The organism is Streptomyces sp. NPDC101490, from assembly GCF_044767145.1.
In the GTDB taxonomy this organism is placed as follows: domain Bacteria; phylum Actinomycetota; class Actinomycetes; order Streptomycetales; family Streptomycetaceae; genus Streptomyces.
This window is the reverse complement of sequence record NZ_JBIWNI010000005.1, coordinates 1-42,030: the sequence shown is the minus strand read 5'-3', so window position 1 is coordinate 42,030 and position 42,030 is coordinate 1. Positions and strand designations below refer to the sequence as shown.

Genomic DNA, 42,030 nt, shown 5'->3' with positions numbered 1-42,030 from the left:
TTCCGGTGGCGACCGTCCGTCCGGCGGCTTCCGTCGCGACGACCGTCCCTCGGGCGGCTTCAACCGCGACGACCGTCCGTCCGGTGGCTTCAACCGTGACGACCGTGGCGGCGACCGTGGCGGCCGTTCCTTCGAGCGCCGCGACGACCGCCCCTCCACCGGCCACCGTGGCAGCGACCGCCCGTTCAACCGCGACCGTCGTGACGACCGCCCCGCCGGCGACCGTCCGTCGACCGGCTTCCGCTCCGGCGGCGACCGTCCCTACGGCCGTCGTGACGACCACCGGGGCACCGGCCCGTCGACCGGCGGCTTCGCCCGCCGCGACGACAAGCCGCGCTGGAAGCGCAACGGCTGAGCGCCACTGAACTGACCTGACAGGGCCCGTACGAGCATCACCCGCTCGTACGGGCCCTGTCATGTGCGGGCCCGTACGACCTCGTGTCGCACGGGCCCGGATTCGTACCCCCGTACGACCCGATACGCTCGGCCGATCGACGCGGGGGAGACACGGGGAGCGCCGGCCAGGGGGCCCGGCGAAGGCTCTCCCCTCTGCCCCGCACAGCAGGTCACCCCCGGGGAGGGACCCTTCTTGTCTCGTTTCACACGCGCGCGGCGACCCCGTGCGCGGATCGCCGTCCTGACCACCGCGCTGCTCGCCTCCGGGGCCGGTCTCGCGCCCTTCGCGGCGGCGGCGCCGACCGCCGGGACCGACCGGTTCGACCGGCTCGACATCACGCCCAACCCCCGGACCGTGCCCCGGCACGACACCGTCCTCTCCGCCGGTCCGACCGGCTACGCGCACGTGCCCGAGGACGCCGACGGGTCCTTCGGCGACGGGGTGGTGTGGACCGACCTCACGACCGGCGCGGACACCCCGCTCGGCGCGGGCGCGGGCAACGGGACCTTCGCCGACTTCGGCACCGGCGGCCGGTACGCGTACTCCCAGCCCGGCGTCGGCATCCACGTCCTGCGGGACCTCGTCACCGGCACCCAGCGCCCGCTCGCCATGCCCCGCGACGCGAGCTACCGGGGGCTGCTCGGCGACACCCTGCTCTTCCAGCGGTACGCCTCCGCCGACGACTTCGGCACCACCACCGGCTACTACCTGGCCCGCGCCGACGACCCGGCCGCACCGCCCGTGGAGGTCACCGGCTGGCCCGCCGACGCCCGGCTGCACCACGCGCGGCTCGCCGCCGGAGACGCCTCCACGGCCGTGATCCGCTTCGGGCGCTCCACCGCCCCGCACTCCTACGACTTCACCGACCTCGGTCTCGTCGACCTGCGGACCGGCCGGATGACCGTGGTCCCGGCCCCCACCTCCTCCCAGGACGTGCTCGTCGCCGCCGTCGCCGTCAGCCCCGACCGGTTCGCCTGGGTGGACCGCGACCGGACCGTGCACCTGCGCGACCGGACCGACCCGACCGGCGCCGAACAGACCTTCGCCCTGCCGGAGGGCCTCTCCGCCGCCCGCGTCGGGCTCGTCGGGGAGTGGGTCCTCGCGCTCGGCGAGGCCTCCGGCACCGACGCCTCCCTGCGGCGGGAGCTCGTCGCGCTCCACCCGGACGGACGGCGGCAGCGGCTCCTCGGCGCCGCCGAGGACGGGCTGACCCAGATCACCGGCGGCGGCACCGCCGTCGTCGGCGGCACCTCCGCCACCGACTGGGCCCTCCTCAAGGCCGTCCCCGGCAAGGGCGGCGGCGCCCCGGTCCTGGAGAAGCTCCGCCGGGTCGAGCCGCTGGCGGCCAGGACCGACGGGATCGCGTTCGGCGCGGGCCGCCTCACCACCCTGGAGCAGGACGGGCCGGGGGGCCGGGGCTTCTACGGCCGGAACCTGCCCGTCGGCCCCGTCCACGCCGGACAGTCCGCCCCGGTGTGGCAGGGCGCCGAACAGGGCGCCGAGCAGCGGCCGACCCCGCTCTTCGACGGCGGCGACGGCCGTACCGTCTCCTACCCCCGCGTCCCGTACACCGACCGGGCGGTCGTCTCCCGCGCCGCCGACGGCCGGACGACCCGGGTCGCCGTCGGCCAGGACGGCCGGATCGCCGACGCCTTCGGCCGCTGGACGGTCTTCCAGACGGGCACCCCCTCCTTCCCCGGGCAGCTCGTCACCGGCGGGCAGACCGTCGTCGTGGACACCGACGCCTCGAAGGTCCTGTCCCGGCAGACGCAGACCGCCGCCGCCCTGTGGGGCGACACCCTGTTCACCGGCACGGCGGCCACCGGCGAGGTCGCCCGCAAGGACCTCGCCACCGGCAAGGACCTCGGCAAGGTCGCGACCGGCTCCGGCTGCCCCCTGACGGAGCTCCAGGCCGCGGCCGGCCGCTGGCTGTACTGGGCCTGCGGCTCGTACGCCAAGCAGGGCGTCGTGGACCTGAAGAGCGGCGCCAGGATCACCCTGCCCCGCTCGTACGGCGAGGGCGGCCTCCTCGGCGACGGCTACTACGTGGACCAGAACAACTCCTCGCTCCGGCTGGTCGACTTCACCTCCGGCCGTGCCGTGGCGAGCGGCCTCGTCGACTCGGTGCCGGTGTACGGGCCCCGCCGCGAGGCCTGGGCCGTGGACCGCTTCGGCGGGGGCGTCGCCTACAAGGACGCCGACGACCTCGTCCACGTGGTGTGGCCCGGCGTCGCCGCCTCTGACCTGACCGCCGCCTCGGCGCGGACCCCGGGCAGCGCACGGGCCCAGGACGGCTGGAAGGCGTCCTGGGCGCTCTCCAAGCCCGCCTCGATCTGGCGGCTGACCGTCCGTGACCCGTACACCGGGGCGGCCGTCCGCTCCTTCGGCGGCCCGGAGACCCGGAACCGGATCGAGGCCGTCTGGGACGGCCGGACCTCGGCGGGCAAGCCGTCGGCCAACGGCCCGTACAGCTGGGACCTGACAGCGAACACCGCCGACGGCAAGGGCCGCGACCTGGTGCTCTCCGGCACGGTCACCCTCACCGGCGGCACGCCCGGACGACGGGACCTGGCCGGGAACGACCGGCAGGGCGATCTGCTGGCGACGGACGCGGCGGGGCAGGTGTCGATGTACCGGGGCAACGCGTTCGGCGGTCTGTCGGGCCGTGTCGCCGGTACCGGCGCGAAGTTCCCGAAAGGCACCGTCCTGGTGCCCTTCGGCGATGTGAACGGCGACGGCTGCGCCGACGTCCTGGCCAAGGTGGGCGACCAGCTCCGCGCGTACCGCCCCGGCTGCGGCGCGGTGGTGTCGGCGTCGTCGCCGTACACGGCGATCGGCTCCGGCTGGGGCCAGTACGACGTCCTGACCTCCCCCGGCGACGTGAACGGCGACGGGTACACCGACCTGATCGCCCGCCAGGCGTCCACGGGGGACATGTACTTCTACGCGGGTACGGCCGACCACCGGGTGAAGAGCCGGGTCAGGACCGGTACGAACTGGAAGCTGTACAAGAAGATCGTGGGCGCCGGTGACCTGAACGGCGACGGCCGCGGCGACCTCCTCGGCGTGGACGGCGCGGGCGTGCTGTGGCGGTACTACGGCACGGCCACCGGCGGCGTCACGGCCCGGGTCCGGGTCGGCGGCGGCTGGGGCGGCTACTCGTCGCTGGTCGGCGTCGGCGACCTCTCCGGCGACGGCCGCACGGACCTGCTGGCCCGCGACACCGCCGGCGGCCTGTACGCGTACTACGGCACGGGCGGCGGGGCGTACGGCGGCCGGACGCTCCTCGGCGGCGGCTGGAACGTCTTCACGTCCCTGTCCTGACCCCTGCCGGGCGGCGGTGACCGGGGGCGTGCGGCGGACCACCGCCGCCCGCCCCCGGCCCGACCTGGCGGGCGCTGGTGACCGGGGCGGCGACAGCGGTCCGCCGCCCGCCCCGGCCCCCACCCCACGGCACGAGACCCCCGTGTCGGATACCCGATCGGTTCCGGGTGCCTCTCGGGCTATGCTGCACGGGTGTGCTTGTCCACGGGCCGTTAGCTCAATTGGCAGAGCAGCGGACTTTTAATCCGTTGGTTGTGGGTTCGAGTCCCACACGGCCTACCGATGGCGGGGGAGGGGAGACCCTCTGACCTGCTACGGAGCGCCCCACTTGGTTCCGGCCGGGTGGGGCGCTCCGTCGTTCTGCGGCTCGTGCGTGAGCGATGCGTGAGCGGACTGATCCAGTGAACGGGACCGTCGTTCACTGAATCAACAGGACGGTCGTCGCCAGGAAGCCCGTTGCGAAGCCGGACAGCGCATGAACGCCACCGGGGCCGGCTGACCTCAATCCCGGCCCCAGCGGTGTGCTGATGTGCCCGACGGCTCAGCGGGCTGCCTCGACTCCGAGGCTTCCGGCGCTGATGGCTCCCCGTAGGACGTGGGCGATCTCCTCGGGCTTGAGGTCGATCCTGTTGAGCCCATCCATGGTCAGCGGGATCTCCTCCAGCGCGTATTCGCCGCGGCCTTCGGCGCTGAACTCGGGGCCGGTGCGGTCCTCGAAGGACCAGGTCGCGATGCGGGCGAGGTAGAAGAGCTGGCGTTCGTCTTCGGTCTCCATCGTGTGGAGGAGGCGGACGATGTCGGCCTTCCCCGCGATCTCCTCGTGGATCTCCCGGTGGAGCGCGGCTTCCCGGGACTCGTCACCTGGTTCTACGCCGCCGCCGGGCAGCACCCAGTACTCGGGGATGCCGGGCCGGGTGCGGCGGATGACCAGCATCGTGTCGTCGGCGGTGACGAGGACGGCGCGGACTCGTTCGATCATTTCGGTTCGTCTCCTTGGTTGTCGGCGGTCTCAGTGCAGCAGCCAGCCGCCGTCGACGTGGACGGACTGCCCCGTGATGAACGAGGCGGAGGGGCCCGCGAGGAACGCCACCAGGGCGGCGACGTCCTCGGGTCGGCCACGGCGAGCGCTAGGCGAGCTGATCCCGGACCGCCGGGAGTGGACTTGACGCCGAATCCTTACTGGAGCGCGACGTCAGCGTTGCGGAGGCCGCGTACAACGTGCCGGTAGGGGCGACAACCAACGGTCACCAATGGCATCGGCGAAGCGGTCGGGACGAGGTCGCTGCGACTATTTTCCAGGTCAGAGACCATGTACAAGGTCAAGTGCCTGCGGATTCCCGAGTTCATACCTCTTCGTCGTGCAGGTACAACTCGGCATCGTCGAGTCGGACAAGCCAACTGTGCGACGACGTTCGGTCCACCGTGACGCCTTCGACGCCAGCGGTGGGGTGGGTGAGGGCCGCGATGAGGTCGGTAGGGAAGGGACGGCCCCGCCATTCAAGGTCCCATCGCCCCTGGTGGCCCCATAGCCGGCTCGCAGGCGCCCAGCGGGCTCGCGCGGTGCTGCGGCCGAGCGGATCGATGCACCAGCCTCCCAGGTCGAAGGAGCGATCTGGATCTCTCAGGGACATGCGCACCCAGATGCCGGCCAGGAGTCGCTTCATGGAGGGGCTGATCTCGGGGATGGCGGCGAGCTTGTCGCGTTCGTCGGCAGTCAGTGGCTCCTTCCCGTCAAGACGACGGCGCAGATTCGGTAGGCGCCGCGCGCGGCCCCGACCGGCCGTGAGGGTGTCTCGCTCGGAGACGTACATCTGAGCACCGCTGGGCAGATGCCGTAGGCGCCACACGTGGTAGCCCGAGCGCTCCTCAACCCGCATTCCTGGGATGTGGGGCGCGGTCTGGCTGCCGACGAGGCGGAGGGCGACGTTGTCGCAGGCGTTGATGATCAGTACGAGGTGATCGAATCGCGGAGAGATGACTGGGTCGTACGCGCTGATCTGTCCCACCCGCCAGCGCAGTCGAGGCGCGGCCAGCTCTCCGTGGTTGAAGCAGGCGAGGGCCAGCAGAGCGCGCAGTTCGGTCTGCTCCGGGGTGCAGTGATCCAGCCCCAGCCCACCGGATCGAGCGATTCCCGGGAGGGCGGTGACGGGAACCTCTCCCGTGAAGCCGGCGCGGATACGTGCGGCAGCCTTGGCCGTGGTGTGTGGCATGGCGCGATGTCCTTCGTCGCTGCCGGGTCAGCGAGGGTCGCGTCCGTGTTCGCACATCGGGAGACACGTGAGGGGACTCGCGGAGTGGGCACGCCGCACCCTGGACGAGCCAGGAAACACGGGTGCCCCGCTACGTCCTCCCGGGCCTCCGCAGACCGGGTGCAGCCGACGGTACCGGTGAGATCGGTGGAAGAGGTGGGCTCCACACGCTGAATTCATCCGATGGGGTGTTGCTCTGGAGCTGTGTTGGCCGTGGGCCTCGGTACCTCTTGTGCGTGAGCGGAAGTTCCAACACGGTCCAGTTTCGGTCGGATCGGGCGGCACCGTTCACCCTGCCCGACCAGGCATCCCCGGACGGAGCAGCACCGCCCGGCATCACCCACTCAGCCCCAGCCAGGTCCTTTGATCTGTTGGTCGGGGGTTCGAGTCCCACATGGCCTTCGTCGGACGGCTCGGTGCGCGAGCGAGGCCGCTGACGGCTGACGCTCTCGTCCCTGATGGCCCGTACGCGGCGGGGCGCTGGTCGGGCGGGCCGACCGGCCGACGACCGAGGGCCGTCCCGAAGGCCGTAGTGGTCGTCATCGCGAGGATGTTCCCCTGGCTGACGCATGTCGGCGGACCGCCCTTGTGGGTGTGTGGCGCGAGAAGCCGGTGGTCCGGGACGGCCACCGGTTCGGGATCACCTCCGCACTTCGTCGTCTGCCGGGGTGCCGTGGCCGTCACCGGCGCTCAACCCGGTGAGGCATGTCCCGCGTTGTACGGGTAGGAGAGTGACGGTGCCGGGCCGGAAGGGTCCCCCGGGGCGCGGTGCCGGGTGGCGTGGGGGAATCTGGGCGGGGACGCCGTACACGGTGGAGGTGGGGTCGGTGACGGAGAACGGATCCGGTGATCCGGTGGGGGAGGCCAGACTGCTGGCCCGGTGCGCGCTGGGTGCCGCGGCGGCCAGCGCCGTCGTCCTGCTGACCGGGCTGGGCGCCGGGGGGCTGCTGATCCTGTTCAGCGGGCTCGTCGGGCTGGCCTGTTCGGCCGTGGGCCTCTGGTGGTTCCTCGCGCACCGGGGGACCCTGCGCGTCCTCGGGGCGCTCCTCGCGGTCGGCGCGCCCCTCGCCGTCCTCAGCCTCTACGTCGTCGGCGGGCTGTGGCTGATCGCGCTCGTCGCCCTCGTCCTGTGGGCCGGGGCGGCGCTCTGCGGGCGGGCCTCGCTGCGCCGCCTGCGGACGGCGCGCGGCGACAGCGGGCGGACCGACCGGGCGCGAGGCGAGCGGCGGCCCCGGCCCCGCAGGCCCGTCCTGATCATGAACCCGAAGTCAGGGGGCGGGAAGGTCGGCAGGTTCGGGCTCGTCGAGCGCGCCGAACGCCTCGGCGCCCGGGTGATCCTGATCGACCCCTCCGCCGAGACCGACGTCGCCGCGCTGGCCCGTCAGGCCGTCGCCGACGGCGCCGATCTGCTCGGGGTGGCGGGCGGCGACGGCACCCAGGCGCTCGTCGCCGCCGTGGCCGCCGAGCACGACCTGCCGTTCCTCGTCGTCTCGGCGGGAACCCGCAACCACTTCGCCCTCGACCTCGGCCTCGACCGGGTCGACCCGGCGAACTGCCTCGACGCGCTCGTCGACGGCGAGGAACTCCGCGTCGACCTGGGCTGGGTCTCCGGCCGCCCCTTCGTCAACACCGTCTCCTTCGGCGTGTACGCGGACGTCGTCCAGCGCCCCGAGTACCGCGACGCGAAGGCGGGCACCGCGTTCGACGTCCTGCCCGACCTGCTCCAGGGCGGTGAGGGCGACCGGCTCGACGCGCTCGTGGACGGGGCCCCGCTCCCGGCCCAGCAGGCCCTGCTCGTCAGCAACAACCCGTACGTCGTGCCCGATCCGTTCGGCGCGGCCACCGCACGGCGGCCCCGGCTCGACGGCGGCACGCTGGGGGTGATCGGCATCCGCGTCGACGGCGCCGCGCAGGCCGCGGAACTGGCGGTACGGGGAACCCAGGCGACCGGCCTGAACGTCCTGACCGCGACCCGTGTCGAGGTCACGGGCAAGGCGGAGGCGCCGACGGGCCCCGGACCCGGCCTGTTCCAGGGACCCGCCCCCGCCCCCGCCCCTTCCCCGGTCACCTCCACCTCCACGTCCATCGCCGTCGCCGTCGACGGTGAGGCGCTGGTCATGGACACCCCCGTCGTCTGTGTGCTCCGGCCCCGGGCGCTTCGGGTGCTCGTGCCGCGGTACCGGCCCGGGGCCGCGGATCCCCAGCCGCCCATGGACTGGCGGCGGGTCGTCCGGCTCGCCTTCCCTCCGAACCATCACCCCGCACCGAGGAGCGGCACATGACCGGCACCACCGGAACGACCACGACCCGACCCCTCCGGGCGGTCCTCCGGGATCTCCGCGCGCTCGACGGAGCCGTGTACGCGGCCGTCGCCGCCACTCCCACGCCCACGCTCGACACGGGCCTGCGCAGGCTCTCCACCACCGCGAACCACTCCAAGATCTCCTTCGCGGTGGCGGGCGCGCTGGCGCTCTTTCCCGGGCGTCCGCGCCGGGCGGCGCTCGCCGGGCTCGGGGCCGTCGCGGTGGCCTCGGCCTCGGCGAACCTGTTCGGGAAGCGGCTGGTCCGCAGGCCGCGCCCGGACCGGGAGGCGGCCCGGGTGGTGGCGGGCCGGCACGTGCCGATGCCGGACTCGGCGTCGTTCCCGTCCGGGCACACCGCGTCGGCGGTCGCCTTCGCGACGGCCGTGGGCGTGGTGCTGCCCCCGGCGGCGGTCCCGCTCCAGGCGCTCGCGATGGCCGTGGGCTACTCCCGGGTCCACACGGGCGTGCACTATCCCGGTGATGTCGCCGCGGGCGCGGTCCTCGGCATGGGGAGCGCCGTCGTGTCACTGGCGGTCGGCGCGTCCCTGCCGCGCACCTGGAGGAAGTGACCGATCCTCAGGGAACCCTGAGGGAACCCCCCCAGGGAACCCTCAGGAACCCCGGCCCGGCACCGACCCGGGCCCCGAGCCCTTACCTCGGGCCAGGGCTCCAACGTGTGACTCCGGGCCTCGACCCTGACCTGTGACTCCGGGCCCCCGACTCCCGATTCCCGGTTCCCGGCGTTCAGTCCGTCGCCCGCGCCAGATCCTCCTCCGTGAGGCCGAGCGCGGCGATCCGCTCCGGGTCCGCCAGGATGTCCAGTTCCACGATCCGGTCCCCCGCGACGGTGAAGACCATGAGCGCGCCGGGCCGCCCGTCCGTGACCGAGAGGACGGCGGGCGCGCCGTTGACGACCATCGGCAGGTGCCCCGTACGGAACCGGGCGTAGGTGAGGGCCTGGGCGATGACGGCCTCGGCGCCCCGGACGACCTTGGAGACGGCGGCGAGGGTGCGGCCGCCGTCCGCGCGCAGCACCACGTCCGGGTCGAGGACGGCGAGGAGCCCCTCGAAGTCCCCGCCGTGCGCGGCGGTGAGGAACGCGTCGGCGATCTCCCGACCGCGCCGGGCGTCCGGCCCGGCGGCGGGGGCCGCGTCCCGTACGCGGCGGCGGGCACGGCTGGCGAGCTGCCGGGCGGCGGCCGGGGTGCGGTCCACGACGGGCGCGATCTCGTCGAAGGAGACGGCGAACATGTCGTGCAGGACGAAGGCGAGCCGTTCGGCGGGAGAGAGGGTCTCCAGGACGACCAGCAGGGCGAGGCCGACGGACTCGGTGAGTTCGGCGGCGCGCTCGGGGTCGGTGGTGTCGGCGACCCGGGCGACGGGGTCGGGGACGTGGTGCTCCAGGGGTGCCTCGCGGCGGGAGCCGCGCGAGCGGAGCATGTCGAGGCAGACGCGGCCGATGACGGTGGTCAGCCAGCCGCTGAGGTTGGCCACGGCGCCGACGTCGCTGCGGTGGAGCTTGAGCCAGGTCTCCTGGACGGCGTCCTCGGCCTCGCCGAGCGAGCCCAGCATCCGGTAGGCCACCGCGCGCAGCCGGGTCCGGTCGGCCTCGAAGCGCCGTGCCAGCAGTTCCTCTTCGTGGTCCATGCCTCGGCCTTCCCCGTCCGCCGGTCGGTCTTTCCGGTCCACTCGTCGGTCCACTCGCCGGTCCACCCGTCGGTCCTCCCGTTCGCGTACCGCCGTCATGCCCTCATGACGGATCGGACCGCGCCGATGTGACACGGGCGCGGTGGCGCTCGTGGCGCGGGCGCCGGCCCGGCCCGACCCGACCTGGCCGGTCAGGCCCGGTTCGGCTCTGCCCGGCGGTCGGGCCCTGCCCTGCTCGATCCGGTCCGGTGCGTGAGATCCACGCCGCCCCGGGGTGAACGCCCGGGATTCCCCGGCCGGTGGCCCCGATCGCCGTGGATCGTCGCTTCAGCCCGCTGGTCGTCGTCCGTAGATTGATCACCATGACGACGACATCGACGCAGGTCAACCCCGTTCTCCGGACCCCGCCGGCCTCGCCCGCCGCCGCTGCCGCGTACTTCTCCGCGAGCCTGGCCTTCCACGCGGACGTCTCCGATGTGGCGTCCGCGCTGGCCACCGCCGCGGCCGACGGCACCGACCCGGGCTTCGTGGTGATCGACTCGCGTTCGACCGCCTCGTGGGACCAGGGGCACGTGCCCGGCGCCACGCACCTGCCGACCGCGCTGATCGCGGAGCAGGCCGAGCGGCTGCTCGACCGGGCGGTGCCGGTGGTCACGTACTGCTGGGGTCCCGGCTGCAACGGCGCCACGCGCGCCGCGCTGGCCCTCGCCGAGCGGGGCTTCCAGGTGAAGGAGATGCTCGGCGGCTTCGAGTACTGGGTGCGGGAGGGCTTCGCGTACGAGACGTGGGAGGGCCCCGCGGAGAAGACCGCGGACCCGCTCACGGCACCGGTCGAGGGCGAGTGCGGCTGCTGACGTCGGCCGGTGGCCGGTGGCTGACGGCCGGTGGCTGATGACCGGTGTGGACGGCCGCCCGTGCTCGGCCCGCCCGTGGGCGGCGCTGACGTGCGCCCCGGTACGGAGGCCCCCGGTGGGGGCGGCGCTGACACGTGCCCCGGTACGGACGGCCCCCGGTGGGCGGCGCCGAAACCCCTGGTGACCAGCGCGGATGCCTGCGGTCACCGGTGCCGGACCCCGGCCGGCCAGCGCCGTGGCCCCCGTCTCGCGGTGCCGGTGGAGTCCGATTTCCGGATCGCCCCGGTCATGACGTAGAGTCGTGTCTACCGACGCGGGGTGGAGCAGCTCGGTAGCTCGCTGGGCTCATAACCCAGAGGTCGCAGGTTCAAATCCTGTCCCCGCTACTCAGTAGCACCGAAGGCCCGGATCCAGTCACTGGATCCGGGCCTTCGTCGTGTCCGCCCGGGACCCGCCCGCGCCGCTTGACCTTTACGCGGCGTCAAGTTCTAGCGTTCTCGGCATGGAGTGGTCGATCCAAGAGGTCGCCAGGAAAGCGGGCACCACCAGCCGCACCCTCCGGCACTACGGAGAGCGCGGACTGCTGGAGCCGAGCCGGATCGGCGCGAACGGTTACCGGTACTACGACCAGGCTGCGCTCGTACGGCTCCAGCGCATCCTGCTGCTGCGCGAGCTGGGGCTCTCGCTGCCCGCCATCGCCGAGGTCCTCGCGGGGCAGCGGGACACGGCGGCGGCCCTGCGGACCCATCTCGCGCTCCTGGAGCAGGAGCGCGAGCTGCTGGGGCGCCGGATCGCGTCCGTACGGACCACTCTCGACAGGACCGAGAAGGGAGAGGAACTCATGGCCGACGAAGTGTTCGACGGTTTCGACCACGCGGTGTACGAGAAGGAGGTCACCGAGCGCTGGGGGCGTGACGCCCACCAGAAGGCCGACCGGTGGTGGCGGGGGCTCGGCGAGGGGGAGCGCAGGGCGTTCCTCGACGAGCAGAAGGGCATCGCCCGGGACTTCGCGCGAGCCCTGGCGGACGGGCTCGCCGCCGGTGACGACGCGGTGCAGGAGATCGCGCGGCGCCAGGTCGTCTGGCTCTCGGCGACCATGGCCCCGAGCAAGGAGTACGTGATCGGTCTCGGCCGTATGTACGTCGACGACCCGCGCTTCGCCGCCCACTACGACCAGCACGGCGAGGGCACCGCCGTCCTGGTCCGGGACGCCCTGGAGATCTACGCGGAGCGCAACCTCTAGCCGGGCGGCCGGACGCGCCGGAGGCGTGGAGCCGGACGGCTCCGGCCGCCGGAAGTCCCGGAAGCACCGGAAGTAAACGGTGTCCAAAACCACGCCCGCCGTTTTGCGGGCGGGCGGTGTCCCATCGTAGTGTCGCGCACACCATGAGTGACGACACTGTGACGGACGTGCATCGGCGGGCGCCCGCCGATGTGCACCGGAGGGCGCCCGCCCTCCTCGTCCTGCTCGCGCTCCTCGCGCTCGTCGTCAGCGTCTGCCACGGCGCGCAGGGGCACATACTGCCCTCGTCCGGCGCCGGGTCCACGGTCTCCGCGCCCGTCCTGCCGCACGGCTGCGAGCAGTCCGGCAGCGGCTGGTCCTTCGACGCCCACCTCCCCGCGCAGTACTCCGCCGCCTCCCTGGCGACACCCGACGCGGGCGGGGCCGTCCTCCTGCCGTACGCCCCCGTCCTCGGCGACGACCCCCGCGCGCGGTGTGTCCGGGACCGGGCGGGCCCCGGCCCCCGGCCGGGCAGGCTGCTGATCGCCCTCGGAGTGGACCGGAACTGAGCCGGGTCCCGCCTCACGCGTGACCAGGTTCCTTCCCCATGCCATCCCAAGGACGTATCCGTCATGAGCACCTCGCTGCCCGGCACCACGCTGTCCGCGACCTCTCCGGTCGCACCCGTCCCCCCGGGCTCCGGGGCGACCCGGACCTCCCCGGACCCCGTGGCCTCCTCGCTGTCCCCTTCATCTCCTTCATCCGCTTCGTCCCCCGGTTCCGCCACGGCCCCGCTGCCGCCCACGGACCGGACGCTGCGCGGGGGGCTGCTGCCGCTCGCCGAGCAGACCGTCGGCAACACGCCCGTCCTGTGGACCGACGACGGCTACTGGGCCAAGCTCGAAGGCTTCAACTTCGGCGGCATCAAGGACCGTGCCGCCCTCCACATGGTCGAGCGGGCCCGTCGGCGCGGAGAGCTGCGGCCCGGCGCCCCGATCGTCGAATCGACCTCGGGGACCCTGGGACTGGGGCTCGCCCTCGCCGGGGTGCTGCACGGCCACCCCGTGCACGTCGTCACCGACCCCGGTCTCGAACCGATCGTCGAGCGGATGCTCGTCGCCCACGGCGCCCGCGTCCACGTCGTGCCGGAGCCGAGCCCGCACGGCGGCTGGCAGCAGGCCCGGATGGACCGGGTCGCCGAACTCCTCGGGGCCCTCGACGGGGCCTGGTGGCCCAACCAGTACGGGAACCCCGACAACCCCGAGGCCTACACCGGGCTCGCGGCCGAGCTGTCCGGCCAGCTCGACCGGATCGACGTGCTCGTCTGCGCGGTCGGCACCGGCGGCCACTCGGGCGGCATCGCCCGCGCCCTGCGCGCCACCAGCAGCCCCGCCCTCGAACTCGTCGGCGTCGACTCCATCGGCTCCACCGTGTTCGGACTGCCCGCGGGGGAGCGGCTGATGCGCGGCCTCGGCTCCTCCATCCACCCGGGCAACGTGGACCACGGGGCCTTCGACGAGGTCCACTGGGTGGGCCCCGCCGAGGCGGTACGGGCGGCCCGCCGCCTGGCCTCGCGGCACTTCGCGACCGGCGGCTGGAGCGTCGGCGCGGTGGCGCTCGTCGCCGGCTGGCTGGCCCGCACCCGGCCGCGCGGCACCCGGATCGCGGCCGTCTTCCCCGACGGCCCGCAGCGGTACTTCGACACCGTCTTCAACGACGAGTTCTGTGCCGCGCACGGACTGCTCGACGGGCCCGTACGGGAGGACCCGGCCGGGTACGAGGACGGCACGCCCGTCGACGGCTGGACCCGCAGGGCCATGGACCGGGCGGGACGGAACCGTTGAGCAGCACGACCGGCACCACCCCGGGCCCCGCGAAGGAGGCCCGGGGCGGGGTGTGGAAGCAGAGCCGCGGTTTCGAACCGGCCGTCCGGCTCCTCTTCCTCAACCAGCTCACCATCAACCTCGGCTTCTACATGCTCATGCCGTACCTCGCCGCGCACCTCGCGGACGGGCTCGGCATGGCGGCCTGGGCGGTCGGGCTGGTCCTCGGCGCCCGGAACCTCTCCCAGCAGGGGATGTTCCTGGTCGGCGGGGCGCTCGCCGACCGGTTCGGCTTCAAGCCGCTCATCGTGGCGGGCTGCGCGCTGCGGACGGCCGGGTTCGGGGCGCTCGCGTTCGCCCAGTCGCTGCCGATGCTGATCGCGGCCTCCCTGGCGACCGGCCTCGCGGGGGCCCTGTTCAACCCCGCCGTCCGTGCCTGCCTCGCGGCGGAGGCGGGCGAGGAGCGCCGGGTGGAGGCCTTCGCCCTGTTCAACGTCTACTACCAGGCGGGCATCCTGCTCGGGCCGCTCGTCGGGGTGGCCCTGACGGGGGTGTCGTTCCAGCTGACGTGCCTGGTGGCGGCGGTGCTGTTCGCCGTCCTGACCCTGGTGCAGCTCCGGTACATGCCCGTACGGGCCGGGAAGGACGCGCGGGGGACCGGGGACGGGGAAGGGCGGGGGCAGTTCCGCACGGTCCTCTCCCACCGGACCTTCTGGCTCTTCTCGCTCGCCATGACCGGCTCGTACGTGCTGTCCTTCCAGGTCTATCTGGCGCTGCCGCTCGCGGCGGGCGGGACCGGCCCCACGACGGCGCTCTTCGTCGTCTCGGCGCTGGTCGCGCTGGCCGGACAGCTGCGGATCACCGCCTGGTGCAAGCAGCGGCTGAGCCGGGAGCGGTGCCTGGTCCTCGGGCTCGCCCTGATGGGCGGGGCGTTCCTGCTCCCGGCGGCCCTGGGCCGGGGCCTGCCGGGGCTGCTGCTCTGCGCGGCGGTCCTGGCCGTGGCGAACGCGGTGCTCTACCCGTACGAGATGGACACCGTCGTCGCCCTGGCCAAGGGGCGCTGGGTGGCCACCCACTACGGGCTCTACAACACCGTGTGCGGGATCGGGATCACCCTGGGGAACCTGGGGACGGGCGCGCTGCTGGACGTGACCGGCTGGTCGGCGGTGCCGTGGCTGGCGCTGTGCGCGGTGGGTCTGGTGTGCGCGGCGGCGATGGCCCTGCTGTCACGCGGGGGACGGCTGGGAGTGTGAGGCGCCCGGACCCGTAGGGCCTGTACGGGCCTGTAGGACCCGTAGGGCCTGTAGGACTCGTAAGGCCCGTAGGGCCTGTAGGACTCGTAAGGCCCGTAAGGCCCGTAAGGCCCGTAGAACCCGTAAGGCCCGTGGAGTCCCTGAGGCCCCTTGGGGGCCTTGGGGGTTGAGCCGGTCCGCACCGCCCCTCCGTACGCCAGTCGGCCCCCGGGGGGTCGCCGCCCGGCCCGGCGGCGGCCACCCTGGGAGGGCGCGGTACGGGGCCGCGGCCGGTACGGACCGGGCAGGAGAGCACAGGTGGGGCACCCCCTGAGAGCGGTGGGCGGCGGACGGCGGGGCGACGACGGGCGTCCGTACGGGCGCGCCCGGCGGTTCATCCGCGCCCTGCCCCCGCTGATCATCCTGGGCGGGGCCGTCTACGACATCCTGACCCCGCCCGAGTACACGGCCGCGCCGCTGTTCTCCGCCGCCCCGCTGATCGCCGCGCCCTTCTTCTCCACCCTGACGACCCTGCTCACCGGGATCGCCGCCGTCCTGGCCTCCGTCGGGCTCCACCTCTACAACGACACCGCGGGCAGCATCCCGGCCCTCACCGAGACCCTGACCGTCGCCACGGTCTCCGCGCTCGCCCTCCTCATCAACCGGGTCGTGCGCCGCAGCGGCGAGCGGCTCGCCTCGGCGCGGGTCATCGCCGAGACCGTGCAGCGGGCCGTGCTCCCGACGCCCGCCGAGCGGATCGGGGGGCTCCAGTGCGCGGCCCGGTACGAGGCGGCGCACGCGGGCGCGTTCATCGGAGGCGACCTGTACGCCGTCCAGGACACCCCCTACGGGGTGCGGCTGGTGGTGGGGGACGTCCGGGGCAAGGGGCTGGAGGCGGTCGAGGCCGTCGCCGTGGTCATCGGGGCCTTCCGGGAGGCGGCCGAGCAGGAACGGAACCTGGAGGGCGTGGCCCGCCGTCTCGAAGGGGCGCTGGCCCGGGAGGGCACCCGGAGAGAGGGCATCGACGCCTTCGAGGGGTTCACCACCGCGGTCCTCGCCGAGATCCCGCGCGGTGACGGCGGCGGCGCCTTCGACGGTTTCGTTCGGACGGTCAACCGGGGGCATCCGCCGCCGCTGCTGCTGCACGGGGACGGGCGCCTCGACCTCCTGGAGCCGTCCGAGCCCGCGCTGCCCCTCGGCATGGGCGAGCTGGCGAGCTGGCCCGACCGGGCCGAGGCGCGGCCCTTCCCGCCGGGCGCGACCCTGCTCTTCTACACCGACGGCCTCTCGGAGGCGCGGAACGCGAAGGGCGTCTTCTACGACCCGGAGGCGCGCCTGCGGGGCCGGATCTTCCCGGGACCCGAGGAACTCCTCGACGCGCTGGTGGACGACGTACGGCTGCACACGGGCGGCGGATCGACGGACGACATGGCCCTGCTGGCGGTGAGCCGCCCGACGGCGGGGCAGCAGGCGCGGCGGCGGACGATACCCGTGGTGCCGCCGGGCAGACCCGGTCACCGGCCGTAGTCACCAGGTGTCGCTGCGATAACAATTGACACAACGTCAGATCTCGTCGGCCCTGCCGGTCTCCGCCGAAGCGCGGCCAACTCGCCCGATTCCCCCACATTCCTGTTAACGATCAAGAGGGACAGCTTGGAATCGAGCACCCCTGTCTATTAACGTTCGATAACGCAGCGCGGTCGTCCCAGCCGTCGCAAGAGGCGGCACCGTGCGCACGCGCCGAATCCCGAAAGGGAACCGGGGAACCACCACTTGGGGTGAATCGGGCCCTTCGCACCCGTGCGACCGGCCCGTAGGAGACCTTCCTGCTCCGAACCCGTCAGCTAACCCGGTAGGCGAGAAGGAAGGAAAGGAGCGCGCCCCCGTGGCGTCCCACACTCCCGTACCCGAAACCCCCTTCGACGCCTTCGGCGGTGGCTCGGCTCCCGCCGCCCCCGGGACCGAGTGGAACCCGACCGAGGACACCCTCCGCGCCCAGAACCGCTCCGGCGGCCGGCACCGGGTCGTCAAGCAGCGTTCCAACTTCGCCCGTTCCTCCACGGTCCTCGGCGTCGGCGTCATCGCCGCGGTCGGCGCGGGCGGCCTCGCCACCGCGCAGGAGAAGCCGAAGCTCGCGATATCCCTGCCGGACCTCCCGGACGCCCACGACCTCCCCCTCGTCGGCGACCTCCTTCCCGAGGAGAACCACGAGACGGTCCCCGTCGCCCGTGCCAACCCGCACCCGCTGACCGCCTCCTACGCCTCCCTCGACGAGAGGCCGGGCGCCACCGCCACCGCCGTATCGGCCGAGCGGACCGTCACGGCCGCGAGCGCCACCGGCGACGCGGGCGAGGCCCTGCGCGCCCGCATCCTCCAGCAGGCCGAGCAGCAGCAGGTCTCCGCCGACGCCGCCGAGAAGGCCGCCGCGGAGAAGGCGGCGGCCGACAAGGCGGCGGCGGAGGCGAAGGCCAAGGCCGAGGCCGCGAAGAAGGCGGCCGCCGAGGCCGAGGCGAAGGCGGCGGCCGAGGCGAAGGCCAAGGCGGAAGCAGCCGCCGAGGCGAAGGAGGAGGCCGAGCGCCTCGCCCGGCTCGCCGCGAGCTACTCGCTGCCGGTCTCCTCGTACACCCTCACCGCCACCTACCTGCAGTCCGGCTCGATGTGGTCCTCCGGCCAGCACACCGGCCTCGACTTCGCCGCCCCCACCGGGACCCCGGTCAAGGCGGTGCACGGCGGCACCATCAAGTCGGCGGGCTGGTCGGGCTCGTACGGCTACCGGATCGTCCTGGAACTGCCCGACGGCAGCGAGGTCTGGTACTGCCACCTCTCGTCCATGACGGTCGGCGCGGGCCAGTCCGTCGGCACCGGCGAGACCATCGGCCGCGTCGGCGCCACCGGCAACGTCACCGGCGCCCACCTCCACATGGAGGTCCACACCCCCGGCGGCGCGGGCGTCGACCCGGCCGCCTGGCTCCGCTCCAAGGGCCTGTCGCTCTGACCGCGCCCCCGTCCCGGAACACTCCGGGACGGGACCGGGTCCTCCCCTACGGGGCCGGAGCCTTCCCGTACGGGGCGGAGCCCAGCCCTGCGGATGCACCCTTACGGGGCTGGAGTCCTCCCGTACGGGGCCGGAGCTCACCCCTACGGAGCCCACCCCCTACGGGGCCGGAATACTCCGGGTGAGGCGGAAGTTGAGCGTCCCATGACTTCTCTCCGCCCGCTGGGCAGTTCCGACCTGCGCGTCTTCCCGCTCGCCCTCGGTGGCAACGTCTTCGGCTGGACCGCCGACGAAGCGCAGTCCTTCGCGGTCCTCGACGCCTACGCGGCGGCGGGCGGCAACTTCGTCGACTCGGCCGACGTCTACTCCGCCTGGGCCGAGGGCAACGAGGGCGGCGAGTCCGAGACGGTCATCGGCCGCTGGCTCGCCTCCCGGGGCAACCGCGACGACATCGTCGTCGCCACCAAGGTCGGCGCCCACCCGCGGTTCAAGGGCCTCTCCGCGGCCACCATCAAGGCGGGCGCCGAAGCCTCGCTGCGCCGCCTCGGCACCGACCGCGTCGACCTCTACTACACCCACTTCGACGACGAGACCGTCCCCGTGGAGGAGATCGTCACCGCCCTCGACCAGCTGGTGAAGGACGGCAAGGTGCGGGCCGTCGCCGCCTCCAACATCTCCCCCGAGCGGCTGCGGGCCTCCCTCGACTTCGCCGAGTCCGAGGGCCTCACCCGGTACGTGGCCCTCCAGCCGCACTACAACCTGGTCTCCCGCGACACCTACGAGGGCCCCCTCCTGGAGACCGTGGAGCGGGCCGGGCTCTCCGCCGTCCCGTACTACGGCCTCGCCGCGGGCTTCCTCACCGGCAAGTACCGCCCCGGCGCCACCGTCGACAGCGTCCGCGCCACCGGGGCGGGCGGGCACCTGGACACCGAGCGCGGCCGGGCCGTCCTCTCCGCGCTGGACACCGTCGCCGAGGCGCACGGCGCCGAACTGGCCACCGTCGCCCTCGCCTGGCTCGCCGCCCGCCCGACCGTCGCCGCCCCGATCGCCTCGGCGCGGACCGTCGAGCAGGTCCCGGCGCTGGTGGCCGCGGCCGGGCTCACCCTCTCGGAGACCGAGCTGAAGCTGCTCACGGAGGCGTCCGTCTGACCGGACGCGCGGAAGCCCCCGACCCGTCCGCCCGGGCCGGGGGCTTCCGCGTACCCCCGTCGGAGCGGGGCACGTGCCGTACCCCGTTCCGTCGCTCTCCCGCAAAGGTACGCGCGGCCGGAGCCTGGCGGTCCGTCCCACGGGGACGGGGACGTCCCGGGACGGGAGACGGGCGGTCAGCCCCGGTACGGGTTGTAGCCGTCGTAGTCCAGGTACTGCGGCGGCGACCAGGCCCGGCCGGTCGCCCGCGCCGCGTGGGTGAGCGCCGGGGACGCGATCTGCCGCCGCTGCCAGAGGTGGTGGAGCAGTTCCTGCTCGCGGGCGGCGAAATCGGGCCCGGCCGTCCCCCGCCGGGCCCGGTCCCGCAGGAACGCCAGGGCCGTGGCGAACGACTCGTACTCGCCGACGGTCCGCGCGGCCGGCGGCCCGTACGCGCGGGCGGCGAAGGAGCGGGCCAGCCGCCGCGCGCGCATCGAGGAGAGCGCCGAGGGCTCGGCGGGGGAGAGCCAGCCCGCCGCCGCGTACGCCGGGAGCTCCCCGGAGACCGTGCGCAGCTCCCGCTGCCGGCTCCACAGCGCGAGCCAGGTCAGCAGGGCGAAGACCGGGACCATCAGCACCCCGTACACCGCGAAGAACGCCATGGGGCCGCCGAAGGTGGCCGAGCCGTTCCACGCGGCGTGCAGTCCCATGGAGAGCAGCAGTCCGGTGAGCGGGAGCAGCACCTTCCGCAGCCGTCTTCCGCGCGGGGCGAGCGCGGCCAGTCCGAAGCCGATGCCGGTGAGCACCGTGAACAGCGGGTGCGCGAAGGGTGACATGACGACCCGGACGAAGAAGGTCGCGGCGGTCACCGAGCCCAGCCCGGCGGAGCCGAACGCCTGGTCCTCGCCGAAGGCGTTGCCGAGGTAGAGGATGTTCTCGGTGAACGCGAAGCCGGTCGCGGTGAACCCGGCGATCACGACTCCGTCGACGAGCCCGCCGAAGTTCCGCCGCCGGAGGAGGAAGAGCAGCAGGATCGCCACCGCCTTCGCGCTCTCCTCCACGACGGGCGCGACGACCGTCGCGCCGAGCGTGTCCGCCGAGTCGGGGTCGGCGGTGGCGGTCGCGATCCAGCGGACCGCGAAGGAGTTCGCCAGGATCGCGACGAGCGCGGCGGCGAAGGCGCCCCACGCGAACGCGAAGAGGAGGTTCTTCCAGGGACCCGGCTCGACCCGGTCGAGCCAGCGGAAGGCGGCCATGAGCAGGGGTACGGGAAGCACGGCGAGGCCCAGGCCGACGAGGAAGCCCTGGGTGCCGGTCTGTTCGCGGACGAGGGCCAGGATGACCAGGGCGCAGGTCGTGAGGACGGTGATGACCACGACGGCCCGGAACAGCCGGCTCCGCCAGAAGTCCCGGCGCGGCCGGTAGCGCCACTGGGACCGGTCGGCGGCGGCCGGGAAGGCCGGTTCCTCGGTGTCCCGGTGGGGGACGGGCGCGGCGGCCGCGGTGGCCTCCGCCAGGGCGTCCGCCGTGGCCTCCGCTGTGGTGGGGACGGGGTTCGACACGTCAGCGACCCTAACGACCGGTACCGACACAGGGCGAGGCGATTCCGCGCACAGGGTCACTTCGAGCGGGTGGCCGGGCGGGGCCGGTTCGGTGGTGGGGGCCGGGAGGGGGCCGGTGCCGGGCCCGGCCGATGGCGCCGGGGCCCGCCTCGGGCCCGCCTCGGTCCGGCCCCCCGGCCACGCCCCGGTCCGGCCCCGTCCGAGCCTCCGTCCGGCTACTTCCGGCGGAAGAGGACGTCGTGCACGACGTGGCCCTTGTCCAGGCCCTGGCCCTCGAAGCGGGTGACCGGTCGGAAGTCGGGACGGGGCGCGTACCCGCCGTCGTCCCGCGTGTTCTCGAAGTCGGGGTGCGCGGAGAGCACCTCCAGCATCTGCTCCGCGTACTCCTCCCAGTCCGTCGCGCAGTGCAGCACCGCGCCGGGCCTCATCCGGGTCGCGAGCAGGGTGAGGAACTCGGCCTGGATCAGCCGCCGCTTGTGGTGGCGGGCCTTGGGCCACGGGTCGGGGAAATAGACCCGGCAGCCGTCGAGGGCGTCCTTCTCCAGCATCTCGCGGAGCAGGATGATCGCGTCGCCGTTGGCGACCCGCACGTTCGTCAGGCCGTTCCGGTCGGCGAGGCCCAGCAGATTGCCCTGGCCGGGGGTGTGCACGTCCACGGCGAGGATGCCGGTGCCGGGGTCCGCCGCCGCCATCTGCGCGGTCGCCTCGCCCATGCCGAAGCCGATCTCCAGGACGACCGGGAGACCGTCGAACATCTCACCCAGGTCGAGGACCCGCTTGCCGTCGATGTCGAGACCCCAGTCGGGCCAGCGCTTCAGCATGGCCTCGGCCTGCCCGTAGGTGACACGGCTGCGGCGCGGCTGGAAGCTCCGGATGCGCCGCTCGTGGTGGGCGCCCGCGGGATCGGGCAGGGGGCCCTCGCCGGGGGCGAACATCCGGCTGCCCCGCCGCGCGGGCTGGACGGCTTCGGCGGGCGCGGCGGCGGGCTGCTGGGTGTTCTCTGGCTGCTCAGACACAATGCCCCGATTCTAACGGCGCGCCCGACGGCCCTCAGGCGCTCCGGGGCCTTACGGGTGGGGCCCCGGCAGGACGGCGGCGCGGCGGACGGACCCGGCCGTACGGTCCCGGAGCCCGGCCGGGCCCGTACCGCCGGGGGCGGCGGGTCCCCCGGGGGCGGTCCGGGACCGGTGGGTCACAGCAGGGCCAGCGCCCGGCCCGCCACCTCACGGCCGATCGGCAGCGAGGCGGTCGCCGCGGGCGAGGGCGCGTTCAGCACATGGACCGTACGGGCGGCCTCGCGGATCAGGAAGTCGTCGACGAGGGTCCCGTCCCGCAGCACCGCCTGGGCCCGCACGCCGGGTGCGGCCCGGCGCAGGTCGGACTCCTCGACGACCGGCAGCAGCCGTCGTACCGCCTCGGTGAAGGCGCGCTTCGACACCGACCTGCGCAGCTCACCCGCCCCGTATCTCCAGTGGGCGCGGGCGATGGCCCAGGAGCCGGGCCAGGCGAGGGTGCCGGCCAGTTCGCGGGGGCGGACGACGGACCAGCCGTATCCCTCGCGGGCGAGCGCCGGGACCGCGTTCGGCCCGATGTGGACGCCGCCGTCGATGCCCCGGGTCAGGTGCACCCCGAGGAAGGGGAACGCCGGATCGGGCACCGGATAGACCAGTCCGCGCACGAGGGACGGGTCGGTCAGTTCGTAGTACTCCCCCCGGAAGGGGACGATCCGCATCTCCGGGTCGTCGCCCGCGAGCCGGGCGATCCGGTCGCAGTGCAGCCCCGCGCAGTTCACCAGGACCCGCGCCCGGACGATCCGGCCGTCCGCCGTCCGGGCGGCGACGCCCCACGGGCGCCGGTCGATCCGGACGACCTCCGCCCCGTACGCGATCCGGGCGCCGGAGGACTCGGCGAGCCGCGCGGACACCGCCCCGTAGTCACAGATGCCGGTGGTCCCGACGTGGATCGCGGCCAGGCCCCGCACCCGGGGCTCGTACTCGCTGATCTGCGCCGGGCCCAGCTCGCGCACCGGAATGCCGTTCTCCCGGCCGCGCTGCACCAGTGAGTGCAGCCGGGGCAGCTCCTCGCGCCCGGTGGCGACGATGAGCTTCCCCGTCACCTCGTGCGGAATGTCCCACTCCGCGCAGAACTTGACCATCTCGGCCGCGCCCTCGACCGCGAAACGGGCCTTGAGCGAGCCCGGCCGGTAGTAGATCCCGCTGTGGATCACCCCGCTGTTGCGCCCGGTCTGGTGGCGCGCGAGGGCGTGCTCCTTCTCCAGGACGGTGACCCGGGTGCCGGGCGCGGCCCGCGTCAGCGCGTACGCCGTCGAGAGACCGACGATCCCGCCGCCGATCACCAGCACGTCACAGTCAAACACCAGCGCCACCTCCCACCCCCGATAGTGCACTGGCCCACTGACAACGCGGTTAAACGCCCGAGCCGTGGGACGCGGATCACGCCGGTGCGACGAGCAGCGGGCGGGCGCGCTCCCGCAGCTCCATGACGCGTGGTTCGTCCCCGTACGGTTCGAGCCGGTGCAGCAGGTCCCGTACGTACTCCGTGGTCCGTGCCGACGAGATCCTGCCCGCCACCTCCACCGCGCGCGTGCCCGCCGCGCAGGCGGCGTCCAGGTTGCCCGACTCCAGTTCGGCGACGGCGGAGACGATGAGGCGCAGCCCGTGCGAGCGGACGAACTCCTCGGTCGGCCGGGAGAGCGCCTGCTCGGTGAAGCGGCGGACCTCGCGGGGCATCCGCAGGTCGCGGTAGCACTCGGCCGCGTCGGCGCAGAACCGGTCGTACGAGTAGAAGCCCAGCCAGCTCGGGTCGCCGTCGCCGTCCCGGGAGCGCTCCAGCCAGCCCTCGGACGCCTTGAGCGCGGTGGCCGCGGCCGCCCCGTCACCCGCCTTGGCGTGCGCCCGTGCCTCGACCAGCCGGAAGAAGGACATGGTGCGGGCGGTGGCGAGCCCCCGGTTCCGTTCGAGGGCCGCCTGGGCGAGGTCCACGCCCTCGTCGGCGAAGCCCCGGTAGGTGGCCTGGAGGGACATGGACGCCAGGACGTAGCCGCCGAGGGGCACGTCGGCGGCGGCGCGGGCGAGCCGCAGGGCCTGGATGTAGTAGCGCTGGGCCGCCTCCTGCTGCCCGGTGTCGAAGGCCATCCAGCCGGCGAGCCGGGTCAGCTCGGCGGTCGCGCCGAAGAGGGCCCTGCCGACCTCGTCCGAGTACGAGCCGAGGAGCAGCGGGGCCGCGTCCACCCGTAAGCACTCCGGCACCATCGAGGAACGCCAGTCCCCGCCGCCGTACTTGGAGTCCCAGCGGCGGGCGTCCTCGGCCGCCTCGCGGAGCTTGGCGACATCGCTGTGGCCCACCCGCGCGTGCTCCGCGACCGTCCCGGGTCGGGGGGCGCCCGCCGGGCGCGGCGCGTCCCGCTCCACCGAGGGGTCGGCGGGCGTTATCAGCCAGCGGGAGGTGGGCGTCGCGTACGCGCTCACCGCGAACGACCCGGCGAGCGACTGCCAGATCCCGCCCCCGGTCCTGCGTCCGGCGAGGTCGAGCCGGTACAGGTCGGTCGCCGAGCGGACCGCCTCGCCGATGTCACGCGGGAAGGCGAGCCCCACCTCGGGCGCCGGATCGGCGTCCGCGAGCCCGATCTCGTGCAGCGGCACGGGACGGCCGAGCTTCTGCCCGATCGCGGCGGCGATCAGATGGGGTGCCGCGCCCTGCGGCACCATGCCCTTGGACACCCACCGGGCGACCGAGGTCTTGTCGTAACGAAGCGTCAGGCCTCGTTGCGCACCGAGGTCGTTGACGCGCCGGGCGAGCCCGGCGTTGCTGATTCCCGCGAGGCCGAGAACCGTGCCGAGCTTTTCGTTCGGCCCGCGTTGCTCCCTGGACATGACGCCACCCCTCGACCACCCAGACGGCCGCCACGACACCGGGCATAGGCGTGCGGCATTCGTAAGCACAGGGTAGTTCGCCGCATCCCTACCGTTAAGGGGCGGTGTTCCGTATGGCGAGATTGTTGTGTGAACGACCGACGATCGGTCTTGGCCGTCCGGCCCGTGCTCCCGCCGTGTGGCCGTGCGCCCGGCCGTGCGCTCTCGTCGTCTCCGGCCGGAGAGCGCTTCCATGAACAGCGCGTGGGTCGGCCCGTTCGACCGGGAGCGGTGTCCCGGACCAGTGGGCTGGGGGACATCGCCGCCCCATTCCCCGCGGGCGGCGAACGGCTCCGGGGGGCGCGCGTGCCCCCCGGACTGCCGGACGCCCGGCCGTCGCCGGGGCGCGCCGACGCGTGCCCGCGCGCCTTCCCGCCCCTCGGGGCAGGGGCGATATTTGGCCGAATGACGTCGGTGCCCAACTGGCCCATGCCAGGGGCGCATTCACCTTTCGCGCCCCTGTACCCCGTCTCCGCCCCGTGCGCCGTTGTCGTGGCAGCATGTCTTCCACCGGAACGGACGTGGAGGCGCCGATGCGATGGCTGGTGGGCTGGAGCAGTGCCGCCGCGAACCTCGCCGCCGCCCCCGGGCCACGGACGGGATCGACGAGCGGCCCGTACGGCTCCCCCCCGGGACACGGCGAGGGGTACGGCGGAGGGTACGGAGACGGGTACGACGGCCCCGGCGGCGGTCGGGGCGGGTACGGCGCCGGGCCCGGCGGCTACGGCGGCCCCGGTGGCTACGGCGACGAGCGGGGCGGGTACGTCAGCGGCGCGCACGGCACGCCCGGGGACGGCCGGGGCACCCGGACCCCCGGCACCGGCCCCACCACCGCCACCGAGGGGCGCACGGTGCAACCGGTGGGTGCACAACTCCTCTGGGGCGACCCCGACCCGCTGTGGGCGGTCGGCGACTGGCGCCCCGACGAGGTCCGCGTGATCGCCGTCGACGACCGGACCCGGCTCGCCGTCCTCGGCTGCTGCGCCGCGAGCGACGAGGACCTCCGCATCGGCCTGCTCACCGCGCGCGGCGGCGCCCTGCGCCACCTCACCGCCTGGCCCGGCAGCTACACCGCGGTCGTCAAAGCCGGTCGACGCGTCACCGTCACGGGTGATGTCGCGGGCGCCCGGCCGGTCTTCCACACCCCCTGGGCGGGCGGCACCGCCTACGCCACCGCCGCCCTGCCGCTCGCCGACCTCGTCGAGGCCCAGCTCGACATCGGTCACCTCGCCGCCCTCCTGGCCTGCCCCGAGACCCCCGAGGCCCTGCGCGACACCACCCCCTACGAAGGGGTCCGGCGGGTACCCCCCGGCCACGCCCTGATCCTGCGCGAGGGCGCCCGCGAGATCACCGGATACGAGCAGGTCGCCTCGCTCGCGGTCGCCGCCCCCGAGACGGACCCCCGACAGGCCGTCGAAGGCGTACGGGACGCCCTCGTCGAAGCCGTACGGGCCCGGCTCACCGCACCCCGGCACGCCCCCGAGGCCCCCCTGCCCGACCCCGGACCCGTCCCCGGCATGGGACCCGCGGACCGGCGGGCCGCCCGGGGCGCCGGCCCGGCCCCCGGCATCGGCGCCGACCTCTCCGGCGGCAGCGCCTCCGGCACCCTCGCCCTGCTCGCCGCCGGGCTCCCCGGAGTGCCCGGCACGATCACCGGACACGGCACCGGAGCGGGCGAACGGCTCCTCGCCGTCACCTTCAACGACCTCGCCACGCGCGCGGGGTCCGGCCGCGCGGAGGAACTCAAACGGGCGGGCGAGCTGGCGGCCGACCCGCGCCTGCACCACGTGGTCGTCGCGGCGGGCGAGGAGGCCCTGCCGTACGCGGCGCTGGACGGGCCGCTCACCGACGAGCCGGGCCCCGCCCTCGTCTCCGCCGAACGGCACCGCAGACGGCTCGCCGGGGGCAGCGCCGACCACTTCACCGGCATGGGCGCCAAACAGGTCCTCGACGCGCACCCCGCGCGCCTCGCCGACCTCCTGATGGACCGCAGACGCCGGTCCCTGGTCCGTCCCGTGACCGCGCTCGCCAAGGCCTCGGGGCCCTCGGCGGGCTCGCTCCTGGTGCCGCTGACCGTCTACCGGGCGGCCCGCAGACTGGCCCGCACCCCGTACCGCACGGGCCTGGAGGCCGCCGCCCGGCGGGTCCTGGAGGCGAACCGCGCCCCCCAGGACGACTTCGGCCCGCTGGGCGCCTCCCTGTCCGCCCTGGCCTGGTCGCGGCCGGGGCCCGCCGCGCGCTGGCTGACGGGGGAGGCCCTGGCCGAAGTATCGGTTCGTCTGCACCGGGCGGCGACCCTGCCCGCCTCCGTCCAGCGGCCGGGCGAGGCACGCGCGCGTGCCGCCCTCGTCCGCGCCGCCGCCGACCACCGCGTCCTCGAACAGGCCGCCGAGATCCGGGGCCAGCGACTGCACGCCCCCTTCCTCGACAACCAGGTCGTCCGTGCCTGCCGGGCGCTCCCCGAATCGCTCCGGGTCCAGCCCGACGCACGCGCGGGCGTGCTCCGCACCGTCCTCTCCGGCGCGGGCGTCCACGAACTGCCGCCGGGCTGGGGCGCCCCGCACCCCGCGGTCCCCGCCGAGGCCGCCCGCGCGGGGCTGCGCGCCGCGCTCCCCCACCTCATGGCCCTCTTCGACGCCCCGCTGCTCGCCGACGCGGGCCTCGTCGAGGCCAGGGTCGTCCGCGAGGCCCTCCGCGCCGCCGCCGACGGCGCTCCCGTCCCGCTCGACGGCCTCGCCGACCTCGTCTCCACCGAACTCTGGCTCCGCCGCCTCCTGGCCCGCCGGGGCTCCTGCTGGACCAGCACCACCGAACCCCGCGCCCACCGCGCGGTCCAGGGCCCCCTGGTCCCGGCGTCGAGATCGCTCCTGGCGTGAGGCGCGCCGGGCTGTGAGGGCCTGTGGGGCCGGGAACGGCGGAAACGTCTCAGCACGCTCGTTCGGGTGAAGCGGTTCCCGACCCGGCGGGACCGCCCGCCCTAAGCTGAGAGCGTCGCACCGAGCGAAGGAGGTCCAGCATGGCGATGCCCCTGCCGGTTCCGGAAGAAGCGTTCTCCCCGGGCACGCCCGACCACGAGGGCGCGAGTGTCGGAGAGACCTTCGAGCTGTTCAGTGCGCTGGCACCCAAGGGCTGGCGCGTGGAGCTGATCGAAGGAGAGATCTACGTGGTGCCTCCGGCCAATGGCGAGCACGAGGAGATCGTGACCGAGGTGGTGGAGCAGGTCATCGCCCGTCGCGCCGACAGAGAACTGCGCAACTTCACCGGCATCGGCCTCAGTCTCCCCGGGACCACCGACGCCGTCCGGGTCATTCCCGATCTGGTCATCGCCCCCAAGGGCAGCTTCGACGACCAGCAGGAGTGGCACGCTCCCGGCCCCGTCCTCCTCGTCGCCGAGGTGACCTCCTCCTCCACCGCGAGCCGTGACCGCGTACAGAAGATCCGGGCCTACGCGCGCGCGGGCATCCCCCTGTACCTGCTCGTCGACCGCGAGGCCGGTGAGGCGGTCGTCTGCGCCGAACCCCAGGGCGACGACTACACCCACAAGCACGTCCACAAGCTGGGGACGGTCGTCCCGCTCCCCGCCCCCCTCGGCTTCGACCTGGACACCGGCGCGTTCTGACCCGACCCGCCCCCGTCCGGGGGTGACCCGCTCCCCGGGGGCCGCCCGCATACGGGGCCGCCCGCTCTTCAGCGGCCGTACGCGTCCGGAGACCGCCCCCTCGGGGCCGCCAGCAGAGGCCACTCGCTCCAGAGGCCACCCGCGTCAGGAGCCGCTCTCTTCGGAGGGCACCCGCGTCCGGGTCCCACCCGCGTCCGGAAGCTCGTACGCGAGCGAGGGACGCCCACGCCTGACTGACGGGCCACCAGAGCCCCGGAGGCCGTACTCCCCGCCCCGTACGCGTCCGGCGCACTCCCGCTTCCCCTTCCCTTCCGCACCCCGCGTGGACCCGCTCGCGTCCGGCGCCGTGCCCCGCGTGGACCCGCTTCCGCCCAGCGTCGTACGCCCGCGTGGACCCGCTCGCGTCCCGCCTCCGGTGCCACACGCCCCACGCGCCCCCGCGCGCACGCCCCCGGGGCCGTACCGGGGACACTCCGGGGTAAACCCCGAGGCGCGCGCCCGGACCACCGGACACAATGAGCCGGTGCGGTATCTCATCCTGGGCACCACCGAGGCCCTTCGTCCCGACGGCACGCCCCTCCCCCTCGGCGGCGCCCGGCTGCGCGCGCTGCTCGCCGCGCTCGCCCTGCGCGGCGGACGGGCGGCCTCCACGGGCGAACTCGCCGCCGACGTGTACGGCGACGAACCGCCGCAGGACGCCCCCGCCGCACTCCAGGCCCTCGTCGGCCGCCTCCGCCGCGTCCTCGGCCGGGAGGCCGTCGTCTCCACCCCGGGACCCGGCTACCGGCTCGTCGCCACCCCCGACGACATCGACCTGTACGTCTTCGAGCGCCGCGTCCGGGACGCCTGCGCCCGGCTCGACGCGGGCGACCCCGACACCGCCGCCGCGCTCCTCGGAGAAGCCCTCGCGCTCTTCCGCGGCCCCGCCCTCGCCGATCTGCCCGACCCGGCGGGGGTCCGCCCCGAGGCCCAGCGGCTCGCGGCCCTCCGGCGGCGCGTCGAGGCCGATCTGCGCCGGGGCGCCACCGACGGACTCGTACCGGAACTGTCCGAGCTGACGACCACGTATCCGTACGACGAGACCTTCCGCGCCCACCTCATACGCGCCCTGCGGGCCGAGGGACGGCACGCGGACGCCCTCACCGCGTACGAGGCGGCCCGCCGCACCCTCGCGGACGGACTCGGCGCCGACCCGGGGCCCGAACTCACCGCCCTCCACCGCGCACTCCTCACGGGCACGCCCCCGAGCCCACCCTCGAACAGCTCCCCGAGGCGCGCCCCTGGCATCCCCCGGAGCCCGCATCGGGGTCCCTCCCCGAACGCACCCCGAAGCACCTCCCCGGGCAAGCCGCCGAGCCCGTGTCCGGACAAGCTCCCGAGCCCCACCGAGCCCGCCGCCCCACCCGGCCTCCGGCCCCGGCTCCAGCCGGACCCCGACCCCCGTCCGCCCCGGGAACCCGCGCCTTCGCCCCGTACGCCCGCCCCTTCCCCACTCCCCGGGCCCAGCACGGCGCCCGGACCCGGCCCCGGCCCCGGCGGGGGCACCAGCCCTGCCCCCGACCCCGACCGGGCCCCCGTCCCCCACCCGGCCACCGCCCCCCACCGGGTGATCGTCCCCGACCGGACGGCCGTCCCCGGCCCCGCCCAGCCCCCCACCCCCGGCAACATCCGCCCCCGGCTCACCTCCTTCGTCGGGCGGGAGCCCGAACTCGCCGCGCTGCGGATCGAACTGGCCCGCTCGCGGCTCGTCACGCTCACCGGACCCGGCGGCTCCGGCAAGACCCGGCTCGCGGAGGAGGCCGCGCTGCGCGCCGAGGGCCCCGCCGCCTGGATCGCCGAGCTGGCCCCGCTCGACGACCCCGGGGCCGTACCCGGCGCCGTCCTCTCCGCGCTCGGCCTGCGCGAGGTCAACCTGATCAACCGCGAGGGCACGGGACTCCAGGACGACCCCGCCGCCCGTCTCGTCGAGCACCTCGCCCGCCGCCCGCTGCTCCTCGTCCTCGACAACTGCGAGCACGTGATCGACGCGGCCGCCGCCCTCGCCGAGACCCTCCTCGTCCACTGCCCCGGCCTCCGCGTCCTCGCCACCAGCCGCGAACCCCTGGGGGTCCCCGGCGAGTCCGTGCGTCCCGTCGAGCCCCTCCCGCCCGACCCCGCGCACCGCCTCTTCACCGAGCGGGCCCGCGCGGTCCGCCCCTCCTTCGACCTGGCCCGGGACGGCGGCGCGGCCGTGGACGAGATCTGCCGCCGCCTCGACGGGCTCCCGCTCGCCATCGAACTCGCCGCGGCCCGGCTGCGGCTGCTCACCCCCAGACAGATAGCCGACCGCCTCGACGACCGCTTCCGGCTCCTCACCTCCGGCTCCCGCACCGTGCTGCCCCGGCAGCAGACCCTGCGCGCGGTCGTCGACTGGTCCTGGGACCTCCTCGACGAGGACGAACGGACCCTCCTGCGCCAGGTCTCGGTCTTCGCGGGCGGCTGGGACCTAGCCGCCGCCGAGGCGCTCTCCCCGCGCGCCGCCGACGTCCTCGGAGCCCTGGTCGACAAGTCCCTCGTCGTCGCCGCCCCCGCCACCGGCGGCGAGATGCGCTACCGGCTCCTGGAGACGATCCACGAGTACGCGGCCGAGCGTGCCGCCGGGACCCCGGAGCTGCTGGCCGCCGCCGAGGCCGTCCACACCGCCCACTTCACCGCCCTCGCCGAGGCGGCGGAGCCCCAGCTGCGGTCCGCCGGGCAGCTTCCGTGGATCGAGCGGATCGAGGGCGACCTCGACAACATCCGGGCCGCCCTGCACCGCACCCTCGTCACCGCCCCCGACGAGGCGGCCGCCCACCGGCTCGTCTTCGCCATGGGCTGGTTCTGGTGGCTGCGCAACTACCGTCCCGAGGGCCTGAACTGGGCCGACCGGGCGGCTGCCCTCGGCACCGACCCGGACGACGAGGACGACCCCCGGCACTGGCCCCGGATGCGTCTGCGGATGCTCCAGTTCTTCCTCGCGGTCGAGAGCCACACGATGGGCGACTTCCAGCAGCCGGAGACGATCGCGCTGGTCCGCCGGGTGCGGGAGGCCTTCGGGGCCCGCCCGGGACCCGAGGCCGCCCGGTTCCCCGGCCTGCTCTGGCCGTTCACCTCGTACCTCACCGAGGAACCCGCCGTGATCCGCCGGCTCCTCGACGAGTCCGTCGCCAACTGCAGGCGGTACGGCGGTGACTGGGAGATCGGCGTCAGCCTGATGTTCCGTACGCACATGGTCGTCGACATGCCCGGCGGTATGCCCGGCGTCGACGAGGACCTGGCCGAGCTGGCCGTCCTCGCCCGCCGGGTCGGCGACCGCTGGATGGGAGCGCAGATCGCCAGCGCCACGGCGGAGGCCCACATGATGCGCGGGCGCAGCGAGGAGGCCCGTGAGGCGTATGTGGAGGGCCTGCGGCTGGCCCGCGAGGTGGGCGCGCACGCCGAGTCCCCGTTCCTCCTCGCCCGTCTGGCCGAGCTCTCCTTCCGCATGGGCGACACGGAGGCCGCCGAGCGGGGCCTGGACGAGGCCGCCCACGAGGCGGAGCGCCATCACGTGCGCGACTCCGGCGTGTACGTGTGTTTCCTGCGCGCCACCCTCGCCGTCCACCGGGGTGCCACGGCGGAGGCCCGCGCCCAGTTGGAGACGGCGGGCGCCACGGTGGCGACCGGTGCGCCGCCGCCGCACTTCGCGGCGGTGATGGTCGGGCTCACGGCCCGCGTGCGGTCGCAGGAGGGGCCCGGCGCGGTGGCGGTCGCCACGGCGGTGGAGGCGCTGCGCGTCGCACGGGACGCGGAGTCCGCCGAGTTCATCACCACGGGCCTGGCCGAGGGTCTCGCCGTCGTCCTGTCGGAGGCGGGCGCGGCGGGTCCCGCGATACGGGTCCTGGCCGCCGTGGAGGAGTGGCCGGGCCGGGGGCCGCGCTCGGTGCCGAGGGCGCGGGACGCCGGTGAGGTGGTGGAGCGGGCGCTCGCGGCGCTGGGCCCGGCGGGTGTGGCAGAGGCCCGCGCGGCGGGCGCGGGCCTCGGTGTCGACGAGGTGCTGGCCCTCGCGGAGTCGGTGGTCAGGAGCAGCTGATCCGGGACTCCGCCCAGTCGGCGACGACGGCCCGGCCGAACGGCGTGCGCTCCTCGACGACCAGCCGGATCGTGCGGCGGCCGGAGATGTCCACCCGCACCGGGACCGGCGGGTCACCGGCCCGGACCACGTCCGAGCGCCAGAGCCGCTCGTCGTCGCCGTAGACGGAGAAGCGGACGCCGCCGAGGCCGAGCAGGGCGCTCAGATCGTCGATGCCGACGACCGCGTCGTACTGGGCGCACTGCCGGTTCAGGTCGATGAGCAGCGACGAGGGCGCGTGGACGCTCACCCCGTGCGCGTACGGGGTGCCGCCGATCGACAGGTTCTCCCGCTGCCACATCCAGCCGCTGTCGGAGAGGGAGACCTCGGGCTTGGTGCCGTCGCCGAAGATCCCGTACTCCAGCTCGCTGATCTGGTAGACGCGTGGCGGCTCGGGCGGGGGCGTCGTCGGGGCCGTCTCCGGGGACGGTGTCTCGGGGCTGGGCGTGGGTGTGGGCGTCGGGGTGGGGCTGGGTTCGGGCGGGGGCGTCGGCTCCGGCGGCGGGGTCGGCGTCGGTGTGGGGGACGGCGTCTCGGGGCTGGGGGTGGGCGTCGGGGTCGGCGCGGGCACCACGGTCGGTACGGGCGGGGGCGGGGGTACGGGCTTCGGCGTCGCCCGGGGCGGCGGCGCGGGAGCCGCCGGCACGACGGGGGTGACGACCGGCTGGGCGGGCCGGGGTGCGGCGACCGGCTGCGGGTTCCCGCTCATCGCCCAGACGAGCCCGGCGGCGGCGGCGACCGCGACGGCGGCGGCGATGCCCGCCTTGGCGGGTGCGCCGAGGCCCTCGGCGACGGCGCCGCCCGAGGCCGCGCCGCCGGAGGTGCCGGTGGACCCGGTGGCGGCCGCGGCGGCACCGGCCGCGCCCGCTCCCGCGACGCCACCGGCGACGACCCCGGCGGCCTTGAGGGAGTACCCGGCGGCGAACCAGCCGATGACCGCGATCGGCAGCAGTGCGGGGATGCCCGCGTTGACGTGGGCGAGTTCACCGGCGGCGAGTCTGCACCGGGCGCACTCGTCGAGGTGCTTGCGCAGACCGCGCTCGGCGCGCATCCGCAGACCGCCGCGGGCGTAGGCGCCGAGCCGGTCGGCGTAGCGGGCGCAGTCGCCGCCCGCCGTCAGGGACTGGCTGACGTGGGCCTGGAGGTAGGCCTGCTTGAGGCCTTCGCGGGCGCGGCTGGCGAGGACGGCGGTGGCGTTGGCGGTGAGCCCGAAGAGCGGGGCGACCTCGCTCGGGGACTCCTCCTCGACGGTGGTGTGCCACAGCACGGCCTGCCAGCGCTCGGGCAGCGAGCGGAAGGCCTGCATGGCGAGGGACTGTTCGGCCTCGTGCATGGCGAGGACGTCGGCGCCGAGGTCGAGGGTGTCCTGGTCGGAGACCTCGGAGGTACGGGCGGCGTCGGCGGCGAAGACCGCGAAGTCCTCGACGAGGTGTTCGCGCTTCTGGGTCCTGGCCCAGGTCGCCGCGACCCGCCGGACGGTGGTCATCAGATAGGCGCGCACGGCCTGTTCGGGTCCGGCGCCGCCCCGGACGGCCTGGAGGGTGCGGGCGAAGACCTCGGCGGTCAGGTCGTCGGCGGTGTGCGCGTCCCGGCAGCAGGTCCTGGCGTACCGGCGCACCGCGTCGGAGTGGCGGCGGAACAGTTCCTCGTACGCGGAGTCGTCGCCGTCCCGCATGAGCTGGACGAGCTCGGAGTCGGAGGGCGGGAGTTCGAGCGGCGGCGGCAGTACGGTGTCGGGCTCCCCGCCCTCGTCACCGAAGCTCTCCGCGGTGGAGCCGTCCGTACCGGCGCTGTCTGTAGTGAGGCCGTCCGGACCGGAGCCACCGGCACGGGGGTACCCGGCACCGAAGCCCTTGTCACCGAAGTCCCCGCCACCTGCCCCGTCTCCGCCGCCTGCCCCGTATTCGCCGGAACTCCCGTTGGACGCCCCCGCGACGCCCCCGGGAGCCGTCGCTCCGGGATGAGTGCCCTCGGTGCCCGAGGGTCTGTCGGGGCCGGGTCCCCATCCGGTGGTGGGGGAGTGCCCGGCCCGCTGGGGGGGCACGCTGGCGTCCGCGTCGTGGTCCGGCGGGTCGGTGCCGAGTTCCCGAGGGTCCGTGCCGGGCGCGCCCGCACCGGGCGTGGCTCCGGCCGTGCCGGTGTCCGGGGCGCCGGACTGGCCGCCCGGCCCGCCCTGGTTCGGCACCTGCCGGGAGGGCAGGCCACCGGTCTCCGCGCCGCCTCCGCCCAGTGGATCGTCCCGACTGTCACCGCTCATCGCGGAAGCCCCCGTACGCACGCTCGGACCCGAACACCGGTCAAGCCTGCCACAGAGCGCGGGCACGCCGAAGCGCCGCGTCCACTTACCACTCGTCCGGGGCGACTTCACATGGCCGGGCGTAACCGCTCACACGTTCGTGTCATGCCGGTTGGTCCGCCCGGACGCACGGGCGACCTCCCCCAGCCACCCCGGAGCCCGCGAACACCACGGGGTGCGCGCCCGGCGCACAGGAACTCCCCGCGCCCCGGAGCTCCCGGCGCACCAACACCTCCGGCACGCCCACGACCGACGGGACACAGGAACCCCGGCCGATTCCCGCGATCGTCGGCCGATTCCGGCGACCGAAGGAGACCGAAGACTTACGAGGGCGAGATCAGGCACCCGGCACGGAGGCGGCCTCCGGACCGGGGACGCTCTCCCGGACCGGGGCGCTCTCCGGCACCGGCACGGCCACCCGTCCGTACGGACACGGTCACCGCACCAAGAAGGTCACCGCACCAAGAAGGTCACCCGCACCGGACCGGACCGCCGCGCCGACCGGCCCTCGTACCGCTCCTCTACCGGGAGCGCAGCCCTTCGAGAAGGATGTCGAGCAGGCGCGACGAGGCCGCCGCCTGCTGGACCGCGTCCGGCAGCGCCGGGGCGGCGGTGGCGATGACGAGGAGCACGTCCGACACGGTCACGTCCGGCCGCAGTTCACCCGCCTCCCGCGCCCGGTCCACGAGCCGGCCCACGACCTCCAGGAGCTCCGAGGCCCCCGCGTCGTCCCGTTCACCGGCGGGCACGGCGCGCGGCGCGACCACGCGCGGGTCGCCGGGCTCGCCGACACCCCGCTGGTACGGCACCCGGGCCGCGTCGTCCGTGCCGTCGGAGAACGGCAGCACCACCGAGTCGTCCACACCCACCCGCAGCACCTGCGGCGGCAGGAGACGGCCCGCGCCCGAGGCCACCGAGGTCCGCAGGAACCGGGAGAGCGCCGACCACGGCTCGTCCTCCTGCCCGAGCGCGGCCCGCGCCTGATCGGTCAGCCGGGAGGTCTCCTCCTCGGCTATGCGGCGCACCAGCACGTCCTTGCTGGGGAAACGCCGGTAGACGGTACCGACGCCGACCCGGGCGCGGCGCGCCACGTCCTCCATCGGAGCCCCGTAGCCCAGCTCGCCGAACACCTCGCGCGCGGCGCGCAGTACGTGCTCCAGATTGCGCTGGGCGTCCACCCGCAGCGGCGCGGACCGGCCACCGGCCGGCGCGCCGACCCGTGCGTCGACGCCACCGGCGCCCGCGTGGAACCCGTCGTCCACGGTCGCCGTACCGGCACCCGACTGCCAGCGTGAATCCTGAATCTGCATAAGCGTTCCCCCGCTCATGGTGTCTCCCCCCGGAGACTCCCCGCCCTGAAACGGGACTTCCGGCCTGCGAGCGCATCGGTCCACGCGCTCCCCACCGACACCCCGACGAAGTACGAACATAGTTGAGTCGCGGTCAATTCAGAAGGGGGAGTTCCGTACGGTGCGCCCCCCGATCGGAGCAAGGACCGGATCACTCCCGATTCCGACCCCCCTCACAACCCGGTACGGCCGCCGTGACCTGCGTGGTTGCGTCCGCTCCCGGCGCGCGCGCCACCCCGCGCCTCCGTACCCCTCTCGTCACACAATCTGCCGGGCCTGTGGACAAACAACGGACGGCGGTGCGTCATGGGACAGTGACCGAACCTGCGCGCATCCTCGTCGTCGGCGGTGGCTACGTCGGCATGTACACCGCGCTGCGCCTCCAGCGGCAGCTCAGGGCCGAACTCGGAGCCGGTGCCGTAGAGATCGTCGTGGTCACCCCCGAGCCGTACATGACGTACCAGCCGTTCCTGCCCGAGGCGGCGGCCGGTTCGATCTCCCCGCGCCACGTGGTGGTCCCGCTGCGCCGGGTCCTCGACCGCTGCCGGATCGTCATCGGCGAGGTCCGGTCCGTCGACCACACCAAACGGATCGCGACCCTGGCGACCCTCGCCACCGCCGAGGAGGGGGTCGGAGCCGTCGCCCTCCCCTACGACGAACTCGTCCTCGCGCCCGGCTCCGTCTCCCGCACCCTCCCGGTCCCCGGCCTCCGTGACCACGGCATCGGCTTCAGGACCGTCGAGGAGGCCATCGGGCTGCGCAACCACGTCATCGAGCAGATGGACATCGCCTCCTCGACCCGCGACCCCGCCGTCCGCGAGGCCGCCCTCACCTTCGTCGTCGTCGGCGGCGGGTACGCGGGAGTGGAGGCGCTCGCCGAACTGGAGGACATGGCCCGCTACACGGCGCGGTACTACCACAACGTCAAGCCCGGGGACCTGCGCTGGATCCTGGTCGAGGCCGCGGACCGCATCCTCCCCGAGGTCGGCGAGGAGATGGGCCGGTACGCCGTCCGCGAGCTGCGCGGCCGCAACATCGACGTACGCCTGGAGACCCGTCTCGAATCCTGTGAGGACCGCGTCGCCGTCCTCAGCGACGGCACCCGGCTGCCCACCCGTACCGTCGTCTGGACGGCGGGCGTCCGGCCCGCCCCCGTCCTCGCCGCGACCGGTCTGCCGCTCGACGCGCGCGGCCGGGTCCGCTGCACCGCCCGGCTCGCCGTCGAGGGCGTCGACCACGCCTGGGCGGCCGGCGACGCCGCCGCCGTCCCCGACGTCACCGCCGGAGAACCCGGCGCGGCCTGCGCCCCCAACGCCCAGCACGCGGTCCGCCAGGCCAAGGTCCTCGCCGGGAACATCACGGCCTCCCTGCGCGGGCAGCCGCTCAAGGAGTACGCGCACGCGTACGCCGGTTCCGTCGCCTCCCTCGGTCTCCACAAGGGCGTGGCCCACATCTACGGACGCAAATTCAAGGGATATCCGGCCTGGTTCATGCACCGCGCCTATCACCTCAGCCGGGTGCCCACCTTCAACCGGAAGGCCCGGGTCCTCGCCGAGTGGACCCTGTCGGGCCTGTTCAAACGGGAGATCGTCTCCCTCGGCTCACTGGAACACCCGCGCGCCGAATTCGAACTGGCAGCCGCACCGCCGCCCGACCACGACGACGAGCGGTCGTCCTGACATCACTGTCAGTGCACTCGTCCACACTGGACGTGTGACCATAGGTGGGCTCACCCCTGCACAGCGTGACTCTGCACGGCACCGACACCACGAGGCATACAGATCCGTGAACTTCACCCGTTGGAGCGCCCGTCTCCCCGGCACACAGCGACGCGCGGCGCGGGGGAGCGAAGGCTCCGTGCCCGCCGCCCGCGGTGAGTACGCGCGGCAGCGGGAGCAGCTCACCGCCGAAGCGGCCGAAGCGGCCGTCCCCACCCTGGAGGACTTCGCCGTACGGGAGCTGCTCGGCAGCCTCCCCGGCCTGATCGCCCTCGCGTACGGCCCGGAGCACCGCATCGCGTACGTCAACGACGCGTACGCCGCGGCCTTCGGACCGCGCCCCTCGGGCGCCACCGTCGCCGACACCTGCCCCGAGGCGGAGGAGCTGGGCCTGCTGCCGCTCATGGACCAGGTCCTGCGCAGCGGCAAGCCCCGCACGGTGAAGTCCCGCAGGACCCGGGACGGCGGCTCGTACACGGTCACCTGCCTGCCCGTCGACAGCCCCCGCGTCGACGGTGGCGGCGTCCTCGTCCACGCGGCGGACGTCACCGACCACGCCGAGGCCGCCGAGCGGCTGCGGACCAGCGAGCGCCGCCACCGCGAGACCGCCGTCACCCTCCAGCGCTCCCTGCTCCCGCAGGAACTGGAGCAGCCCGACGACCTGCGGATCGCCGCCACCTACCAGCCCGGCGGCACCGACGCGGCCGTCGGCGGCGACTGGTACGACGTGATCACCCTCGGCGCCGGACGCACCGCGCTCGTCATCGGGGACGTGATGGGCCGGGGCGTGCGCGCCGCCGCCGTCATGGGCCAGCTCCGCACCGCCGTCCGGGCCTACGCGCGCCTGGACCTGCCCCCGCACGAGGTGCTCCAGCTCCTCGACGGTCTCGCCGCCGAGATCGACGCCAGCCAGATCGCGACCTGCGTGTACGCGATCCACGACCCCAACGAGGGAAAGCTGGTCTACGCCTCCGCGGGCCACCTCCCGATCCTCGTCCGCGACGAGGACGGCGGGGTCCGCCAGGCCGGGGACCCGACGGGACCCCCGCTCGGCACCGGCGGCTGGCTCCACACCTCGGGCTCCATCGCCCTGCCGCCCGGCTCCACCGCCGTCCTCTACACCGACGGCCTGGTCGAGCGCCGCCGCGAGGACATCGACGAGGGCGTCGCCGCACTGGCCCGCGCCCTCTCCGGCGCCGACGGCAGCCCGCAGGTGGTCTGCGACCGGCTGCTCCGCTCCCTGGGCGTCACCGCCGAGCACGACGACGACGTGGCGGTCCTCGTCGTCCAGCACCCGTCCCGCAGAGGCTCCGACGCGGAGCTGTTCCACAACGCGGCCCTGGAACTCCTCGGCGGTGTCGAGGCCGCTCCCCGCGCGCGTGCCTTCGCCTCCGGCGTCCTGTCGTCCTGGCGCTTCCCCGTGGAACTCCGCGACCTCGGCGTCCTCGCCACCAGCGAACTGGTGGGGAACTCCCTCCAGCACGGCACCCCGCCCATGCGGCTGCGGCTGCGCCGCACCGACCGGCGCCTGATCATCGAGGTCACCGACGGCGACGACCACCTGCCGCGCCGCCGCCGGGCCGAAACGGAGGACGAGGCGGGTCGCGGGATCTCCATCGTCGCGACGATCGCCTCGTCCTGGGGAAGCCGCCGCACTCCTGGCGGCGGCAAAGCGGTCTGGTGCGAGTTCGCCCTCCGAGACTAGCCCTCCGCGATTAGGCGGAAGCGGTCTCGCTGTCGCGTACGGGCTCGTGCCGGGCGACGACCTTCGACGGGCGCAGGGCCAGCGACGGCTGGTTCTGCTCCGGCGTGAGCTGCTTGCCGAGCCGCACCGCGAGGAACGTGATGCCGAGCGAGAAGAGCACGAAGGTCACGATGTACGGACCGTGCAGCGCGGCCCCCATGGGACCGCCCACGGCCGGACCGACGGCCAGCGCCAACTGCTTGACCAGCGCGAACGCCGAGTTGTACTGCCCGACCATCGATTCCGGGGCCAGGTCCGCGACCAGCGGGGCCACGGTCGGCGACAGCATCGCCTCACCGAGTCCGAACAGGGCGTACGTGGAGATGAACGCGGCCGTGGCCATCGCCTGGCTGCCGTTCCCCAGCCCCGCGTACCCGGCGATCAGCCACGCCACGGTCCAGATCAGACCCACGGCCGCGATCATCCGGCTCCGCTTGCGGCGCTCGACGAACTTCAGCACCAGGAACTGCGCGGCCACGATCACCGCCGTGTTCGCGGCGAGCGCGATGCCCAGCGTCGACGGCTGGATGCCCGCCGCCTCCGTGCCGTACGCGGCCAGGCCCGACTCGAACTGTCCGTAACAGGCGAAGAAGAGGACGAAGCCGAGGACGCACAGCTGCACCATCGCCTTGTGCCCGAGCAGCGCGCGCATCCCGCCGCCCTTGCCACCCTCGGCGGGTCGGCTGTCCGACAGCGCCGGGGAGCCGGGCATCCGCACGGTCCCCACGACCACCGCGAGCACCAGGAACATCACGGCCTCGATGGAGAACAGCAGGACGAAGCTCCCCGGCCGGCTGGTGTCCACGAGGAGCCCGCCGATCAGGCCACCGAGCCCGAGCCCGAGGTTCTGCAGGAAGAACTGCATGGCGAACGCGCGGGTCCGCCCGACCGGGGTCGAGCACCAGACGATCATCGTGGCCAGTGCGGGCTGGAGCACGGCGGTACCGGCACCGAGCAGCGCCGCCGCACCCACCGCCGCGGGCACGCTGGACGCGAAGCCCAGCGCCACGGCGCCCACGGCCGCCGTCGCCGAGGCCACGAGCAGTACGGGCACGGGCCCGCGCCGGTCGATGACGCGCCCGCTGAAGGGCAGCACCACGAGCGCGGCCATGGCGAAGACGGCCAGGACGATGCCCGCCGTGGCCGCGCCCAGATCCCGCACCTGCGCCACGTACACATAGAGGTACGGCACGGTGAAGCCGAGTCCGAACGCGCTCAGCGCGCTGCCTGCCTGAATACGGCGCATCGCAGCGCCCCTCGCCTTGGTCACACTCACCCACTTCCGGTCGCAGGTTCAGAGGTGTACCCCTGAGCCTTGAAGACTTCAACACTAAAGTTAACGTGTTAACAGTACACACCGAAGGACTTCAACGCCAACGGAGACCGTGGAATACTCGGCCGCATGTCCGACACCACTGAGCGGTCCGGTCCTGCGGCTCCCCAGGAGCCGAGCCTCGACGAGCAGATCGCCGCCTACCAGCGCGAGTTCCGCGATCTCGACCCCCAGGTGGAGAAGGTCGTCTCCGCCCTCGGCCGGCTGAACCGCCGGATGAACGTGGCGTACGGACGCCAGCTGGCCGACCTCGGCATCAGCAACGCGGAGTGGGAGGTCCTCAAGACCCTGGTCCTCTCCGGCGCGCCCTACCGGCTCGGTCCCGGCGAACTGGCCAAGCGGCTCGGCCTCACCCCGGCGGCGATGACCCACCGCATCGACCGGATGGCCGGCGAGGGCCTGGTCACCCGCGACCGCGACGAGAACAACCGCGTCCGTGTGATCGTGGAGCTCACCGACGAGGGCCGTACGAAGTGGCTGGAGGCCATGCGGATGGCCACCGCCTTCGAGGAGGACCTGCTCCAGGACCTCACGGGAGAGGAGCGGGGTGTCCTCGGCGAGATCCTCATCCGTCTGCTGCGCCGCGTGGAGCTGACCCAGCCGGACGCGGGCGGCCGCCTCACCGACCTGGACTGAACGCCCTGGTCCACCGGGCCCGTGGACCAGGGTTGACACGCCCCTCCCGGATGCGTAATGTTCTCCGAGTTGTCACAGAGCCGGAACGGTTCTTCGGCAGCCACTCAGCCGCTGTTAGCGGCACCTCTTACTCAGCACGATCTCCCCACCGGGATCAATTTCGGCGTGCCGGAATTCATTTCGAATGACCCGATTATGGGTCGCCGGGGAAATCCGCTAGAGTTCGAGACGTCGGAACGGCCCAACAGCCGGAAAGACAAACCCCGCTGACTGGGAGTCAGGGCCGAAAGGGTCTGATAGAGTCGGAAACGCAGGAAGGGCCCGGAGCGAAAGCAAAAGGGACCGGAAAGCACCGAGGAAATCGGATCGGAAAGATCTGATAGAGTCGGAAACGAAGGAAGCGCCCGGAGGGCCTGGAAACAGGAACGAAGGAAGCGTCCGCACCTTGAGAACTCAACAGCGTGCCAAAAATCAACGCCAGATTAGTTGATACCCCGTCCATCTTCGGATGGTCGAGGTTCCTTTGAAGTAAAAACAC

At 74.1% G+C, this 42,030-nt stretch carries 28 protein-coding genes, 2 tRNA genes, 1 pseudogene and 1 riboswitch; of the genes and pseudogenes, 20 read left to right on the top strand and 11 right to left on the bottom strand.

Going from position 1 to position 42,030, the window contains the following annotated elements:
* From ACIRQY_RS13195 to ACIRQY_RS13185, 3 genes and pseudogenes are all read left to right on the top strand, one after another.
* A pseudogene (locus ACIRQY_RS13195) lies at nt 1–355 on the top strand (RNA helicase); the annotation flags it as partial.
* Between the two features lie 234 nt (nt 356–589).
* Nucleotides 590–3,721: an FG-GAP-like repeat-containing protein gene (locus tag ACIRQY_RS13190; RefSeq protein WP_403924773.1), complete on the top strand. Its 3,132-nt coding sequence runs from the start codon at nt 590–592 to the stop codon at nt 3,719–3,721.
* A gap of 206 nt (nt 3,722–3,927) precedes the next feature.
* Nucleotides 3,928–4,000: transfer RNA gene (locus ACIRQY_RS13185), tRNA-Lys, on the top strand.
* Between the two features lie 262 nt (nt 4,001–4,262).
* Here ACIRQY_RS13185 and ACIRQY_RS13180 read toward each other — a convergent pair.
* The 3 genes from ACIRQY_RS13180 to ACIRQY_RS13170 all read right to left on the bottom strand — a co-directional run bounded on the left by ACIRQY_RS13180 (nt 4,263) and on the right by ACIRQY_RS13170 (nt 5,931).
* Nucleotides 4,263–4,700, bottom strand: a complete 438-nt coding sequence (locus ACIRQY_RS13180; protein ID WP_403924770.1) for an NUDIX domain-containing protein — start codon at nt 4,698–4,700, stop codon at nt 4,263–4,265.
* A gap of 30 nt (nt 4,701–4,730) precedes the next feature.
* Nucleotides 4,731–4,862, bottom strand: a complete 132-nt coding sequence (locus tag ACIRQY_RS13175) for an SDR family oxidoreductase (RefSeq protein ID WP_403925342.1) — start codon at nt 4,860–4,862, stop codon at nt 4,731–4,733.
* A 202-nt stretch (nt 4,863–5,064) separates the two neighbouring features.
* Entirely contained in the window at nt 5,065–5,931 is an 867-nt protein-coding gene (locus tag ACIRQY_RS13170; protein ID WP_403924767.1) for a hypothetical protein, read from the bottom strand.
* Between the two features lie 866 nt (nt 5,932–6,797).
* Between ACIRQY_RS13170 and ACIRQY_RS13165 the strand changes: the two genes are divergently transcribed.
* Both ACIRQY_RS13165 and ACIRQY_RS13160 read left to right on the top strand, forming a co-directional pair.
* A complete protein-coding gene (locus ACIRQY_RS13165) occupies nt 6,798–8,252 on the top strand; it encodes a diacylglycerol/lipid kinase family protein (protein WP_403924764.1) in 1,455 nt (484 codons plus the stop codon).
* Nucleotides 8,249–8,842, top strand: coding sequence for a phosphatase PAP2 family protein (locus ACIRQY_RS13160; protein ID WP_403924761.1), 594 nt, complete (start codon nt 8,249–8,251; stop codon nt 8,840–8,842). The genes ACIRQY_RS13165 and ACIRQY_RS13160 overlap by 4 nt, the downstream gene beginning before the upstream one ends.
* 175 nt (nt 8,843–9,017) lie before the next feature.
* On the opposite strand, the gene ACIRQY_RS13155 is transcribed toward ACIRQY_RS13160, so the two are convergent.
* Nucleotides 9,018–9,920 carry a sigma-70 family RNA polymerase sigma factor gene (locus ACIRQY_RS13155; protein ID WP_403924758.1) on the bottom strand — a complete coding sequence of 301 codons (903 nt, stop codon included), beginning with the start codon at nt 9,918–9,920 and terminating at the stop codon, nt 9,018–9,020.
* Nucleotides 9,921–10,282: 362 nt separating this feature from the next.
* Here ACIRQY_RS13155 and ACIRQY_RS13150 point away from each other — a divergent pair, with 362 nt between their 5' ends.
* The 9 genes from ACIRQY_RS13150 (at nt 10,283) to ACIRQY_RS13110 (ending at nt 19,195) form a co-directional block, all read left to right on the top strand.
* Nucleotides 10,283–10,774 (top strand): rhodanese-like domain-containing protein, encoded by a 492-nt coding sequence (locus tag ACIRQY_RS13150; RefSeq protein WP_366444879.1) that lies wholly within the window; start codon nt 10,283–10,285, stop codon nt 10,772–10,774.
* 312 nt (nt 10,775–11,086) lie between these two features.
* Nucleotides 11,087–11,160 (top strand) — tRNA-Met (locus ACIRQY_RS13145).
* Between the two features lie 116 nt (nt 11,161–11,276).
* Complete coding sequence (locus ACIRQY_RS13140) at nt 11,277–12,017, top strand: MerR family transcriptional regulator (protein WP_403924755.1); 741 nt, start codon at nt 11,277–11,279, stop codon at nt 12,015–12,017.
* A 143-nt stretch (nt 12,018–12,160) separates the two neighbouring features.
* The gene (locus ACIRQY_RS13135) at nt 12,161–12,565 is read left to right on the top strand and encodes a hypothetical protein (RefSeq protein ID WP_403924752.1); all 405 of its coding nucleotides are present in this window, start codon (nt 12,161–12,163) and stop codon (nt 12,563–12,565) included.
* 63 nt (nt 12,566–12,628) lie between these two features.
* Nucleotides 12,629–13,840 carry a PLP-dependent cysteine synthase family protein gene (locus tag ACIRQY_RS13130; protein ID WP_403924749.1) on the top strand — a complete coding sequence of 404 codons (1,212 nt, stop codon included), beginning with the start codon at nt 12,629–12,631 and terminating at the stop codon, nt 13,838–13,840.
* On the top strand, nt 13,837–15,072 hold the full coding sequence (locus ACIRQY_RS13125; protein WP_403924746.1) for an MFS transporter: 1,236 nt from the start codon (nt 13,837–13,839) through the stop codon (nt 15,070–15,072). Before ACIRQY_RS13130 ends, ACIRQY_RS13125 begins: the two co-directional genes overlap by 4 nt.
* A gap of 297 nt (nt 15,073–15,369) precedes the next feature.
* On the top strand, nt 15,370–16,578 hold the full coding sequence (locus ACIRQY_RS13120; protein ID WP_403924744.1) for a PP2C family protein-serine/threonine phosphatase: 1,209 nt from the start codon (nt 15,370–15,372) through the stop codon (nt 16,576–16,578).
* Nucleotides 16,579–16,779: 201 nt separating this feature from the next.
* A riboswitch (cyclic di-AMP (ydaO/yuaA leader) is annotated at nt 16,780–16,925 on the top strand.
* A gap of 11 nt (nt 16,926–16,936) precedes the next feature.
* Complete coding sequence (locus tag ACIRQY_RS13115) at nt 16,937–18,046, top strand: M23 family metallopeptidase (protein WP_403924741.1); 1,110 nt, start codon at nt 16,937–16,939, stop codon at nt 18,044–18,046.
* A gap of 204 nt (nt 18,047–18,250) precedes the next feature.
* Complete coding sequence (locus tag ACIRQY_RS13110; RefSeq protein WP_403924738.1) at nt 18,251–19,195, top strand: aldo/keto reductase; 945 nt, start codon at nt 18,251–18,253, stop codon at nt 19,193–19,195.
* Between the two features lie 176 nt (nt 19,196–19,371).
* Here the strand turns inward: ACIRQY_RS13110 and ACIRQY_RS13105 are convergent, their stop codons facing one another.
* From ACIRQY_RS13105 to ACIRQY_RS13090, 4 genes are all read right to left on the bottom strand, one after another.
* Nucleotides 19,372–20,736 carry a PrsW family intramembrane metalloprotease gene (locus ACIRQY_RS13105; RefSeq protein WP_403924735.1) on the bottom strand — a complete coding sequence of 455 codons (1,365 nt, stop codon included), beginning with the start codon at nt 20,734–20,736 and terminating at the stop codon, nt 19,372–19,374.
* A 215-nt stretch (nt 20,737–20,951) separates the two neighbouring features.
* A complete protein-coding gene (gene trmB / locus ACIRQY_RS13100) occupies nt 20,952–21,671 on the bottom strand; it encodes a tRNA (guanosine(46)-N7)-methyltransferase TrmB (protein WP_351789929.1) in 720 nt (239 codons plus the stop codon).
* A 257-nt stretch (nt 21,672–21,928) separates the two neighbouring features.
* The gene (lhgO, locus tag ACIRQY_RS13095) at nt 21,929–23,113 is read right to left on the bottom strand and encodes an L-2-hydroxyglutarate oxidase (protein WP_403924732.1); all 1,185 of its coding nucleotides are present in this window, start codon (nt 23,111–23,113) and stop codon (nt 21,929–21,931) included.
* 76 nt (nt 23,114–23,189) lie between these two features.
* Nucleotides 23,190–24,629, bottom strand: coding sequence for an MFS transporter (locus ACIRQY_RS13090; protein ID WP_403924729.1), 1,440 nt, complete (start codon nt 24,627–24,629; stop codon nt 23,190–23,192).
* A 572-nt stretch (nt 24,630–25,201) separates the two neighbouring features.
* On the opposite strand from ACIRQY_RS13090, the gene ACIRQY_RS13085 reads away from it, so the two are divergent.
* The 3 genes from ACIRQY_RS13085 (at nt 25,202) to ACIRQY_RS13075 (ending at nt 32,377) form a co-directional block, all read left to right on the top strand.
* Nucleotides 25,202–27,544 (top strand): asparagine synthase-related protein, encoded by a 2,343-nt coding sequence (locus tag ACIRQY_RS13085; protein ID WP_403925339.1) that lies wholly within the window; start codon nt 25,202–25,204, stop codon nt 27,542–27,544.
* Nucleotides 27,545–27,690: 146 nt separating this feature from the next.
* Complete coding sequence (locus ACIRQY_RS13080; RefSeq protein WP_403925336.1) at nt 27,691–28,287, top strand: Uma2 family endonuclease; 597 nt, start codon at nt 27,691–27,693, stop codon at nt 28,285–28,287.
* A gap of 523 nt (nt 28,288–28,810) precedes the next feature.
* Entirely contained in the window at nt 28,811–32,377 is a 3,567-nt protein-coding gene (locus ACIRQY_RS13075; RefSeq protein WP_403924728.1) for an AfsR/SARP family transcriptional regulator, read from the top strand.
* On the opposite strand, the gene ACIRQY_RS13070 is transcribed toward ACIRQY_RS13075, so the two are convergent.
* Nucleotides 32,364–34,673 (bottom strand): sigma-70 family RNA polymerase sigma factor, encoded by a 2,310-nt coding sequence (locus ACIRQY_RS13070; RefSeq protein WP_403924726.1) that lies wholly within the window; start codon nt 34,671–34,673, stop codon nt 32,364–32,366. The genes ACIRQY_RS13075 and ACIRQY_RS13070 overlap by 14 nt on opposite strands.
* Nucleotides 34,674–35,233: 560 nt before the next feature.
* Nucleotides 35,234–36,022, bottom strand: a complete 789-nt coding sequence (locus tag ACIRQY_RS13065) for a TetR/AcrR family transcriptional regulator (protein ID WP_403924724.1) — start codon at nt 36,020–36,022, stop codon at nt 35,234–35,236.
* 353 nt (nt 36,023–36,375) lie between these two features.
* Between ACIRQY_RS13065 and ACIRQY_RS13060 the strand changes: the two genes are divergently transcribed.
* Together ACIRQY_RS13060 and ACIRQY_RS13055 are read left to right on the top strand one after the other, a co-directional pair.
* On the top strand, nt 36,376–37,740 hold the full coding sequence (locus ACIRQY_RS13060; RefSeq protein ID WP_403924722.1) for an NAD(P)/FAD-dependent oxidoreductase: 1,365 nt from the start codon (nt 36,376–36,378) through the stop codon (nt 37,738–37,740).
* A gap of 106 nt (nt 37,741–37,846) precedes the next feature.
* Nucleotides 37,847–39,484 carry a SpoIIE family protein phosphatase gene (locus ACIRQY_RS13055; protein WP_351789907.1) on the top strand — a complete coding sequence of 546 codons (1,638 nt, stop codon included), beginning with the start codon at nt 37,847–37,849 and terminating at the stop codon, nt 39,482–39,484.
* A gap of 10 nt (nt 39,485–39,494) precedes the next feature.
* Here ACIRQY_RS13055 and ACIRQY_RS13050 read toward each other — a convergent pair whose 3' ends face one another.
* Nucleotides 39,495–40,769: an MFS transporter gene (locus ACIRQY_RS13050; protein WP_351789910.1), complete on the bottom strand. Its 1,275-nt coding sequence runs from the start codon at nt 40,767–40,769 to the stop codon at nt 39,495–39,497.
* Nucleotides 40,770–40,925: 156 nt separating this feature from the next.
* Here ACIRQY_RS13050 and ACIRQY_RS13045 point away from each other — a divergent pair, with 156 nt between their 5' ends.
* Nucleotides 40,926–41,492, top strand: a complete 567-nt coding sequence (locus ACIRQY_RS13045) for a MarR family transcriptional regulator (RefSeq protein WP_351789913.1) — start codon at nt 40,926–40,928, stop codon at nt 41,490–41,492.
* Nucleotides 41,493–42,030: the final 538 nt, after the last annotated feature.

Coding starts and splice junctions, on each gene's coding strand:
- ACIRQY_RS13070 (WP_403924726.1), bottom strand. CDS start 34,673: ATGAGCGGTGACAGTCGGGACGATCCACTGGGCGGAGGCGGCGCGGAG.
- ACIRQY_RS13045 (WP_351789913.1), top strand. CDS start 40,926: ATGTCCGACACCACTGAGCGGTCCGGTCCTGCGGCTCCCCAGGAGCCG.
- ACIRQY_RS13180 (WP_403924770.1), bottom strand. CDS start 4,700: ATGATCGAACGAGTCCGCGCCGTCCTCGTCACCGCCGACGACACGATG.
- ACIRQY_RS13080 (WP_403925336.1), top strand. CDS start 27,691: ATGCCCCTGCCGGTTCCGGAAGAAGCGTTCTCCCCGGGCACGCCCGAC.
- ACIRQY_RS13050 (WP_351789910.1), bottom strand. CDS start 40,769: ATGCGCCGTATTCAGGCAGGCAGCGCGCTGAGCGCGTTCGGACTCGGC.
- ACIRQY_RS13090 (WP_403924729.1), bottom strand. CDS start 24,629: ATGTCCAGGGAGCAACGCGGGCCGAACGAAAAGCTCGGCACGGTTCTC.
- ACIRQY_RS13085 (WP_403925339.1), top strand. CDS start 25,202: ATGCGATGGCTGGTGGGCTGGAGCAGTGCCGCCGCGAACCTCGCCGCC.
- trmB (WP_351789929.1), bottom strand. CDS start 21,671: ATGTTCGCCCCCGGCGAGGGCCCCCTGCCCGATCCCGCGGGCGCCCAC.
- ACIRQY_RS13170 (WP_403924767.1), bottom strand. CDS start 5,931: ATGCCACACACCACGGCCAAGGCTGCCGCACGTATCCGCGCCGGCTTC.
- ACIRQY_RS13065 (WP_403924724.1), bottom strand. CDS start 36,022: ATGCAGATTCAGGATTCACGCTGGCAGTCGGGTGCCGGTACGGCGACC.
- ACIRQY_RS13140 (WP_403924755.1), top strand. CDS start 11,277: ATGGAGTGGTCGATCCAAGAGGTCGCCAGGAAAGCGGGCACCACCAGC.
- ACIRQY_RS13155 (WP_403924758.1), bottom strand. CDS start 9,920: ATGGACCACGAAGAGGAACTGCTGGCACGGCGCTTCGAGGCCGACCGG.
- ACIRQY_RS13130 (WP_403924749.1), top strand. CDS start 12,629: ATGAGCACCTCGCTGCCCGGCACCACGCTGTCCGCGACCTCTCCGGTC.
- ACIRQY_RS13135 (WP_403924752.1), top strand. CDS start 12,161: ATGAGTGACGACACTGTGACGGACGTGCATCGGCGGGCGCCCGCCGAT.
- ACIRQY_RS13160 (WP_403924761.1), top strand. CDS start 8,249: ATGACCGGCACCACCGGAACGACCACGACCCGACCCCTCCGGGCGGTC.
- ACIRQY_RS13110 (WP_403924738.1), top strand. CDS start 18,251: ATGACTTCTCTCCGCCCGCTGGGCAGTTCCGACCTGCGCGTCTTCCCG.
- ACIRQY_RS13150 (WP_366444879.1), top strand. CDS start 10,283: ATGACGACGACATCGACGCAGGTCAACCCCGTTCTCCGGACCCCGCCG.